The organism is Pseudomonas sp. HMSC057H01, assembly GCF_001836405.1.
GTDB classification, from domain to species: Bacteria; Pseudomonadota; Gammaproteobacteria; order Pseudomonadales; family Pseudomonadaceae; genus Pseudomonas; species Pseudomonas aeruginosa.
The window spans coordinates 148,761-205,061 of the sequence record NZ_KV828475.1 but is presented as its reverse complement, the minus strand read 5'-3'; the positions used below and the strand labels follow the sequence as shown (position 1 = coordinate 205,061).

Below are 56,301 nucleotides of genomic sequence, written 5' to 3'. Positions count from 1 at the left end.
GCGACCTCTGCCCGCCGCGCCCGGCCCTGGCGCTGCTCGCAGGGTTCTTCGGCAGCCAGCCGCAGACCCGCCTGCAATTGCTGTTCGAAACCGTCAGCGGCCCGCTGGAGCGCCTGCTGGACGGCGAGGCCGACCTGATCCTGCATCGCGTGGACAAGTCCGACCCACGCCTGGAATGGCTCGACCTGTGCAGGGTCGGGCTGGTCCCGGTCATCGCACCGGGCCTGCTCGGCGATCCTCCGCCGCGACCGGTGCGCCCGGAACAACTGCGCCCCTTCGCCCAGTGCGTGATGCGCGACAGCGCCCGCCATTCGCCGCCGACGGACTATTTCATGCTCGCCGGCGCGCGACAGTGCAGCGTGCCGGACCAGCGAACGAAGAAAGAGATGATCCTCCAGGGCCTCGGCTGGGGGCACCTGCCGGACTTCCTGGTCGACGAGGAACTGGCCGACGGCCGCCTGCTCGCCCTGGCCGGGCCGCATCTGCCAGGACGCAGCGAAGAGGTGGTGGCGGCGCGCCGGCGCGATCGCGCGCAGGGCCCGGTAGCGGAACGCCTGTGGGCGTTCCTGCGGGACAACGCTACGACGTTGCGGGGGAAAAGCGGCGACAGGGCGGAGGGCGCCAGGCGTCCTCGGTGAGAAACTGGCGGATATCGCCAGGCGCTATTCGTCCTACCCCCACACACTCCCCCGGCATCAACGCCGGCTTGCCGCCAGCTACTCCGCCATCTTGCGCAACGCCTCGCCATCCAGCCGGTAGCGCACCCACTCGTCCTGCGGCAGCGCGCCGATGGAGCGGTAGAAGTCGATGGCCGGCTGGTTCCAGTCCAGCACGCTCCACTCCAGGCGTCCGCAGTCGTTGGCCACGGCCTCGCGGGCCAGCTCGCGGAGCAGCCGGCGACCGGCGCCGACGCCACGGTACTCAGGGGTGACGTAGAGGTCTTCGAGGTAGATGCCGTTGCGCCCCAGCCAGGTCGAGTAGCTGTAGAAATACACCGCATAGCCGATCGGCCGGCCTTCGCTCAGGCACATCAGCGCGCGGGTCGGCGAGCCTTCGGCGAACAGGCTGCGGCGGATGCCTTCGACATCGGTGACCACCTCGTGGCGGGCGCGCTCGTAGTCGGCCAGTTCGATGATGAAGGCAAGGATCTGTTCGGCGTCGGCCGGTACGGCGGGACGGATTTCGAGAGTCATGGGCAACCTTCCGGTGGGGGATCCGGCCATCCTAGTGCGCCTGCTAAGATGCATGAAGTGCATTCTTCTCATCGGCAACTGAATAACATGCATCCCCTGCTGCGCCGTCTCGATCTCAACCTCCTGCTTGTCTTCGACGCCCTGTATCGCCACCGCAACGTCGGCACCGCAGCCAGCGAACTGGCGATCAGCGCCTCGGCCTTCAGCCATGCGCTGGGGCGTCTGCGCCAGGGGCTGGACGACGAACTGTTCCTGCGCCAGGGCAATCGCATGCAGCCGACCCAGCGTGCCGAGCACCTGGCCGCTGCGGTGGCCGCCGCCCTGCGCGCCCTCGGCGAGGGGCTGGAAGAGTGGCGGCCGTTCGTACCGGGACAGAGCCAGCGTACCTTCGTCTTCGCCGCCACCGACTACACCGCCTTCGCCCTGCTTCCGCCGCTGATGAACCGCCTGCAGCACAGCGCGCCCGGAGTGCGCCTGCGCCTGGTCAACGCGGAACGCAAGTTGTCGGTGGAGGCCCTGGCCAGCGGGCGGATCGATTTCGCCCTCGGCTACGACGAGGAACACGAGCGCCTGCCCGAAGGCATCCAGGCCCATGACTGGTTCGCCGACCGCTACGTGGTGGTAGCGCGGCGCGACCACCCGCGCCTCGCCGGGGCGCCGACGCTGGAGGGCTACCTGGCCGAACGGCATGCGGTGGTGACGCCGTGGAACGAGGACAGTGGGGTGATCGACCGGCTGCTGGCCCGCTCCGGCCTGCGTCGCGAAGTGGCGGTGCAACTGCCGACGGTGCTGGCGGCGCTGTTCCTGGCAGGCTCCACCGATTTCCTGCTCACCGCTCCCCGACATGCCGCACAGGCACTGGCGGAAGCCGCCGGCCTCGCCCTGTATCCCGCGCCGTTCGACATTCCGCCCTACGTGCTGCGGCTCTACAGCCACGTCCAGCATGTCGGGCGTGATGCCCATGCGTGGATGATCGGGCAGTTGAAGGGCCTGGATATTTTCCGGACGGGCTGAGCTTCGCGCCGCGCACCGTCGACGGGCGCGGCGGTAACACTGGGCACAATTATTGTGCACAATTTTCCCAATACGCTCTCCTGGCGCCACGCTTTTTTCCCCTTTCCCTCGTCCGTCCGCATAAGCCCATGAATCGGTTCGAAATTCTTACCTGATCGAGGCGACAGCTTTTTCCCAAGCGGTTTCAGGGGCTTGCCGGTGAAAGGCCGGTTTCCGCAGAACACGGAAAAATCGGTGGAGGATCGGTTGGCACATAACTGGCTTAAATCTTCGAAATTCTTGTATACAAAAATAATAGACGAACCCGACCTCGCGCCGAGTTCTTCCGACTGCCGGAGGAGACCGCCATGTCCAGCACCCCGAAGCCGCCCGCCTCGCCCCGCGAGTTTTCTCCCTCGCTGCTCGACCTCGGCACCCTGGAAAGCCTCGACAGCCTGCCGCGCGCCGGTCAGCGGAGCGCGGAGTTCTCCGCCTCACTGCTCGACCTGGGCACTCCGGCCAGTCTCGACTGCCTGCCACGCGCCGGGCTGCGCGCAGCGGAGTTCTCGGCGGCGCGCCTGGACCTGGGCACTCCCGCCAGTCTCGATTGCCTGCCCCGCGCCAGCCATCACGCCGGCACCGAACTGCCGCCGCTGAGCCCGCGCCTGTACAGCGCCGATCTCGCCCCGACCAAGGCCGAAGGGCGCCGCTGGGGACGCTACAGCCTGTTCGCGCTGTGGACCAACGATGTGCACAACATCGCCAACTACTCCTTCGCCATCGGCCTCTTCGCCCTCGGCATGAGCGGTGCGCAGATCCTCGCCGCGCTGGCCCTGGGCGCGCTGATGGTTTACGGGCTGATGAACCTGTCCGGCTACATGGGCCAGAAGACCGGGCTGCCCTACCCGGTGATGTGCCGCATCGCCTTCGGCATCCACGGCGCGCAACTCCCCGCGCTGATCCGCGCGGTGATCGCCATCGCCTGGTTCGGCATCCAGACCTATCTCGCCTCCATCGTCCTGCGCGTGCTGCTGACGGCGATCTGGCCGGGGCTCGCAGCCTACGACCAGGACGCCATCCTCGGGCTGTCGAGCCTGGGCTGGGCGACCTTCGTCGCCATCTGGTGCGTGCAACTGCTGATCTTCGCCTACGGCATGGAGATGGTGCGTCGCTACGAATCCTTCGCCGGACCGGTGATCCTGCTCACCGTCGCCGCCCTCGCCGCCTGGATGTACCTGCGCGCCGGCGCCTCCATCGCCTGGTCAAGCGGCGAACCCATGAGCGGTTCGCAGATGTGGTTGAAGATCTTCGGCGGCGCGGCGTTCTGGGTGACCCTGTACGGCACCATGATCCTGAACTTCTGCGACTTCGCCCGCGGCTGCCCGGACCGGCGCACCATCAGCGTCGGCAACTTCTGGGGGCTGCCGGTGAACATCCTGCTGTTCGGCCTGTTCGCGGTGGTCCTCGCCGGCGCCCAGTTCAGGATCGACGGCCAGCTCATCCAGAGCCCCACCGACATCGTCGCCGCGATCCCCGACACCCTCTTCCTGGTGCTGGCCAGCCTGGCGCTGCTGATCGTCACCGTGGCGGTGAACATCATGGCCAACTTCGTCGCCCCGGCCTACGTACTCACCAACCTGGCGCCGAACCTGCTGAACTTCCGCCGCGCCGGGCTGATCAGCGCGACCATCGCAGTGCTGATCCTGCCCTGGCACCTGTACAACAGCCCCGGGGTGATCCTCTACTTCCTCGGCGGCCTCGGCGCGCTGCTCGGCCCGCTGTACGGGATCATCATGGTCGACTACTACCTGGTGCGGAAAGGCCGGGTGAACCTGCCGGAGCTGTACACCGAAAGCCGCGCCGGCGCCTATCACTACGCGCGAGGGGTGAACCCGCGGGCCATCGCCGCGTTCGTCCCGGCGGCGATCATCTCCACCCTGCTGGCATTGTTGCCGGCATTCGCCGAGCTATCGCCGTTCTCCTGGTTCTTCGGCGCCGGCCTGGCCGGCCTGATCCACTATGCCCTGGCCAAGCGCCGCACGGCCTACCGCGAAGTTTCCGGCGAAGCGATCGCGGTGGACAGCGTGCAGCACTGAAGGATACCTGGCCGGCCTGGGCGCGACACCCGCCTAGGCCGGCAGTAGCGCCTGCAATTCTTCCTCGATCGCATCCAGCGCCTGGAACGACCGCTCGACGCGGGCCACCGCGACCGCCCCCTCCAGCGCCGCGAGGATCAGCCAGGCGCGCGAGGCGGCGAGCTTTTCCGCCAGTCCGTCGGCGCGCAACGCACGCTCGATGCTGGCGTGCCAGGCGCGGAGCGCCCGGCGGCATTCAGCGTGCACCGGGGCCAGCTCGGCGTCGATGCTCAGGCTGGTGGAAAGCACCGGACAGGCCTCTTCGAAACGCGAATGCTCCAGCCAGCCACGCAGGGTCGCGGTGAACTGGCGGAGGACGTTGCGCGCATGGGGGGCCTGGGTCCCGGCGCGGTCGAGGAAGGATGCCACCTCGTCGGCGACGAAGCCGATCGCGGCGCTGGCGATCTGCGGCTTGCCCTCGGGGAAATAGTGATAGAGCGAGCCTTTCGGCGCCTCGGCGCGAGCGATGATGTCGCTCAGCCCGGTGCCGAAATACCCGCGGCTGGCCAGCAGCGAGGCGGTGGCATGGACGATCCGTTCGGCGGCATTGGACTTCTTCGGCAAACCTGACTCCCCAACTCACGGCAGACGACCGGGCAAGCATGCCCGAGCCTCAGGGCAGATGAAACACGCCGCTGGCGCTGGCCACCAGGCGCTCGCCGCTGTGCAGCCGGGCCGAGGCGAAGGCCATGCGCTGGCCGAGCTTGTCGACCCGGGTATGCACCTCCAGCCAGTCGCCGACCCGCGCGACCCCGCAGAAGTCCAGGCGCAGGCCGACGGTGACCATCGGCTGCGGCGGTTCGCGGGAGAACGCCATGGCGTAGCCGAGGCCAACGTCGGCCAGGGTCGAGAGCAGGCCGCCGTGGGCGGTGCCACCGTGGTTGCAGTGCTTTTCGTCGATGCGCAGCGCCACCACCAACTGGCGCTGGGCGTCGTGCCGGCAGAAGAAAGGACCGAGCAGGTCGAGCAACGGACTGCTGCGGAACAGCGGCTGGAACCCTTCGGGGACGTTCATCACGGTGCGGCCTCCGTTTTATATAGACTGGTCTATATAAAATATGCCCGGACGCTGGATCCACCAGCGCCGCGAAGGTCTTATCCAGGCGCTGAATGGCGCTTCATCAGGACGGCGCCCTGGGCGCCGCCCGCACTCCCTCTCAGCGGCTCATCGGACCGCGCACCGGCCGCTCGCGGGCGTGGCTGGTCGCGCTGAGCGGCGCACCGGCCTCGCGCAGCGCCTGGCGCTGTTCGGCGACCGGGGTCTGCGCGGTGGCCTTCTCGAAACGCGCCAGATGCTGGAAGGCCGGCAGGGCGAAAGCGTCAGCCAACAGGCGCGCCAGGCGCGGCCAGCGCTCGCCGTCGACCTGGTAGCGCGCCAACTGGGCATTGCGGAACAGGCAGGCGACGGCGACATCGGCGATGGATAGCTCGCCGCACAGCCAGCCGCTTGGCGGGACCCGCCCTTCCAGGTAGTTGCAGATCGATGGCAGGTCTTCGTCGTAGGTGCGTTGCAGGATCGCCTGGTCGGGTTCGCGGTGCCAGATGCCACGGTTGATCACCAACTGGTGGAACAACTGCCAGATGATCACCTGGCCCAGCCGCGAATCGGCGTATTCCTCCAGCCAGCGAGCCTGGGCGCGCTGGCCGATGTCGGCGGGATACAGGCTCGGCTGCGGGTAGCGCTCCTCCAGGTACTGGCAGATCACGCTGGAATCGTTGAGGACGAAGTCGCCGTCCACCAGCACCGGAATCTGGCGCAACGGACTGAGGCGCTCGAAGGCCTCGTCGCCGAAGAACGGCACGATGGGGTCGATGCGGTAGGCGATGCCTTTCAGCTCCAGCAGCACCAGCACCTTGCGCACATAGGGGGACAGATAGGAACCGATGATCAGCAAAGGTTCGGCCACGGCGAGACTCCTGTTCTTGTTATGGGAACGCCGATCCTCCGGCAAACCGGCGGGGCGACTCAAGTGGCTTCCCGACGGACGCCAATTGCAGGGATAGTCGCACTTTGCGATCATTTGCGAATAATTCTCGTTTTTCCATTCAATCCCGTTTCGGGATGGGGAGCGGCCGTGTCGGCGGGTGACGTCAGCAACAGCGAATTCGTGGGTAGCCTGTACCGGGACCACCGCGGCTGGCTGCTTGCCTGGCTGAACCGCAACCTCGGCTGCCGCCAGCGCGCCGAAGACCTCAGCCAGGACACCTTCGTTCGCCTCCTCGGCCGCCCGGAGCTGCCCGGCCTGCGCGAACCGCGCGCGTTCCTGGCGAAGGTGGCGCGCGGCCTGATGATCGACCACTTCCGCCGCGCCGCCCTTGAGCAGGCCTATCTCGCCGAACTGGCGCTGGTTCCGGAAGCGGAGCAGCCTTCGGCCGAAGAGCAGTACCTGATTCTCGAGGACCTCCGCGAGATCGATCGCCTGCTTGGCACGCTGTCGCTGAAGGCGCGCAGCGCGTTTCTCTATAGCCGCCTGGACGGCATGCCCCACGCGGAGATCGCCGAGCGTCTCGGAGTCTCGGTGCCGCGCGTGCGCCAATACCTGGCCCAGGGCCTGCGCCAGTGCTACATCGCCCTCTACGGAGAGCCCCGGTGAGCGCCGACGATCGTCATTCGCCGGTACGCGCGCGGGTGCTCGACGAAGCCATCGCCTGGCAATTGCTGCTCGACTCCGGCGAAGCCCATCCCGACGATCACCGCGCCTTCCACCGCTGGTACGCGGCGCATCCCGAACACGAACGCGCCTGGGAACAGCTCGGCGGCCTCGACCGGCACCTGGCGAGAGCCGCCAACGGGCCGGCACGCAACGCCCTGCTGTCCGGCAACGCACGCTTCAAGCGCCGCCTGCGCCGGCTCGGCGGCAGCGCCCTGGGGCTAGTGCTGGCGCTGGGCGTCGGGCTCGGCGTGGCCAACCGCTACGTCCCGGTCCGCTACCTGCTGGCCGATGCCTACAGCGCCACCGGCGAGCAGCGCGAGCTGACCCTCCCGGATGCCACCCATGTGCGCCTGAACAGCCGCAGCGCCATCGACGTCCGCTTCGACGGCGAACGCCGCCAGGTCGTGCTACTGGCCGGCGAGATCCTGGTGGAAACCGCCCATGGCGACCCGCGCCCCTTCGTGGTCAGCAGCGCCGATGGCGACATGCGCGCCCTCGGCACGCGCTTCCTGGTGCGCCGCGAGGAACCCGGCACGCGCCTCACCGTGTTGCAGTCGGCGGTGGCCGCGCGCGCGGAAACGCTCAGCGAAGAGCGTGTGATCAAGGAAGGCCAGCAGGTGCTGATCCTGCCGCAAGGCCTGCGGGCCAGCGAAGCGGCCCCGGCCCTGGCCGGCGCCTGGGCACAAGGCATGCTGGTGGTGGAGAACGCCCGGCTGGCCGACCTGGTGGCGGAACTGGGGCGCTATTCGCCGGCGCTGCTGCGGGTCGACCCGAGCATCGCCGACCTGCGCGTCACCGGCAGTTTCCCGCTGAAGGACACCCGCCTCGCCCTTCAGGCTTTGGAGCCGAGCCTGCCGGTGCGCAGCGTGAGGCACAACGCCTGGTGGTTCGAAGTGGTGCCACGCTGAACCGAACGGGCCGGCGAAAAATTTTTCCCGCCGGCCCTATCACTTTTTCCGACTCGTCCGGCAAGGAGGCATTGAGACTCGTTTCCATCCAGGAGCCCCGCACATGCCCCGCCCGACGTTCCGTCCCGGCCTGCTCGCCCTCGCCATCGCCCTCGCCGTTCCCGCACCGTTCCTCCACGCCGCCCCGGCCGAACAGGCCAGCGTGCGCGACTACCGCATCGCCGCCGGGCCGCTGGCAGGCACCCTGAACCGCATCGCGGCCCAGGCCGGCCTGGTCCTCACCCTGGACCCGGCGCTCGCCGAAGGACGCAGCGCCCACGCCGTACAAGGTCGCTTCGACGCGCCCGGCGCATTGCGCGAAGCGCTCAAGGGCAGCGGCCTGGAGCTGGTGGAAAATGCCGGCGGCACCTACAGCCTGCGCAAGGTGCCGGAAGACACCCTGTCGTTGCAGGCGATGACGGTCAGCGGCGCCGAGGAAGACCCACTGGGGCCGACCAGCGGCTACGTGGCCAAGCGCAGCATGACCGGGACCAAGACCGATACGCCGATCCTCGAGACCCCGCGCTCGATCTCGGTGGCGACCCGCCAGCAGATGACCGACCGCGCCGTGCACAACCTCGACGACGCGGTGCGCTACATGCCCGGCGTCGTCGCCAGCAGCTTCGGCAGCGACACCCGCTCCGACTGGTTGAAGGTGCGCGGCTTCAAGCCGACCCAGTTCCTCGACGGCCTGCCGATGGCGGTCGGCGTCTACAACAACCCGAAGCTGGAAACCTGGAACCTGGAGCGTGTCGCCCTGTTGCGCGGCCCGGCCTCCTCGGTCTACGGCCAGACCCCGCCCGGCGGCATGCTCGACATGGTCAGCCTGCGTCCGCAGAACGTCACCAGTCACGAGGTGAAGGCCGAGGTCGGCAACTACAACCACAAGCAGGTCAGCTTCGACAGCACCGGCCCGCTCGACGACGAGGGACGCTTTCTCTATCGCATCTCCGGCGTGGTGCGCGACAGCAACACCCAGGTCGACCATATCGACGACAAGCGCTACAACATCGCCCCGAGCCTGACCTGGAACATCGACGACGACACCAGGCTGACCTTCCTCGGCCAGTTCAACCGCGACGATACCGGCATCACCAGCCAGTTCCTGCCGCTGCGCGGAACCAAGTACGACGCGCCGTTCGGCAAGGTTTCCCACCACAAGAACCTCGGCGACCCGGACTGGGAATACTACGACCGCACCTACTACTGGCTGGGCTACGCCTTCGAGCGGCGGATCAACGATGTCTGGCAGTTCCGCCAGAACCTGCGTTACCTGCGCAACGACCTGTCGTTCCAGGCGGTTACAGCGGGCACAGCTCATGCCGACGGCACACTGGAACGCAGCACCACCTCGGTGGATGAAGACGTCAGTCAGTTCGTAGTAGATAACAACTTCCAGGCCGACTTCGAAACAGGCGCCCTGCGCCACACCCTGCTGCTAGGCCTGGATCACAACCGCACCGACAATCAATACACATCAATCTTTGGCAGCGCGCCGCCGAGCAACGTCAACAACCCGATCTACGGCCAGCCGATCGTCAAACCGGATCGTTCGACGGCCTTCTACGACTACAAGCAGAAGACCTACCAGACCGGCCTCTACGTCCAGGACCAGATCGCCCTCGACAACTGGCGCCTGACCCTCGGCGGTCGCGAGGACTGGGTGCACACCGGGGCCACCTTCTACAACAAGGGCGACGCCACCAATACCAGCCGCGACAAGAAGTTCAGCGGCAACGCGGCGCTCAGCTACATCTTCGACAATGGCGTGGCGCCCTACATCTCCTATGCGGAGTCGTTCCAGCCCACCACTGGCGCCGATATGAACAGCACCAGTTCGCTGAAGCCGACCGAAGGCAAGCAATGGGAAATCGGTGTGAAGTACCAGCCGGTGGGCTCCGACTCGCTGTTCACCGCCGCGGTCTATGACCTGCGCCAGGAGAACGTCAGCGTGTCGCAGAACATAGGCGGCACGCCGGTCACTTCGCAGACGGGCGAAGTGAAGGTCTCCGGGATAGAGCTGGAAGCCACCAGCAACGTCACCGACAACCTGAAGTTGATCGGCGCCTATAGCTACGCCGACACCGAAGTGAAAAAAGGCCAGTACGCAGGCAACCGCCTGCAACAGGCGCCGCGCAACCAGGCCTCGCTATGGGCCGACTACACCTGGCACGAGGGTGCGCTGAACGGTTTCAGCGTGGGTGCCGGCGCCCGCTACGTAGGCTCGACCTACGGCGACCAGGCCAACACCTACGACGGCTACGCCGGCTCGTACACCCTGTACGACGCCGCCGTGCGCTACGACCTGGGCCAATTGAACGGCAGCCTGAAAGGCGTCAGCGTGGCGGTCAATGCCAACAATCTGTTCAACAAGGACTACCTGGCGTCCTGCGACGGCTACTACTGCTACTACGGCGACCAGCGCAGCGTGGTGGGCAGCGTCAGCTACAAGTGGTGAGCGACGCGTCACAGGTGCGCAACGGCGGATAACCGCTTCGCGGTTATCCGCCCTACCGCAGAACGTACCTTCCGGGCACCGGATGCCCTCCTCCCGCCTGTGGGAGAGGGCCGGGATATCGGTAGCCGGCGCATCGGGGAGGACCTGCATTCCGGGCGCCGGAGATCGTCGTTCACCCCGCGATCCGACCCCACAGCGCGCTGGCGTCGTCGTGGATCTTGAAACGCGGGAAAGCCAGGGCCTGGTCGTCGCCCTGTTCGATCTCGCGCAACTCGTCGAGCATGGCGCTCACTCCGACGTCCTCGAGGCGCCGCAGCAACTGTTCGTCGGTATAGCGGCGGAAAGGCTCGACCAGCCGGTCGAAGCCGTCGGTCATCAGCACGAAGGAACGCAACGCGGCGAGCGGCAAGGTCTCGCGCTGCACCTGGCCGAGCCAGCGGTCGCTGATGTCCAGCGCCCAGTAGCCCTCGGGCTTGTTCATCAGCAGGCGGTTCTGCCGCACGCGCGGGCGGCTGGCCTTGAACAGTTCGGCGTGATCCCACTGCGGATGTTCCTCGCGCATCCGGCAGAAATGCGCCAGGGATTGCCGGTCCAGTTCGTACAGGGCCGAATCGCCGAAGCTGCGTACCTGGCCGTCGGCGCCTTCGACGAGAATCCGGCTGTCGCCGATGTTGAGCAGTTCGATTTCTCCGCCGCGAATCCGCAGCAGGCTCAGGCAGGCCGCCGGCATGTCTTCGAGGTCGTGCCAGTCGCGGCCGCTCTGGGCGCGGAAGTCGCCCTGGATATCGTTGAGCAGGCGCCGCAGCAGGGTCTCGCTGGATTGCTCGGGCTCGACTTCCAGCAGCAACCGCAGGTGCCGGTCCACCGCCTGGGCCAGCCAGCGCGCGTCGCTTTCCACGCCCAGCACGCTGCGACCGATGCTGGTGGCACCGTCGATCACCCAGGCGGCCTGCGCCGTGCAGCCCAGCGCATCGTCGTTCACCGCGCCCCCCGCGCGGCATTCCGCCCCGAGTATTTCCACTGTGGCCATTCGCAGTTCCTCCTATGCTCAATGCGCTGCCAGAATAGCAAGACAGAGCCTTTCCACGTTCCGCTCGTCGTTCCGGGAGAACCGTATGCGTCACCTGCCCTACCCGCTGCTGGGCCTGCTCCTGGCCCTGTCGTCGACCGGCGCCGCCCTGGCCGGCGAACAGTACTACCCGCTGGACAAGGGCTCCGCGCCCTACGCGGTCGCGCCCAGTGCACAGGGTGCGGTCTGGTACGGCGCGGACGGCGGGCATTCGCTGGGGCGCCTCGACCCGACCAGTGGCGAGAGCGTGCAGGTGCCGCTCGGCGAAGGCGCGCGGCCGCGAGCCATCGTCAGCGACGAGAGCGGCAACGCCTGGGTGCTCGACAGTGGCCTCAACGCCATCCTTCGCATCGGCGGCGAGCGCCTGGGCAGCGAACGTTTCCCGCTACCGGCCAAGGCCGCGCCGGCCGGGCTCGAGTCCGCGGTATTCGACGACGACGGGCGCCTCTGGTTCACCGGCAGCCGCGGCTTCCACGGTCGCCTCGACCCAGCCAGGCGCCTGGTGGAGGTCTGGCCCTCGCCCCAGGGCAAGGCGGCGAACGGCATCTGCGTCACCCCGGACGGCGAGGTCTGGTACGCGCAGGACGACGCGCTGGTGCATGTCGATCCGCTCGACGGCAGCGCCGAGCGGTTGCCCGCGCCTGAAGGCACGAAGGCCTTGCGCGGGATCGGCGCCGACTCCATCGGCAGGCTCTGGGCCAGCGACAGCGGTGGCGCCCGGCTGTACCGCTACGATCCCAGCGATGCCTCGTGGCAGAGCTGGCCGCTGCCGGACAGCCAGGCCCGCCCGGACAGCCTGCGGGTCGACGCCATGGACCGTGTCTGGCTGCACGACGCCGCCAGCGGGGCGCTCTTGCGTTTCGACAGTGAGCAGGCGACATTCCGCGTCCTGCCCAGCGACCGGCCGGCGCCCGGCAACGCCCTGCTCGGCGGTCGCCCCGGAGAAACCTGGAGCGCCGAGCCTGCCGCCGATCGTCTGCGCGTCGTCCGCGACTGATCCTTCCAAGGAGCCCGCATGAGCGCTACCCATACGCTGTTCTACGCAGCCGCCTCGCCCTTCGTGCGCAAGGTCCTGGTCCTGCTCCACGAAACCGGCCAACGCGAGCGCGTGGCGCTCGAGGAAGTCACGCCGACGCCGGTCGCGCCCATCCGGCAGCTCAACGCCAGCAACCCGGCCGGCAAGATTCCCGCCCTGCGCCTGCCGGACGGCCAGGTGCTGCACGACAGCCGGGTGATCTGCGACTACTTCGACCAGCAGCACGTCGGCGAACCGCTGATCCCCCGCGAAGGCAGCGCCCGCTGGCGACGCCTGACCATCGCCTCGCTGGCGGACGCCGTCCTCGACGCCGCGGTGCTGACCCGCTACGAGACCTTCGTCCGCCCCGAGGAGAAGCGCTGGGACGCCTGGCTCGAGGCACAGCGGGAAAAGATCGCGCGGTCCCTGGCATGGCTGGAGAGCGACTGCATCGCCGAACTGCAGGCGCGCTTCGACATCGCCGCCATCGGCGTCGCCTGCGCCCTGGGCTATCTCGACCTGCGCCAGCCGGAGTGGGACTGGCGCGGCCGCTACCCGCGACTCGCCGCCTGGTTCGCCGAAGTCAGTCAGCGCCCGTCGATGCAGGCCACCCGCGCCTGACCCCGAGGCCCGCCGACGCCTGCTGCCGCCGCAGACGTTCGGCGCGTTGCAGCCAGGCCGCCGAGGGGCCGGGGAACAGCAGGCCGATCCGCGCCGCCAGGCGCTCGCCGTCGCGACGGTCGTCGCGCAGGCCGACATAGCCGTTCATTTCCAGCACACCAGGCGGAACAGCAGCAGGCCCAGCAACAGCGCGCTCTGTCCGAGCCCCATGCAAAGCTCCAGGAAGGAGCGCACGTGCGGATTGCCGGCGGCGCCCTCGATGCCGCTGAGGCCTTCCCAGAATCCGTCCGGCATCAGCACCAGCATGGCGTGGGCCAGGGGCTTGCCGCTGGCGATCCAGTACTCGATCAGGCCGAACTTGCCGAAGAACAGCAGAAAGATCAGGATCACGCCGCTGACCAGCAGGCCGAGGGCGGCACAGAGGGTGAACTCGAAGAACAGGCGCATGCTTTTCCTCCTTGGAAATCGGCGGCGGCCGGCGCCGCCGCCCTCGTCGTCAGGCCCTGTCGGGCACCGCCGGGAGGTCCTTGCGGCCGACCCCGTACCAGTCCAGGCGGCGGGTCAGCACCATCACCGCGGCAAGCACCGCGAACAGCAGCAGCGAGCCCATCAGCAAGGCGTAGTCCTCCGCGCTCAGCAAGCCGTAGAGCAGGCCGTACAGCCCTGCCAGGCCGGCGCTGAAGCCCAGTCCTCGGGCCACGCTGCGCAGGACGAAGCACAGGTAGAAGCCGATCAGGCCGACGCAGGCTCCGGCGGAGACCAGGTAGGCCAGCTCGAAGCCGACATGCTCGGCCAGCGACAGCAGCAGCAGGTAGAAGAACGCCAGCGCCAGGCCGACCAGCGCGTACTGGATCGGGTGTACCGCCAGGCGCTTGAGCACCTCGAAGAGGAAGAAGCCGGCGAAGGTCAGGGTGATGAACAGCAGCGCGTACTTGATCGCGCGGTCGGCCTTCAGGTACTGGTCCACCGGATCGACCAGGCCGACGCCGAAGGCGCGCGCCTGGAAACCGTCGCAGCGCTGCTCCTCCACGCAACTGCGCAGCGCCTCTTCCATGTTGGTGGCGAAGAAGCTGGTCTGCCAGCGCGCGGTGAAGCCCTGGGCGGTGATCTCCCGCTCGCTGGGCAGGAACTCGCCGCCGAAGCTCGGGTGCGGCCAGTCGGCCTTCAGGATGACCTGGCTGTCGCGGCCCACCGGCACGATGTCCAGCCGCTCGCTGCCGAGCAACGACAGGTCGAAGGCGTACTCCAGGCGCTGCGCCTGGCGCCCGTCGACGCCTTGCAGCGGTGCGTGCACACCGCTGCCGAGCAGGCCGACCCGGCTACCCGGCTCGAAGTCGACGCTGGCACCGTTGAGGGACAGGCGCAGGGCATTCTCGATGCCGCGGATGTCGCTGATGCCCATCGCCAGGAACGGCGTTTCGAACTGGTAGTCCTCCAAGTCTTCTTCGATGCCATAGTGCGCAGGCACCTGGAAGTAGCCGGCAACCTTGTTGTCGACGTGGTACAGGCGCGCCTGGTAGATGCCACGGTAGCGCAGCTCGGTGCGCATCTGCCCGTCGAGGGCGAAGCGGTCGGGCAGGAAGTACAGCTCGCCGCGCTGCTCGCGCTCCTGCAACACGCGCTTCTCGGTCTTCTCCTCGGTGACCCACTCGCGCACCGTCCTGCGGTACGGCACCACCAGCAGCGGGCCGGTGAGGCGCTGGCTGTAGCTGGAGCTGCGGGCGATATCCTGCAGCACGCCGTCACGAACCTCCTGGCGATCGCGGATCAGGCCGTCGATCATCAACAGGGGAATCAGCAATAGCAGGATGAGTAGGGCGATGGCGCCGAGCTTGTAGGCCAGCGTGCGGTTCATGGGGGACTCTCCGTCGGGGTGATGGCGGAAAGTCTGCGGCGCCGCGATGGCGGGCTTCGGGTCGCCGTGTGGAGAGTCGATGGAGTTTCCGTGGAGACGCCTCAGCCGCGCGGCAGCCAGAGCAGCGCCTCGACGCCGTCGTCGCGATTGCCGACCTGCAACCGGCCGCCATGCAGTTGCGCCACCTCGGCGACGAAGTTCAGTCCCAGCCCGGTGCTCTTGCGCCCGCTGGCCGGGCGCGGCAGCGAGTAGAAGCGTTCGGTGAGGCGCGCCAGGGCGTAGTCGGGAATCGCCGGCCCCTGGTTGAACAGGCGCAGGGCGATACCCTCGCCGTCGGCCTCGGCGAGCAGGCGAAGGATGCCGCCGGGCGGGGTAAAGTCGAGGGCGTTGTCGAGCAGGTTGGCCAGCGCCTGGCGCAGCAGGAACTGCTCGCCGCGAACCTCGCAGGGACCTTCCAGGCGATTCTCCACCCGCAATCGCTGGCGCTGGATACGCGCCGCCTGGCCTTCCAGCAGGGACGCGGCGATCTCCCGCAGGTCGACCTTGCCGACCTCCTCCAGGCCTTGCCGCTGCTCCACCTGGGCCAGGCTCAGCAGGCGCTCGATCAGTTGTTGCAGGCGCTCGCTCTCGCCGGCGATGTTGCCGACGAAGCGCGCCCGCTGTTCGGCCGGCATCTCGCCGTCGAGCAACTCGGCGGCGCCACGGATCGCCGCCAGCGGGCTCTTCAATTCGTGGGTCAGGGTATGCACGTAGCGCTCGACGTAGTCCTTGCCCTCCAATTGCGTGCGCATGCGCTCCACCGCGTCGGCCAGTTGCGCCATCTCGCCGCCGCGATAGCGCGGCAGCTCGGCGCGGCGCCCCTCGCTGACCGCCTGGGCGTACTGGGTGAGGCGCCGCAGCGCGCCGCTGAGCCACCAGGAGAGCAGGCCGCCGACCAGCAGCCCGAGGGCGATCAGCCCGGCACCGAGCCAGGCCAGGCGCCGCTGCGAGCGGTCGATGTAAGGTTGCAGGCTGCTGTTCGGCTTGGCCACCGAAACCACCCCGATGATCTTCCCGGCATCCTTGATCGGCGCCGCCACGTACATCACCGAGGAATCCGGGTCGTCCGGGTCTTCGCGGCTGGAGCGCGCGCCGTACTGGCCACGGAGGGTTAGGTAGACGTCGTTCCAGCGCGAATAGTCCTGGCCGACGGCCACCCCGGCGGAGTCCAGCAGCACCTTGCCGCTGGCGTCGGTGACGTAGATGCGGTGGTTCACCGCCTCCTTGCGCAAGCCCCAGATATCCGCCTGCGGCACCCGCTTGCCGTAGTCCTCGAGCATCTCCGGCAGGTCGCTCTGTGCCAGGGTGCCGTTCTTCACGTCCTGGCGGAGGATCTCGGCGAGCAGGTTGGCGGTGTCCACCAGGGTTTCCTCGGTGGACTGGCGCACGCCGGGGCGCACTTCGTCCATCACCGTGCTCAGCACGAAGTAGCCGGTGAGACCGACGAACAGGAAGTAGACCAGGAAGATCCGAACGCCGAGCGGCATCAGGCGTGGTCCGGGCTGTAGCTGTAGCCCAGGCCGCGATGGGTCTGGATCGCTTCGCCGCGTTCGTTCACCTGGCGCAGCTTGGCGCGCAGACTCTTGATGTGGCTGTCGATGTTGCGCTCGTAGCCGGCCTCGCTGGCGACGCCGAGGGCGTCGAGCAACTGCTCGCGGCTGAATACCCGCTCGGGCTGCCCGAGCAGCGTCTGCAACAGGCGGAACTCGTGGCGGGTGAGGTTGAGCGGGGTGTCGCGGTAGTGGATCCGCACGCGCTCCTCGTCGACCTGGAACGGCCCGCTCGGCGCGGCCTCTTCCAGCGCCGCCGGGCGCGGCGCCATGCGCTTGAGGATGGCCTTGACCCGCGCCGCCACCTCGCGCGGGCTGAACGGCTTGACCACGTAGTCGTCGGCGCCGATCTCCAGGCCGACCACGCGGTCGATCTCGGCATCGCGCGCGGTGAGGAAGATCACCGGCACCTCGGAGAACCGCCGCAGGCGCTTGCAGGCCTCGAAACCGCTGATGTCCGGCAGACCGACGTCGAGGATCAGCAGGTCCGCCGGCTGGCGCTCCTGCAACACCAGCGCCTCGCCGGCGAGGGTCACCCAGGTGGTGGCGAAGCCTTCGGCCTGCAGGGCGTAGAGCAGGGTGTCGGCAATCGCGGCTTCATCTTCGACGATCAGGATATGCGGCATGGCGTGACGGCGGCTGACGGGAATGCCGGAACGGTGCCGCAAGCCGGCGCGCGCGTCAATCGCGCCGCCGGTGGCGTAGGACGCTTACTTGCAGGTGGGCTTGTCGGCGACGAAGCGCTCGGAGGGATCGACCGCGACGTGGAATTTGCGCAAGCCCTTGGTGCCCATCAGGAACGGATAGTTGAAGGCGCTGCGGTCGGTGAGGTTGACCTCGATGGTCTTCATCGCTCCGCCCAGGCAGACCTGCAGGTCGATCACCGGGCGTTCGCTCAGGCGGTCCTCATCCTCGTCCTCGCCGTTGCGGTTGTCGGCGCGGTTCTTGATCTTGCCGATGCGCGCCAGCTTGTGCTCGAACACCGAGCCGTCGGCCTCCTTGGTGGCCAGGCGGAAGCGCACCCACTCCTCGCCGTCGCGCTGGAACAGCTCGATGTCCTTGGCCGACAGCGAGGAGGTGTAGGCGCCGGTGTCCATCTTCGCCTGCAGGGTGCGGTCCAGCTCCGGCAGGGAGACCCATTCGTAGCGGCCGTAGAGGTTGGGCTCGGCGGCGAGGACCGGCAGGGCGAACAGCGAGAGCAAGGCAAGGGCACGCTTCACGCGGGCATCTCCTGAAGTGATACGAGGTCCACATAGGACTAGCACGGCGCGGTTTCGTTCGCCACGCCGGCGGCTTGGGCGGCGCGGCGCGGATGCGTATGATGGGCCGCGTCGACCCACACCCAGGACAGGGAAACCAACCATGCGGGAACTGTTGACCGGCCTGACCAGCAGCCTTCTGCTGCTTCTCAACACGCTGATCCTGATCGGCCCGATGATGCTGATCGCACTGCTCAAGCTGGTGCTCCCCGGCCAGCGCCTGAAGGACCTCTGCTCCAGGGGCGTGATGTGGATCGCCGAGACCTGGGCGGAGATCGACAAGTGGATCTTCGCCACCTGCACGCCGACGGTCTGGGACGTGCGCGGCGCCGGCGACCTGCGCCAGGACACCTCGTACCTGGTGGTGAGCAACCACCAGTCCTGGGTCGACATCCCCGCGTTGATCCAGGTGTTCAACCGGCGCACCCCGTACTTCAAGTTCTTCCTCAAGAAGGAGCTGATCTGGGTGCCCTTCCTCGGCCTGGCCTGGTGGGCGCTGGAGTATCCGTTCATGAAGCGCTATTCCAAGGCCTTCCTGGAGAAGCACCCGGAACTCAAGGGCAAGGACCTGGAGATCACCAAGGCCGCCTGCGAGAAATTCAAGCGCATCCCGGTGACCGTGGTGAACTACCTGGAAGGCACGCGCTTCAGCGAGCAGAAGAAGGCCCGCCAACAGTCGCCCTATCGCCACCTGCTCAAGCCCAAGGCCGGCGGGGTGGCCTTCGTCCTCGCCGCGCTGGGCGAGCAGCTGGACGCCCTGCTCGACGTCACCGTGGTCTACCCGAGCGACAAGGTGCCGGGATTCTGGGACCTGCTCTGCGGACGGGTGCCGAAGGTGATCGTCGACATCCAGACCCGGCCGATCGATCCCGCCCTGTGGCAGGGCGACTACGAGAACGACCCGGTGTTCCGCCAGTACGTGCAGGAATGGGTCTCGCGCATGTGGGAAGAAAAGGACGAACGCATCGCCCGCTTGCGGCAACTGCGCTGAAGTACCGGCCGAAGCACACCCGCCTCGTAGGGCGGGTAACGAATATCCGGGCGCCGCACCCACTTCGTAGGGCGAATAACCGCAGCGCGGTTATCCGCCGATCCGCTGGCGGCAGATCAGAGCAGCGACGAGCCGCCCGCCTTGCTCACTCCCCAGAGATTGCTCAGGCTGCCCAGCAGCTCGCTGTTGGCGCCCTGCTTGCCGAAGTAGTCGACCAGCACCTGGGCGAACTTCTCGGTCATCCCGCTATCCATGCCCAGGGTGCCGAAGGCCTTGTTCACGTCGCCCATGCTGTCCGCATTGCCGAGCAGCGAACCGAGGCCCTTGCTGTCGCCGCCGCTCTTGCCGAGCACGTTGCCGAGCCCGCCGAGACCGGCCAGGGCGTTGTTGCCGGCCAGCTTGTCGAGGCCGGGGATGGTCTTCACCAGTTGCGAATAATCGTTGCCGGCCAACTGGTTCTTGGCCAGGCCGAGCAGGGCGCCGGTACCGCCGACCGCCTGCTCCTGGCTGACCCCGAGCTGGCCGGTGAGTGCGCCGAGCAGACCGCTGGTCTGCGGGGTAGTGGCTACCTGGGCGGAGTCGCCCTGGGACGCCCCGGCGACCGCCTTGGCGGCATCCCCGAGATTGAAGGCGAACGCGGAGGCGGCGCTGAGCAGCAGGGCCGCGGCCAGGGTAGCGTGGGTGGTGACGCGCATCGGCAATTCCTCATGAGATATCGAACGCCCCGGCCGCATTCGCAGGCCGGGGTGAGATTTCGACCGGCCGGCCGGTGCCTTGTTCCCCAACCTTGGTCGGGTCACTTGGTCTTCGGCTTGTCGGCCTTGCCCTTGGCGGCGGCGCCTTTCTTCGCCGCCGGCTTCCTCGCCGCCGTCGCGCGGCCCTTGGGTGTCTCGCCGGCACCGGACTTCTTGCGTGCCGCCGGCTTCGGCGCGGCGCCCTTGCGGTAGCCGACGCCGTCCTTGGCGTCGTAGAAGAAGGTGACCGTCTCGCCCTCCTTCACCTCGCCCTTGAGCATCGCCGTGGCCAGGCGCGTCTCCAGTTGCTGGCGGATCTGCCGCTTCAGTTCGCGGGCGCCGAACTCCGGCTGGTAGGCCTCTTCGGCGAGGTGGCCGACCAGGCTGTCGTCGATGTGCAGGTAGATGTCCTGGGCGTGCGCGGCGCGCTTCACCCGCTCCAGTTGCAGGCGGACGATGTCCTCGATCTGCGCCTTGCTCAACGACTCGAAGACGATCACCTCGTCGAGGCGGTTGAGGAATTCCGGGCGGAAATGCCCGCGCAGGGTAGTCATCAGTTCGCGCTTGAGCTTCTCCGGCGGCTGGGCGAACTCGCCGGCCTGGGCGTTCTTCATGATCAGCTCGGAGCCGAGGTTGCTGGTGGCGATGATGATGGTGTTGGTGAAGTCCACCACGCGCCCCTTGCCGTCGGTCAGGCGGCCGTCGTCGAACACCTGCAGGAGGATGTTGTTGACGTCGGCGTGGGCCTTCTCGATCTCGTCGAGCAGGATCACGCTGTACGGCCGCCGGCGCACCCGCTCGGTGAGCTGGCCGCCCTCGTCGTAGCCGACGTAGCCCGGCGGCGCACCGATCAGCCGGGACACCGCGTGGCGCTCCATGTATTCGCTCATGTCGATGCGGATCATCGCGTCTTCGTCGCCGAACACCACCTCGGCCAGGGCCTTGGCCAGCTCGGTCTTGCCCACCCCGGTCGGGCCGAGGAACAGGAAGGTGGCGATCGGCCGGCTGCCCTGGCGCAGCCCGGCGCGGGCCAGGCGCACGGCGTCGCTGACCGCGGTGATCGCTTCCTGCTGGCCGATCACCCGCTGGTGCAGGCGCTCTTCCATCTGCAGGAGCTTCTCGCGCTCCTCGGCGGTCAGTTCGGTGACCGGGATGCCGGTGAGCTTGGAGATGATCTCGGCGATGTCCTCGACCCGCACCTCCTCGGTCTTCGACCCCTGGGTCTGCTGCCAGCGCTCGGTGATCTGCTCGAGGTGTTCCTTGCGTTCCTGGATGCGTTTCTCGAAGACCTTCGCCTCGTCGTACCACTTGCGGCTGGCGGCGTAGTCCTGCTCGCGCTTGAGCTGCGCCAGCTCGGCCTCCAGTTCCTGGATCTCGGCCGGCCGCGAGGTGCTGGCGATGCGCACGCGGGCGGCGGCCTGGTCGATCAGGTCGATGGCCTTGTCCGGCAGGAAGCGGTTGCCGATATAGCGGTCGGACAGCTCGGCGGCGGCGACGAAGGCCTCGTCGCGGATGGTCACCTTGTGGTGGCCTTCGAGCTTGTCGCGCAGGCCACGGAGGATGGAGATGGTCTGCTCCACCGTCGGCTCGGGGACGAACACCGGCTGGAAGCGCCGCTCCAGCGCGGCGTCCTTCTCGATGTACTTCTGGTACTCGTTGAGGGTGGTGGCGCCGATCAGGTTCATCTCGCCGCGCGCCATCGCCGGCTTCAGCACGTTGGCCACGTCCAGCCCGCCTTCGCCGCCGCCCTGGCCGGCACCGACGATGGTGTGCACCTCGTCGATGAACAGGATGATCTCGCTCTGCGCCGCCTGCAGTTCGTCCATCACCTGCTTGAGGCGTTCCTCGAACTCGCCGCGGTACTTGGCGCCGGCGACCATGGCGTTGATGTTCAGTTCGACCAGACGCTTGTCGCGCAGCACCTCCGGCACCTCGCCCTGGACCATGCGCTGGGCCAGGCCTTCGACGATGGCGGTCTTGCCGACTCCGGGCTCGCCGATCAGCACCGGGTTGTTCTTCTTGCGCCGGGCGAGCACCTCGATGGTGGTCTCGACTTCCTTCGAGCGGCCGATCACCGGATCGAGCTTGCCTTCGCGGGCCAGCCGGGTCAGGTCGCGGCTGAACTTGTCCAGTTGCGGAGTGTTGCTCGGGCCGTCCACGCGGCCGTCCTCGGCGCCCTTGCCGACCACCTTGACCGCTTTCTGCCGTAGCGCCTGCTCGGTCAGGCCGTACTTCTTCAGGAGCGTCCCGGCGAAGCTGTCCGGCACCGCCGCCAGGCCGAGCAACAGGTGCTCGGGGCCGACATAGCTGTGGCCGAGTTCGCGGGACAGGGCGAAGGCGTGCTGCAAGGCGCTCTTCACCCGCGGCGAGATGGTCATGTCCTCGCTCGCCTCGCCCTTGCTGGCGCCGCGCACAGCGTTGGCCTCGATGTACTGCTTGAGGTCGGCCGGCGACAGGCCGAACTGCTTGAGCACCGCCTGCACCACATCGGCGTCGGCCAGGGCGTAGAGCAGGTGCTCGGTGTCCACTTCGCGCTTGCCGAATTCGGCGGCGACCTGCGCGGCGCGTTGCAGGTACTCGGTGGTCTGCTTGCTGAAGTACTCGGCGATGTCCACCGCCTCCGGCTCGCGGGCGCGCACCGGGGTGACCGGGCTCTGCTCGCCGAAGCCGGAGAAGATCTCGTCGAACGGGCTGCCGCCGCCGAACAGCGACTCCAGCGGCGAGCGCATGCGCTGCTGGCGCATCAACTGGCGGTAGTGCAGTTCGCAGAGGGCGAGTTCGCGGCGCTGGCCGTTCTGTACCAGGCTGACGCGGGCGACGGCGGGACGTTCGTGGCAGATAGCGCAAAGTTCCTGGGCCATGGGAGGGCTCCTGTTTCCACGGAAGGTGGGCTTCGGCGACGGCGGCGGCGACCGGGGTCGCCGAGCGGTGCGTGGAGAACATCGCGACAAGGCGGTGAAGCACGCGCCGTCGAGCATGCAACGCGGGACATGTCCGTGCGATGACGAAGCGCCGGCGTCGCATCCGCAGCCACTGACGGGGTGACTCTTGAGTACTAGCACAGCAGCCGGCGAGCGCCAGCGCTTCGGCTTGACCCAGGACAATGAAAGGCGACCGCTCTGGCTCGCGACTTCCGCCGCAATGCCCGCTGTTCGCCCCGATCCGGTCGCCGGCCGTCCCATCGCGGCGAGAACTTCTCTATGCTTGGGCCCTGTCCGCCCGAGGGAGCCCGTCCATGAGCGAGCCGTTCCAGCTCACCCCCCGCATCGCCCGCCAACTGCCCTGGCTGGTCGCCGTCGCCTTCTTCATGCAAGCCCTCGACGGCACCATCCTCAACACCGCGCTGCCGAGCATGGCCAGTTCGCTGAACGAAAACCCGCTGCGCATGCAGGCGGTGGTGATCGCCTACCTGCTCACGGTGGCCCTGCTGATACCGGCCTCGGGGTGGATCGCCGACCGTTTCGGCACGCGCCGGGTGTTCCTCGGCGCGGTACTGCTGTTCAGCCTCGGCTCGTTGCTTTGCGCGCTGTCGCCGAGCCTCGAACTGCTGGTCGGCGCGCGCATCGTACAGGGCGTCGGCGGCGCGCTGATGATGCCGGTGGGACGGCTGGTGATCCTGCGCGTCTACCCGCGCCAGGACTTGGTGCGAGTGCTCAGCTTCGTCACCATTCCCGGCCTGCTCGGCCCGCTGGCGGGACCGACGCTGGGCGGCTGGCTGGTGGAGTACGCCTCCTGGCACTGGATATTCCTGATCAACCTGCCGGTCGGCCTGCTCGGCTGCCTGGTGGCGATGAAGCTGATGCCGGACCTGCGCAGCCCGGTGCCGAGCCGTTTCGACAGCATCGGCTTCCTGCTCTTCGGCGGCTCCATGGTGCTGATCTCCATCGCCCTGGAAGGACTCGGCGAGCTGCACCTGTCGCACCTGCGCGTGGTCCTGCTGCTGATCGGCGGACTGGTCCTGCTCACCGCCTACTGGCTGCGCGCGCTACGCATCGACAAGCCGCTGTTCCCGCCGAGCCTGTTCAAGGCGCGGACCTTCGCCGTCGGCATCCTCGGCAACCTGTTCGCCCGCCTGGGCAGCGGCGCCCTGCCCTTCCTCACCCCGCTGTTGCTGCAGGTGGGACTGGGCTACCCGCCCTCCACCGCGGGCATGACCATGATCCCGCTGGCGCTGTTCGCGATGGTCGCCAAGCCGATGGCCAAGCCACTGCTGGACTTCTTCGGCTATCGCAAGCTGCTGGTCGGCAACACCCTGATCCTCGGCTGCCTGATCGCCGGCTTCGGCCTAGTCGACCAGGACACCCCCTACGTCTGGCTGCTGCTGCACCTGAGCCTGCTCGGCGCGGTGAACTCCCTGCAATTCACGGCGATGAACACCCTCACCCTGATCGACCTGCAGGACAGCAACGCCAGCAGCGGCAACAGCCTGATGTCGGTGGTCGTGCAATTGTCGATCAGCCTTGGCGTGGCTTGCGCGGCGGCGTTGCTGGGCGGTTTCCAGACCGACCTGGATACGGGGCAGGACACCGTACTCGGCGCCTTCCACGCCACCTATGTCAGCGTCGGCCTGATGTCGATGCTGGCCGCAGCGATCTTCTTCCAGCTCGGCAGCGAGGACGGCCGCACCAGCCCGCGCCGGGTCGATCCGGAAAAGGACCCGGACCTCTAGCCGGGCTCGCGAGGACGAGGCGCGCCCGCGCAACCTGTGGATGACGGCGCTGATCGTGCTGCCCCGGCTGGCGCTGGCCGCCGGACTGCCGCGCGGGTTCTTCTACTGAGCGGCGAGCGCGCTGCAGGTAGGTTTGCGGGTAAAGGTTCGGGACACGTCGACCGCGCCGAGGTGTTCGAGCGTGCGGCGGCCGAGCAGCACCGGATAGTTCATGTTGCCGCGGTCGCGCAGGGAGAACTGCTCGCGCAGCAGCTTGGCGCCCAGGCAGATGTCCATCGCCACCACCGGACGGCTGTCGCTGCCACCGGCGCCGCGCACCTTGATCAGCCGCAGCACCTTGCGCTCGAAGGTCACGCTGACCGGCGCCTTGCTGTCGGCGGTGGGCAGCACGACATCGAAGCGCACCCAGCGCTCGCCGTCCTTCTTGTAGCGATGGATATTCCTCGCGTCCAGCGACGAGGTCAGCGCGCCGGTATCCAGCTTGGCCTTGGCCTGCATGCGCTCGGGCATCAGCCAGGACTGCTCGATCCAGCCCCAGTGCTCGGTGGCGGCATGGCAGGACGCGGAAGAGAACGACAGCGACAACAGCGCGGCGAAGGCCAGACGACGGGATTGCACAGGCTTCATCGAAACGACTCCGAACGGGACCGGGCCACTCTGGGCGGGAACTCGTCAAGACAGGGTGAACGGCAGGCGAAGACAGTGTGACGGTTTTCTCCGGGCAATAAAAAACCCGGATGCTTCCATCCGGGTTCTTCGGGCTGGGGCCCAGGGATCTTAGTTGATCACCTGAACGCGCTCGGCCTGCATGCCTTTCTGGCCTTGTACGACTTCGAAGCTGACCTTCTGGCCTTCGGCCAGGGTCTTGAAGCCGTTACCTTCGATGGCACGGAAGTGAACGAAAACGTCCGGGCCGCTTTCCGGGGTAATGAAGCCGTAGCCTTTGGTTTCGTTGAACCACTTAACGGTGCCGTTCTGACGGGACATTGCAAGTTCTCCTTGGAACTATGGGTATTGATTTAGCCACGAAATCGTAGCCGGTAACTGAGTTGCAAGGAGTTACAAGGAGTCGAGCAGGACGGGCTGGAATTTCCGACCGCATCAGGTCACGATCGACGGCGACCCATGCAAACACAGTGTCAGCACTCTACGACAAAAAACTGAGGAAAGCGAACCTGTATAAAAATACAGAAACGCGCTTTTTTCGTTTTTCGGACGAACGGTACTGGCCAAAGATACATTGCCTGTCGCTGCTGCTCCGGCGGCGATCACACGCGGCAAGCCGCCGCAGGCTGCTAGACTAGCCGCTCGTATCGCCTGCCGAGCCCTGCCCCGTGACCTCCACCGCTTTCTCCTCGCTGCCGCTTTCCGCGGACCTCCTGGCCAATCTCGACTCCCTCGGTTACCGGGAGATGACGCCGATCCAGGCGCAGAGCCTGCCGCTGATCCTCCAGGGCCACGACCTGATCGCCCAGGCCAAGACCGGCAGCGGCAAGACCGCGGCTTTCGGCCTCGCCCTGCTCAGCCCGCTGAACCCGCGCTACTTCGGCTGCCAGGCGCTGGTGCTGTGCCCGACCCGCGAACTGGCCGACCAGGTCGCCAAGGAGATCCGCCGGCTGGCCCGCGCCGCCGACAACATCAAGGTCCTGACCCTCTGCGGCGGCGTCCCCTACGGCCCGCAGGTGGCTTCGCTGGAGCACGGCGCGCACGTGGTGGTCGGCACCCCGGGGCGCATCCAGGAGCACCTGCGCAAGGGCACCCTGGTCCTCGACGGGCTCAATACCCTGGTCCTCGACGAAGCCGACCGGATGCTCGACATGGGCTTCTACGACAGCATCGCCGAGATCATCGGCCAGCTCCCCGAGCGCCGGCAGACCCTGCTGTTCTCCGCCACCTACCCGGACGGCATCGAGAAGCTGGCGAAGACCTTCATGCGCGATCCGCGACAGGTGAAGGTCGAGTCGCTGCACGCCGACAGCCAGATCGAGCAGCGCTTCTTCGAGATCGATCCGAAGCAGCGCATGGACGCCGTGGTACGCCTGCTCCAGCATTTCCGGCCGCAGTCCTGCGTGGCCTTCTGCCAGACCCGCCAGCAGTGCCAGGAGCTGGCCGACGCACTGAAGGCGCAGCGGATTTCCGCCCTGGCCCTGCACGGCGACCTGGAGCAGCGCGAGCGCGACCAGGTCCTGACGGTGTTCGCCAACCGCAGTTGCAACGTACTGGTGGCCACCGACGTGGCCGCCCGCGGGCTGGACATCGCCGCCCTGGAAACGGTGATCAACGTCGAGCTGGCGCGCGACCCGGAGGTCCACATCCATCGCATCGGACGCAGCGGTCGCGCCGGCGAGAAAGGCCTGGCCCTGTCGCTGGTGGCGCCGGCCGAGGCCAGCCGTGCGCAGGCCATCGAGGACCTGCAGAAGCAGCCGCTGGCCTGGTACGCCCTCGGCCAGTTGAAGGCCAGCCCGGAGCCATTGCTGCCGCCGATGAGCACCCTGTGCATCGCCGGCGGACGCAAGGACAAGGTGCGCCCCGGCGACCTGCTCGGTGCCCTCACCGGCGACGCCGGGCTGCCCGGCAGCGCGGTGGGCAAGATCGCCATCTTCGACTTCCAGGCCTTCGTCGCCATCGAGCGCGGCCTCGCCCACCAGGCCCTCAAGCGCCTGAGCGAAGGCAAGATCAAGGGGCGCTCGTTCAAGGTCCGCCTGCTGTAGCGCGCCGCCGCTTCGCTCGCCGGGCTCGCTCCGGCGCGCGATATCGCCGCCGGGTAACTTCCGGCGCGGCGACGACGTCTTAGCGTTCGCAGGCACGAAGCCTGCATCCGCCAGATGCCCGGCTCGACCGAGTTGCCCACGGCAGCGTTTCCTGCGACTGCGGCGGGCAGCGGACTTCCAGTCGCGCGAAATCGGCCGATTGAATTAGCCGGACAGGCCACATAGGCTGAACCACGGACCATCGGATAGCACTCCGCCCCCATGCCGCCCTCTTCGCTGACACACACGCTCCGCCGCCTCTGGGCCCTCGACAAGTTCGCCTACAGCCTGCGGGTGTTCATCGCCTTGGCCGGCGCCCTGCTGCTGTGCTGGTGGCAGGACCGCATCGAGCTGCTGATCCCGCTGTTCCTCGGGATCATCGCCAGCGCCCTGGCGGAGACCGACGACAACTGGCTCGGCCGCCTGCAAGCGCTGCTGGTGACCCTGCTGTGCTTCAGCGTCGCCGCCTTCGCCGTCGAGTTGCTGTTCCCCTATCCCTGGCTGTTCGTTTCCGGGATGGCGCTGTCGGCGTTCGGCATGATCCTCCTCGGCGCCCTCGGCGAGCGCTATGCGGCGATCGCCTCGGCGACCCTGATCCTCTCGATCTACACCATGATCGGCGTGGACCAGCGCGGCGGTGAGGTCGCCGATGTCTGGCACGAACCGCTGCTGCTGGTGGCCGGGGCGGCCTGGTACGGGCTGCTCTCGGTGCTGTGGAACGCGCTGTTCTCCAACCAGCCGGTGCAGCAGAGTCTTTCCCGCCTGTATTTCGAGCTGGGCGAATACCTGAGGATCAAGTCGAGCCTGTTCGAACCGTTGCGCCAGCTCGACGTGGAGGGCCAGCGCCTCGCCCTGGCACGGCAGAACGGCAAGGTGGTGGTGGCGCTGAACCAGGCCAAGGAGACCATTCTCAACCGCCTCGGCCATGGCCGGCCGGGCCCCAAGGTGAGCCGCTACCTGAAGCTCTATTTCATCGCCCAGGACGTCCACGAGCGCGCCAGTTCCTCGCACTACCCGTACAACCGGCTGGCCGAGGCGTTCTTCCACAGCGACGTGCTGTTCCGCTGCCAGCGCCTGCTCAACCAGCAGGGCAAGGCCTGCCAGGCCCTGGCGCGGGCTATCCGCCTGCGCCAGCCGTTCGACTACGCCGACCGCGAGCTGGCCCTGGAAGACCTCCAGGCCTCGCTCGAACACCTGCGCCAGCAGAGCAACCCGGCCTGGAAGGGCCTGCTTCGCTCGCTCGGCGCCCTGGCCGCCAACCTCACCACGCTGGACCGCAAGCTGGCCGGGGCGAGCAACCCGGACGCCATCGCCGACGAACAGGACAGCGCCCTGCTCGACCGCTCGCCGCGCAGCCTGAAGGATGCCTTCGAGCGCCTGCGCCAGCAGCTCACCCCGACCTCGCTGCTGTTCCGCCACGGCCTGCGCATGGCCCTGGCGCTGACCGCCGGCTACGGCGTGCTGCACTGGATCCATCCGACCCAGGGCTACTGGATACTGCTCACCACGGTGTTCGTCTGCCAGCCCAACTATGGCGCGACCCGCCTGCGCCTGGTGCAGCGGATCCTCGGTACGGTGGTCGGCCTGGTGGTCGGCTGGGCGCTGATCGACCTGTTCCCCAGCCCGCTGGTGCAGTCGCTGTTCGCGGTCGCCGCCGGGGTCGCCTTCTTCGCCACCCGCAGCAGTCGCTATACCCTGGCGACGGCGGCGATCACCCTGCTGGTGCTGTTCTGCTTCAACCAGGTCGGCGATGGCTACGGGCTGATCCTGCCCCGCCTGTTCGATACCTTGCTGGGCAGCCTGATCGCCGGCCTCGCGGTGTTCCTGGTGCTGCCCGATTGGCAGGGCCGCCGGCTCAACCGCATGCTCGCCAACACCCTCGCCTGCAACAGCCGTTACCTGCGGCAGATCATGCAGCAGTACGCCACCGGCAAGCGCGACGACCTCGACTACCGCACCGCCCGGCGCAACGCGCACAACGCCGACGCAGCGCTGTCGACCACCCTGTCGAACATGCTCCTGGAGCCCGGCCACTTCAGGAAGGACGCCGAGATCGGCTTCCGCTTCCTGGTCCTCTCGCACACCCTGCTCAGCTATCTATCCGGTCTCGGCGCGCACCGCGAAAGCCTGCCCGAGGACGCCAGCGACGGCCTCCTGGAGCGCGCCGCCGAGCGGCTCTCCGCCAGCCTCGAGGAAATCGCCGCGAGCCTGGAACAGAAACGCCCGGTCGCCATCTACAGCGAAGAGGAGGAAGCGCTGGCCAAGGAACTGGAGCAGATGCCCGAGGACATGGACGACAGCCATCGCCTGGTACAGACCCAACTGGCGCACATCTGCCGCCAGCTCGCCCCGCTGCGCACCCTGGCCGCGCACTTGCTGAAGAAGGAACTGGCCGGCGCGCAGCCGCTGCCAGGCCAGCCTTAGCGCGCGCCGTAGCGCTCCAGCAGGCGCTGGTAGCTGCCGTCGTCGCGCATTCCGCGGATGGCCAGGTCGAAGCCTTCGACGATCTCGTCATGCCGGGGATTCCTCAGGCTCACCAGCAGGTGCAGGCCGTTCTCGCCAAGCGGGGTGGGCAGTACCTCCAGCTTGTCGCGCAAATCGGCCAGTTCGCCCTTGAAGGCGACCCCCAGCGCCAGCTCGTCCTCCACCGCCAGGTCGACCCGCCCCGCCTCGAGCATCCGCGCGGCGTTGGCGAAGCTGGTCACGTTGACCTTCTGCAGACGGCTGTCACGGTCGAATTCGGGCGCGTAGGCATAGTCGCGCACGACCGCGATGCGGTAGGGACGCAGGTCGCTCAGGCGGGAAAACTCGATACCCCGCCCCTTGCGTTGCAGCAGGCGAATGCGGTTGCTCAGGTAGGCGCGGGAAAACTGCCCGTAGAGGCTGCGGGCGGGCTCGTACCAGGCGCTCAGGGCGATGTCGTAGTCACCGCTGCGCACGCCGTGCAGGGCACGCGACCAGGGTACCTGCTGGAAGCTCGAGTCGAAGCCGGCGCGCTTGAGCGCGGTGGTCACCAGTTCCACCGCCAGGCCGTTGCCAGGCAGGCGCGAATCGACGAAAGGCGGCCAGGAGTCGCCGACCAGGCGCAGGTTGGCGGCAGGCAGCGCGCAAGGGAGGAGCAATGTCAGCAGCAGGAGTGCGCATCGCAGCATGAAGGAGCGTCCCGGGAGTGGATCGCCACAGCATAGCCATCCCGACCCCGGGCACGCATGTCCCCGTGTCGCGGCTCGATGATATTTCCATCACAAACCGCGCGCTTTCACCTCTCCTCGTCCTCTCCGGCGGCCTTTTCGTTTCGCGGCGCGGCACCTGCGTACTTGCCGCCGAAGAGTTCGATCGGCATCGGGAAGACGATGGTCGAACTCTTGTCGCCGGCGATCGCGCCGAGGGTCTGCATGTAGCGCAACTGCATGGCGCCACTCTGCCGGCCGAGCATCTGCGCCGCCTGCATGAGTTTCTCCGAGGCTTGCAGCTCGCCCTCGGCATGGATCACCTTGGCCCTGCGCTCACGCTCCGCCTCGGCCTGCCGGGCGATGGCGCGGACCATCGATTCGTTGAGATCGACGTGCTTGATTTCCACATTCGCCACCTTGATGCCCCAGGCGTCGGTCTGCGCATCGAGCACCTGCTGGATATCCAGGTTCAGGCGCTCGCGCTCGGCGAGCATCTCGTCCAATTCGTGCTTGCCCAGCACCGCGCGCAGGGTGGTCTGCGCCAATTGGCTGGTGGCGGCCAGGTAGTTCTCCACCTGGATGATCGCCTTCTGCGGATCGAGCACGCGGAAGTACACCACCGCGTTGACCTTCACCGAAACGTTGTCGCGGGAAATCACATCCTGCGGCGGCACGTCGAGGACGATGGTGCGCAGGTCGATGCGCACCATCTGCTGGATCGCCGGGATCACCAGCACCAGCCCCGGCCCCTTGACCTTCCAGAACCGCCCGAGCTGGAACACCACGCCACGCTCGTACTCGCGGAGGATGCGCAGCGCGCTGAACAGCAGCAGCGCGAGGAACACCAGCAACATCGCCAAACCATAGGAAATACCCATCATCCACCTCCTTCATCGGCCAGCGCGACTTCCAGGAGCAGGCCCTTGCGCGCCAGCACCCAGACCGGCTGGCCCACCGCCAGCGGCCGCGCGGCGAGCACCCGCCAGCGCTCGCCCTGGAGCAGCACCCAGCCTGCGCAGGGTTGTTCGGAATCCACCGCCGCCACCGTCGCCAGGCTGCCGACCAATCCGGCGGTGCCACTTACCACCGCTTGCCGGCGAGTACGCAGGGCCATGCCCAGCAGACCGACGATCAGCGCGGCGCTGAGCAACGCCAGGGCCACCACCAGGCCGGGCGGAATGCCGTAGCCGGGCACCTCGGTATCGATCAGGATCAGCGCGCCGACCACGAACGAGACGATTCCGCCGATGCCGAGCACGCCGAAGCTGGCGACGAACGCCTCGCCCACCATGAACGCCAGGCCCAGCGCGATCAGCGCCAGCCCGGCGTAGTTGAGCGGCAGCATCTGCAGGGCGTACAGGCCGAGCAGCAGGCAGATGCCGCCGAGCACGCCGGGCAGCGCCATGCCGGGATTGGCCAGTTCGAAGATCAGCCCGTAGATGCCGATCATCATCAGGATCAGCGCCACGCTGGGATCGGTGAGCACCGCCAGCAACCGCGCGCGCCAGTCCGGTGCCTGGCGCTCGACCGTGGCGCCGGCGGTAGCCAGGGTCAGCGCGCGCTCGCCGACGCGCAGGCTGCGGCCGTCGAGCTGGCGCAGCAGGTCGGGCAGGTCGCGGGCCTGCAGGTCGATCACCCTCTGCGCCGCCGCCTCGTGCGCCGCCAGGCTGACCGCCTCGCGCACCGCGCGCTCGGCCCACTCGACGTTGCGCCCGCGCAGTTGCGCGAGGCCACGGATATAGGCGGCGGCGTCGTTGACCTGCTTGCGCGCCATGGGTTCGGCGTCCCGCGCCGGGGGCTTCTCTGCGGGCTTGTCCGGCGTCCCCAGGCGCACCGGGGTGGCAGCGCCGAGGTTGGTGCCCGGCGCCATCGCCGCGATATGGCAGGCATACAGGATGTAGGTGCCGGCGCTCGCCGCCCGCGCCCCGCTGGGCGCGACGAAACCGGCGACCGGCACCTGGCTGGCGAGGATCGCCTTGACGATGCGCCGCATCGATGCGTCCAGGCCGCCGGGCGTGTCCAGTTCCAGCACCACCAGTTGCGCGCCGTCCTCGGCGGCACGCTCGATGCCGCGCACCAGGTAATCGGCGCTGGCCGGGCCGATCGCACCATCCACCGAGAGCACCCGAACCGGTCCGGAGGCCGCGAGACAGGCCGGGCCGGCGAAGCACAGCAACAGCGCCAGCGCGAGCCGGCACGGCATCCGCATATCGACCTCCCCGACCGCCCGGCCGGGCCACCCCGGGACGAAGGCGCTCGTCCCGCGCACCGGGCCGGCAAGCGACCGGCCCCGCCGCGCACTTCTCAGTCTAGTCCAGTGGCTCTCGCCTTCCCCGCGCGTGTCCGGATCGGCAAATCCCTCAACATGCCAACTTTTTAGCGACGAAATGATGGCACTCGCCACAGGAATTCATTAATCTTCGCGGCCGCAGCGGGCAGGCCGCCTGGCGCCCGACCCCATCCGGCTTCCGGCGGCCTCCCGCGGCCCTTGTCCTTTCTTCGCCAGACGAAGCCGGTATGCGCAAGACATAACTTGTCACAATCGCCTGCCCATCATGTGCCGGTCATCCCCAGCGCGGACCCGCACCATGACCTCCGATGTCCTTCCCGCCGACGCCGTCGCCAGTGCCGCCGGCAACGCGCACAAGCCCCATCTCGAGCAGCGTCCCGGCCGCCTCACCGCCCTCGTATTCTTCGCCGTGCTCGCCACCGGACTGCTGTTCAGCGCCTACAGCCTGATGCAGGACGTCGATGACGTCGGTTCCACGATCACCACCTGGACGCCCTTCCTGCTGCTCGGCGTGGCCCTGCTGATCGCCCTCGGCTTCGAGTTCGTCAACGGCTTCCACGACACCGCCAACGCGGTGGCCACGGTGATCTACACCCACTCGCTGCCGCCGCACTTCGCGGTGGTCTGGTCGGGTTGCTTCAACTTTCTCGGCGTATTGCTCTCCAGCGGCGCGGTGGCCTTCGGCATCATCGCCCTGCTGCCGGTGGAACTGATCCTGCAGGTCGGTTCCTCGGCCGGCTTCGCCATGGTCTTCGCCCTGCTGATCGCCGCCATCCTGTGGAACCTCGGGACCTGGTGGCTGGGCCTGCCGGCGTCGTCCTCGCACACCCTGATCGGCTCGATCATCGGCGTCGGCGTGGCCAACGCGCTGATGCACGGGCGCGATGGCACCAGCGGGGTGGACTGGGGCCAGGCGACCAAGGTCGGCTACTCCCTGCTGCTCTCGCCGCTGATCGGCTTCGCCTGCGCCGCCCTGTTGCTCCTGGCGCTGCGCCTGCTGGTGAAGAACCGCGCGCTGTACAAGGCGCCGAAGGGCAAGGCGCCGCCGCCCTGGTGGATCCGCGGCCTGCTGATCCTGACCTGTACCGGAGTGTCCTTCGCCCACGGCTCCAACGACGGACAAAAAGGCATGGGCCTGATCATGCTGATCCTGGTCGGCACCCTGCCGATGGCCTACGCCCTGAACCGCACCATGCCGGCGGACCAGGCGGTGCAGTTCGCCGCCGTCGCCGAGGTCACCCAGCAAGCGCTGGTGAAGAGCGCGCCGCAACCGGCGCCGGCCGATCCGCGCCAGGTACTCTCCGACTACGTGCGCAGCAAGCAGGCATCGCCTGAGCTGATCCCGGCGCTGGCCGCCCTGACCGGCTCGATCGGCCAGGAAGTGAAAGGCTATGGCGCGTTCTCGCGGGTACCGGCGGAAGCCATGGGCAACGTGCGCAACGACATGTACCTGACCTCCGAGGCGATCCGCCTGATGGACAAGGACGGCGTCGGCCGCTTCGACGCCGACACCCGCGGCAAATTGCAGGCGTTCAAGCAGAAGATCGACGACGCCACCAAGTTCATCCCGCTATGGGTGAAGATCGCCGTGGCCATCGCCCTCGGCCTGGGCACCATGGTCGGCTGGAAACGCATCGTGGTGACGGTCGGCGAGAAGATCGGCAAGACCCACCTGACCTACGCCCAGGGCGCCTCGGCGGAAACCGTGGCGATGCTGACCATTGGCGCGGCGGACCTGTATGGCTTGCCGGTCTCCACCACCCATGTGCTGTCTTCCGGGGTGGCCGGGACCATGGCGGCGAACGGTTCGGGGCTACAGTGGAAGACCATCCGCAACCTGCTGATGGCCTGGGTGCTGACGCTGCCGGCGGCGATCCTGCTCTCGGCCTCGCTCTACTGGCTGCTCACCCGGCTGTTCTGAAACACGGCGGCCGGCACGAGTGCCGGCCGCTCGTCGCGCCGCTCAGGGCAGGACTTCGTCTTCCTTGAACTGGTCCTTGATGTAGGTGATCTCGGTCTTGCCGTGGGGCGCCGGCAGGCCGTCCGGGCCGAGGTTGACGAAGACCATCTTGTCGATGGTGAGGATGCTCTTGCGGGTGATCTTGTTGCGCACGTGGCAGGTCATGGTCAGCGAGGTACGACCGAAGTCGGTGGCGGTGATGCCCAGCTCGATGATGTCGCCCTGGCGCGCCGAGCTGACGAAGTTGATCTCGGAAATGTACTTGGTGACCACGCGCTGGTTGCCCAGCTGGATGATCGCGTAGATCGCCGCTTCTTCGTCGATCCAGCGCAGCAGGCTGCCGCCGAACAGGGTGCCGTTGGGGTTGAGATCTTCTGGCTTGACCCACTTGCGGGTGTGGAAATTCATGTGAACTCCTGGTGTGGTGCTCCGCGGCCGCCATCCTGGCCGTCGTGGAGGATGCCCGGCGGTATCGCCGCCGCGGCTCCGCGGGACCCGGCGGATCGGCCCGGTCCCGGGGCGGCGCGTCCTGCCTGCGCCGCCCGATGTTCCTGCGCGTTCAGCCCAGCCCGTTGGCCTCGCGGTACTGCCTGGCCTCTTCCACCAGCCAGTCGCGGAAGGCATTGAGCATCGCCGATTCGACCCTGCGCTCGGGAATGATCAGGTAATACGCATTCTCGCTCAAATAGGCATGTTGCATGGGCACGATAAGCCTTCCGTCGGCCAGCTCGTCCTGGATCAGGAAGGGCGGTATCAGGGCCACGCCCATGCCGTGCATGGCCGCCTGGGCAAGCATGGAGAACAGCTCGTAGCGCGGCCCGCTCATGTCGTGGGCGACGTTCAGTCCCTGGGAGTGAAACCACTGGCGCCAAGCGTAGGGCCGGGTGCTCTGCTGCATCAGCGGCAGCCCGGCGACCTGCTCGGCGCTCAGCGTTCGACGCCCGCCCAGCAGCTCCGGGCTGCACACCGGCACCGGATTCTCGCGCATCAGGAAATGCGAGACGGTACCCGACCAGTCGGCGTCGCCGAAGTACAGCGCGGCGTCGAACTCGGTGTCGGCGAAGAGGAACGGGCGGGTGCGGTTGGTCAGGTTGACCGTGACCTCCGGGTGCAGCCGCTGGAAGCGCTTGAGCCGCGGCAACAGCCATTGGGTGCCGAAGGTCGGCACCACCGCCAGTTCGATCGCGCCGCCGCCCTGGTGCCCCATCACCGCCAGGGTGTCGCGCTCCACCGCGTCGAGGCGTACCGCCACCCGCCGGCTATAGGACAGCCCGGCCTCGGTGAGCTTGACCCCGCGCCGCGAGCGACGGAACAGCTCGACACCGAGGAACTCCTCGAGCGTGGCGATCTGCCGGCAGATCGCGCTCTGGGTCAGGGACAACTCCTCCGCCGCCTTGGTGAAGCTCTCGTGGCGCGCGGCGGATTCGAAGCTGACCAGCGCGGCGGTGGAAGGGATCTTGCGTCGCATGGAGGACTCCGGAGTGCCGGTTTCGCATCTATGACGCCCAGGTCACGATTCCTCGCGCCTCTTCAAGGGCATGAAATACGACACTCATTTTCTCGGAGTGAGAAAATAGCACAAGTGCGTGCGAATTCCTCGTTTGCCGCCCCATTCGCTAGGCTCTTAGGATGCTTCCATTCCGGCTGGCCCACGCCAGCCTCCGCTACCGCTTGACGAGGATGTACGCATGGCCACCAAAGCTAGCTTCAACTGGGAAGATCCCCTGCTGCTGGACCAGCAGCTCACCGAAGAAGAGCGCATGGTTCGCGACAGCGCCCAGCAGTTCGCCCAGGACAAGCTGGCCCCGCGCGTGCTCGAAGCCTTCCGCCACGAACAGACCGACCCGAAGATCTTCCGCGAGATGGGCGAGACCGGCCTGCTCGGCGCGACCATTCCCGAAGCCTACGGCGGCAGCGGCCTCAACTACGTCTGCTATGGCCTGATCGCTCGCGAAGTCGAGCGCGTCGACTCCGGCTATCGCTCGATGATGAGCGTGCAGTCCTCGCTGGTGATGGTGCCAATCCATGAATTCGGCAACGAAGCCACCCGGCAGAAGTACCTGCCCAAGCTGGCCAGCGGCGAATACATCGGCTGCTTCGGCCTGACCGAGCCGAACCACGGTTCCGACCCGGGCTCGATGGTCACCCGGGCGAAGAAGGTCGACGGCGGCTATCGCCTGAGCGGCAGCAAGATGTGGATCACCAACAGCCCGATCGCCGACGTCTTCGTGGTCTGGGCCAAGGACGACGAAGGGCAGATCCGCGGTTTCGTCCTCGAGAAGGGCTGGGAAGGCCTGAGCGCCCCGGCGATCCATGGCAAGGTCGGCCTGCGCGCCTCGATCACCGGCGAGATCGTGATGGACAACGTGTTCGTTCCGGAAGAGAACGCCTTCCCCGAGGTGCGCGGCCTGCGCGGTCCGTTCACCTGCCTGAACTCGGCGCGCTACGGCATCTCCTGGGGCGCCCTGGGCGCCGCCGAATTCTGCTGGCACACCGCCCGCCAGTACGTGCTCGACCGCCAGCAGTTCGGCCGCCCGCTGGCCGCCAACCAACTGATCCAGAAGAAGCTGGCCGACATGCAGACCGAGATCACCCTGGCCCTGCAAGGCTGCCTGCGCCTGGGGCGGATGAAGGACGAAGGCACCGCGGCGGTGGAAATCACCTCGATCATGAAGCGCAACAGCTGCGGCAAGGCCCTCGACATCGCCCGCCTGGCCCGCGACATGCTGGGCGGCAACGGCATCTCCGACGAGTTCGGCATCGCCCGCCACCTGGTCAACCTGGAAGTGGTGAACACCTACGAGGGCACCCACGATGTCCACGCGCTGATCCTCGGCCGCGCGCAGACCGGCATCCAGGCATTCTTCTGAGCCACCGAGCAACACCCCGGCGCGCTTTTTCACGGTAGCGCGCCGGCCGCCGGGGAGACGGGCAAGGAACCCGTCTTCCCGGCCATTTCCGTTTCCAGCCCCCAGCAGCGAGAACCGTCATGCCCGGCGCCCTTTCCCATATCCGCGTACTCGACCTGTCCCGTGTCCTGGCCGGCCCTTGGGCCGGGCAGATTCTCGCCGACCTCGGCGCCGAGGTGATCAAGATCGAGCGCCCCGGCAGCGGCGACGACACCCGCGCCTGGGGCCCGCCGTTCCTCAAGGATGCCGAAGGCAACGACACCAGCGAGGCGGCCTACTACCTGTCGGCCAACCGCAACAAGAAGTCGGTGACGGTGGACTTCACCCAGCCGGAAGGCCAGCGCATCGTTCGCGAATTGGCGGCCAAGGCCGACATCCTGCTGGAGAACTTCAAGGTCGGCGGGCTCAAGGCCTATGGCCTCGACTATGAATCGCTGAAGCAGGTCAACCCGAAGCTGATCTACTGTTCGATCACCGGCTTCGGCCAGTCCGGCCCCTATGCCAAGCGCGCCGGCTATGACTTCATGATCCAGGGCCTGGGCGGCCTGATGAGCCTCACCGGGCGCGCCGACAACGAGGAAGGCGCCGGTCCGGTGAAGGTCGGCGTGGCGCTGACCGATATCCTCACCGGGCTGTACTCCTCCACCGCGGTGCTCGCCGCCCTCGCCCACCGCGACGTCAGCGGCATCGGCCAGCACATCGACATGGCCCTGCTCGACGTGCAGGTCGCCTGCCTGGCCAACCAGACCCTCAACTACCTGACCACCGGCGTGCCGCCGCGGCGCCTGGGCAACGCACACCCGAACATCGTGCCGTACCAGGACTTCCCCACCGCCGACGGCGACATGATCCTCACGGTCGGCAACGACAGCCAGTTCCGCAAGTTCGCCGAGCTGGCAGACCACCCGGAATGGGCCGACGACCCGCGCTTCGCCACCAACAAGGCGCGGGTGGCCAACCGCGAGGTGCTGATCCCGCTGATCCGCCAGGCCACGGTGCTGCACACCACCGCCGAGTGGATTCTTTCCCTGGAGCGCGCCGGCGTGCCCTGCGGGCCGATCAACGACCTGGCGCAAGTGTTCGCCGACCCGCAGGTGCAGGCCCGCGGCCTGCGCGTGGAGCTACCGCACCCGCTGGCCGGGACGGTTCCGCAGGTAGCCAGCCCGATCCGCCTGTCCGAGACGCCGGTGGAATACCGCAACCCGCCGCCCACCCTCGGCCAGCACACCGACGAGGTCCTCGAGACGCTCCTCGGCCTGGACGCGGCCGCGCTGGAAAGGCTGCGCGACGGCAAGGTGATCTGAGCCCCGCGCGCCGCCCCAGCGACGCCTCGGCGGACAACGCCCCACCGTACCCCGCGCAGAACCGCGACGTAGGGCGCATAACCGCAACGCGGTTATCCGCCGGCCCAGCCGTGCATCGGCGGATAACGCCCCTGGCGTTATTCGCCCTCCCGTACCCGTGTAGAAGGCGGTCGATGCCGGCGCCTCGATGGAAGCGCCACTCAGGCCGCCAGGCGGCCGCCGGCGATCGCCTCGGAGGCCTTGAGCATGGCCCGCAACAGCACCGCGCAGCCGGCGGCCAGGTCGTCGGGGCTGGCGTTCTCGATCTCGTTGTGGCTGATGCCGTTCTCGCAGGGCACGAAGATCATCCCCGCCGGACCGAGTTCGGCGAGGAAGATCGCGTCGTGGCCGGCGCCGCTGACGATGTCCATCTGCGGCATGCCCAGCGCCTGCGCCGCCTCGCGCACCGCGCCGACGCATCCCTGGTCGAAGTACAGCGGCGGGAAATCGGCGGTCGGCACCAGCTCGTATTGCAAGCCATGCTTCTCGCAGGTAGCGGCGATCACCTGGCGGACTTCGGCGATCATCGAGTCCAGGCGCTCCGGTTGCAGATGGCGGAAGTCCAGGGTCATCTTCACTTCGCCGGGTATCACGTTGCGCGAACCGGGATAGGCGTGCAGGCAGCCGACCGTGCCGCAAGCATGCGGCTGATGGCCGAGGGCCGCGCGATTGACCGCCTCGACCACCGCCGCGGCACCGACCAGGGCGTCCTTGCGCAGGTGCATCGGCGTTGGCCCGGCGTGTGCCTCGACGCCGCGCAGGGACAGGTCGAACCATTTCTGCCCGAGCGCGCCGAGCACCACGCCGATGGTCTTCTCCTCGTCCTCGAGGATCGGCCCCTGTTCGATGTGCGCCTCGAAATAGGCGCCCACCGGATGTCCGAGACAATCGCGCGCTCCCGCGTAGCCGATGGCGTCCAGCGCCTCGCCTACGCTGACACCGTCGGCATCGCGCTTGGCCAGGGTCTCCTCCAGGGTGAACTTCCCGGCGAATACGCCCGAGCCCATCATGCAGGGCGCGAAGCGCGAGCCTTCCTCGTTGGTCCACACCACCACCTCCAGCGGCGCCTCGGTTTCCACCCCGAGGTCGTTGAGGGTGCGGATCACCTCGAGGCCGGCCATCACCCCGAAGCAGCCGTCGAACTTGCCACCGGTGGGCTGGGTGTCGATGTGGCTACCGGTCATCACCGGGGGCAAGTCCGGGTTACGCCCGGGACGACGGGCGAAGATGTTGCCGACCCGATCGACGCTGACCGTGCAGCCGGCCGCTTCGCACCATTGCACGAAGAGATCGCGGGCCTGGCGGTCGAGATCGCTCAGGGCCAGGCGGCAGACCCCACCCTTGGCGGTGGCGCCGAGGCGGGCGAGATCCATCAGCGATTGCCAGAGGCGCTGGCCATCGATGTGTCGCTGGGTGGATTGCAGGACGTTCCGGGCAGTGCTCATTGTCGTCTCCTCAGGCTTGGAGTAGGTGTCGGCGGCTCGCCGGCCGCCTGTATGCCCATCAGGGCAGCGGTTTGGCCAATGCCGCCGGGCTCCGCGCACGGCGGCCGCAGAGGCCGTAGTAGAGCGCGCCGCCGAGCAGCGAGCCGGTGAACCAGCCGTAGTCGTAGAACCAATGGAATTGGCGGTTGCCGAGGGCCATGACGGTCAGCGCCACCGGCACCGCGAAGGCGGCGAAGCCGGGCCAGTTCCAGGCCGGGTAGACGTCGTCGCGGTAGAGTCCGGCGAGGTCGAGGCGTTGCCTGCGCACCAGGAAGTAGTCCACCACCATGATCCCCGCGATCGGCCCGAGCAGGCTGGAGTAGCCGAGCAGCCAGTTGGAGTAGACGCTTTCCAGGCTGAGGTCGGAAACGATCCAGCCGAGCTTCTTCAGCAACTCGTGGGCCATCAGCGCCAGGCCGATGAAACCGGTGAGCCAGACGGCGCGGGTGCGGCCGATGAGTTTCGGTGCGATGTTCTGGAAGTCGTTGGTCGGCGAGACGATGTTCGCCGCGGTGTTGGTCGAGAGGGTGGCGACGATGATCAACGCCATCGCCACCGCCACCCAGCCGGGGCTGGGGATGTGCCCGATCAGGCTGACCGGGTCGGAAACCGTCTCGCCCACCAACGAAGCCGAGGCGGCGGTCATCACCACGCCGAGGGCGGCGAACAGGAACATGGTCAGCGGCAGGCCGAAGATCTGTCCGAGTATCTGGTCCTTCTGGCTGCGCGCATAGCGGCTGAAGTCGGGGATGTTCAGCGACAGCGTGGCCCAGAAGCCGACCATCGCCGTCAGCCCGGCCATGAAGTAGCCGGTGACGCTGGCGCCTTCCGGCCGCTTCGGCGGCTGCGCCAGCAGTTCACTGACCGATATGTGCGGCAGCGCCCACACCAGCAGGCCGAGGCCGACCAGCACCAGCAGCGGTGCCGAGAGTGTCTCCAGCCATTTGATCGACTCCGCGCCGCGCAGCACCACCCACAGGTTCAGCCCCCAGAACAGGAGGAAACCGATCACCTCGCCGGTGCCGCCGAGGGCCTTCCAGGCGGGAAAGATCGAACCGAGGAAGAGATGGATCGCCAGCCCGCCGAACAGCGTCTGGATGCCGAACCAGCCGCACGCGACCACGGCGCGGATCAGGCATGGCACGTTGGAGCCGATGATGCCGAACGAAGCGCGCAGCAGCACCGGGAAGGGAATGCCGTAGCGGGTGCCGGCGAAGGCATTGAGGGTCAGCGGGATCAGCACCACCAGGTTGGCCAGCAGGATCGCCAGCAGCGCTTCGCCGACGCTGAGGCCGAAGTAGGCGGTGAGGACGCCGCCGAGGGTGTAGGTGGGCACGCAGATGGACATGCCGATCCACAGCGCGGTGATGTGCCACCTGTTCCAGGTACGCTGTTCCACCCGGGTCGGGGCGATGTCGTGGTTGTAGCGGGGACTGTCGAGTACGTCGCTGCCGGCGGACAGCTCGACCAAGCCGTCGCGCTCGGTCACTTCCGATCTGCTCTGTTGCATGGGCCTCTCCAGAATTCTTTTAGTTATTCGCTCATCGGGCTAATGCGATGGCCGGAGTACCGCACCACCAGTACTGCACCTCCGGTCCGGACAATGCCGTGGCGGGCGGCACTCAATAAGCGTGCCGAAAACCCCGCGACGTCACTGGGCAGGCCGGTCTACTGGAGGTAACCGACTGATCTGAAACACTTCATCGACAACGTCGGTGACACGCCGACGGGCAGTCCGGCGTGTCACCGGGGGAAATGCGCGAGCCTGTCGCCCCGGTCAGGAACCAAAGGAGTGCAGGCCAACTTTTTTCATCTCCCCACAACCGTTCGAACACGGCTTTCAAGCGGCTGATTTTGCATGGGAAATCTCGACCTTTTTGAATTCTTGTCAAGCGCGTCAAAATGGTTAGAACCCTCACCATTTTGGTGATATTTATTTTTAATTATTTAAAATCAATAAGTTATAAACTCAAACAACCATTTGAAAATAATCTTGCTCAATCGATGATCAGCATCTAGATTCGAATCCTGTCAGCGCTGACAGGATTACAGAAGCCCTCGGCGCATGGCGAAAAAACAATTTCAAGAACCGGCAACGACCGGTCAGCCTGCGAGGAAAGACGGCATGTCCCTGTTGATCCGTGGCGCCACCGTGGTTACTCACGAAGAGAGTTATCGAGCCGACGTGCTCTGTGCCAACGGCCTCATCCAGGCCATCGGCGAGAACCTCGAAACCCCCTCCGGCTGCGACGTCCTCGACGGCGGTGGCCAGTACCTGATGCCGGGCGGCATCGACCCCCATACCCACATGCAGTTGCCCTTCATGGGCACGGTGGCCAGCGAGGACTTCTTCAGCGGCACCGCGGCCGGGCTGGCCGGAGGGACCACCTCGATCATCGACTTCGTCATCCCCAACCCGCGACAGTCGCTGCTGGAGGCCTTCCACACCTGGCGCGGCTGGGCGCAGAAATCCGCTGCGGACTACGGCTTCCACGTCGCCATCACCTGGTGGAGCGACGAGGTCGCCCGGGAAATGGGCGAGCTGGTGGCACAGCACGGGGTGAACAGCTTCAAGCACTTCATGGCCTACAAGAACGCCATCATGGCCGCCGACGATACCCTGGTGGCCAGCTTCGAGCGCTGCCTGGAGCTGGGCGCGGTGCCGACGGTGCACGCGGAGAACGGCGAACTGGTCTTCCACCTGCAGCAGAAACTCCTCGCCCAAGGCCTCACCGGCCCCGAGGCGCATCCGCTGTCGCGTCCGCCGCAAGTCGAGGGCGAGGCCGCCAGCCGCGCCATCCGCATCGCCGAGACGCTGGGTACGCCGCTGTACCTGGTGCATATTTCCAGCCGCGAGGCGCTGGACGAGATCGCCTATGCCCGCGCCAAGGGCCAGCCGGTCTACGGCGAGGTGCTGGCCGGGCACCTGCTGCTCGACGACAGCGTCTACCGCCACCCGGACTGGGCCACCGCGGCCGGCTACGTGATGAGCCCGCCGTTCCGTCCCGTCGAACACCAGGAAGCGCTGTGGCGCGGCCTGCAGTCCGGCAACCTGCATACCACCGCCACCGACCACTGCTGCTTCTGCGCCGAGCAGAAGGCCATGGGCCGCGACGACTTCAGCAAGATTCCCAATGGCACGGCCGGCATTGAGGACCGCATGGCGTTACTGTGGGACGCCGGGGTCAACAGCGGGCGCCTGTCGATGCACGAGTTCGTCGCGCTGACCTCCACCAACACCGCGAAGATCTTCAACCTGTTCCCGCGCAAGGGCGCGATCCGCGTCGGCGCGGATGCCGACCTGGTGCTCTGGGACCCGCAGGGCAGCCGCACCCTCTCGGCCGCCACCCACCACCAGCGGGTCGATTTCAACATCTTCGAAGGTCGCACCGTGCGCGGCATTCCCAGCCACACCATCAGCCAGGGCAAGCTGCTCTGGGCCGCCGGCGACCTGCGCGCCGAACCCGGCGCCGGACGCTACGTGGAGCGCCCGGCCTACCCGTCGGTGTACGAAGTGCTCGGCCGCCGCGCCGAACGCCAGCGCCCGGTCGCCGTCGAGCGCTGATCCTTCCCGCAATACCGGACCGGCCCGTAGAGGCCGGACGGTGCCGTATTGCCGTTGACTGCCCCGAGAAGAAACCAGAAGAGAGGCTACAACCGTGATCGATTCCCTGAACCACCTCCCCCGTCCGGACGCCGGCGCGGACACGCTCGCCGAGCGCTTCGCCGACCTCGCGCCGCCGCTCAACGCCCGCCAGGCCGCCCTGGAAAGCGCCCGCTGCCTGTACTGCTACGACGCGCCCTGCGTCAACGCCTGCCCGACCGAGATCGACATCCCCGGGTTCATCCGCAGCATCGCCCAGGAGAATGTCCAGGGCGCGGCGCAGAAGATCCTCTCGGCGAACATCCTCGGCGGCAGCTGCGCCCGCGTCTGCCCCACGGAAATCCTCTGCCAGCGGGCCTGCGTACGCAACAACGCCCAGGAATGCGCACCGGTGCTGATCGGCCAGTTGCAACGCTACGCCCTCGACCACGCCGGCTTCGGCGAACATCCGTTCAAGCGCTCGCCGGCCACCGGCAAGCGCATCGCCGTGGTCGGCGCCGGGCCGGCCGGGCTGTCCTGCGCCCACCGCCTGGCCATGCACGGCCACGACGTGGTGCTCTTCGAGGCCCGCGCCAAGGTCGGCGGCCTCAACGAGTACGGCATCGCCCGCTACAAGCTGGTGGACGACTTCGCCCGGCGCGAAGTGGAATTCCTCCTGCAGATCGGCGGTATCGAACTGCGCCACGGCCAGCGTCTCGGCGACAACCTGGCGCTCGGCGCCCTGCACGACGAGTACGACGCGGTGTTCCTCGGCATCGGCCTGGCCGCCAGCAAGCGCCTCGGCCTGGAAGACGAGGACGCCCCCGGCCTGCTCGCCGCCACCGACTACATCCGCGAGCTGCGGCAGAGCGACGACCTGCTCGACCTGCCCGTCGCCGACCGTTGCATCGTCATCGGCGCCGGCAACACCGCCATCGACATGGCGGTGCAGATGAGCCGGCTCGGCGCCCGCGACGTCAACCTGGTCTACCGCCGTGGCTTCGAGGAAATGGGCGCCACCGGCCACGAGCAGGAGATCGCCAAGGCCAGCCAGGTGCGCCTGCTGACCTGGGCCCGACCGGAACGGGTACTGCTTGACGAGCAAGGCCGGGTGCGCGGCATGCGCTTCGCCCGCACGCGCCTGGAGAACGGTCGCCTGGGCGACACCGGCGAGCACTTCGAACTGGCCGCCGACGCCATCTTCAAGGCCATCGGCCAGGCCTTCGAAGGCGCCAGCCTGGGCGATCCGCTGGCAGCGCAACTGCGGCGCGACGGCGAGCGCATCCAGGTCGACGGACAGATGCGCACCAGCATCCCCGGCATCTACGCCGGCGGCGACTGCGTGGCGCTCGGCGAGGACCTCACCGTGCAGGCGGTGCAGCACGGCAAACTGGCGGCGGAAGCGATCCACGCCCAACTCATGCTCAACGTGGAGGCTGCGTGATGGCCGACCTGTCTATCGAATTCGCCGGCATCAAGTCGCCCAACCCCTTCTGGCTGGCCTCCGCGCCGCCCACCGACAAGGCCTACAACGTGGTCCGCGCCTACCAGGCGGGCTGGGGCGGGGTGGTCTGGAAGACCCTCGGCGAAGACCCCGCGGCGGTCAACGTGTCGTCGCGTTATTCCGCGCACTTCGGACCGAACCGCCAGGTGCAGGGGATCAACAACATCGAGCTGATCACCGACCGCTCGCTGGAGATCAACCTGCGCGAGATCGCCCAGGTGAAGAAGGACTGGCCAGACCGCGCGCTGATCGTGTCGCTGATGGTGCCCTGCGTCGAGGAGTCGTGGAAATACATCCTGCCGCTGGTGGAAGCCACCGGCGCCGACGGTATCGAGCTGAACTTCGGTTGCCCCCACGGCATGCCCGAGCGCGGCATGGGCGCGGCGGTGGGCCAGGTACCGGAGTACGTGGAGATGGTCACCCGCTGGTGCAAGACCCACTGCTCGCTGCCGGTGATCGTCAAGCTCACCCCCAACATCACCGACATCCGCCAGTCGGCGCGCGCCGCCCATCGCGGCGGCGCCGACGCGGTGTCGCTGATCAACACCATCAACTCGATCACCAGCGTCGACCTGGAGCGCATGGTCGCCCTGCCCGTGGTCGGCACCCAGAGCACCCACGGCGGCTACTGCGGCTCGGCGGTGAAGCCGATCGCCCTGAACATGGTCGCCGAGATCGCCCGCGACCCGCAGACCCGCGGCCTGCCGATCTGTGGCATCGGCGGTATCGGCAGTTGGCGCGACGCAGCGGAATTCGTCGCGCTCGGCTGCGGCGCGGTGCAGGTATGCACGGCGGCGATGCTGCACGGCTTCCGTATCGTCGAGGACATGCAGGACGGTCTCGCGCGCTGGATGGACAGCCATGGCTACCAGCGGCTGTCCGATTTCAGCGGCGGCGCGGTGGGCAATACCACCGACTGGAAGTACCTGGACATCAACTACCAGGTGATCGCCCGCATCGACCAGGACGCCTGCATCGGTTGCGGCCGCTGCCATATCGCCTGCGAGGACACCTCGCACCAGGCCATCGCCAGCCTGCCCCGGGCCGACGGTACGCACCGCTACGAAGTGATCGACGCCGAGTGCGTGGGCTGCAACCTGTGCCAGATCACCTGTCCGGTGGAGAACTGCATCGAAATGGTGCCGCAGGACACCGGCAAGCCCTATCTCAACTGGACCCAGGATCCGCGCAACCCCTACCGCGAAGCCTCCTGAACGCAGGGCGGCGCCCGCATCCCCGGCGGACGCCGCCCTGCCGCGCGCCGGCACGCTTCCTGCGTGCCGCTGCGGTCCGACGACGCGCAACGGCGTCTGTCGGATCGACCCGCCTTCGACTACCATTCGCCGCGGCCCGGCCGACGCTCCCGGACGGCCGGCGCCCCACGGAGACTCGCGCATGTCCGCAGACAGCAACTACAGCCAGCAACCGGTCCCGCTGGCGGCGCGCAAGAGCGCGCTGGCCCTGAGCGTGGTGATGCTCGGCCTGACCTTCTTTTCCGCCAGCATGTGGACCGGCGGCACCCTCGGCACCGGCCTGAGCTACGACGACTTCTTCCTCGCCGTGCTGCTGGGCAACCTGATGCTCGGCCTGTACACCGCGATCCTCGGCTTCATCGGCGCGCGCACCGGCCTTTCCACCCACCTGCTGGCGCATTACTCGTTCGGCAGCAAGGGCTCCTGGCTGCCCTCGGCGTTGCTCGGCGGCACCCAGGTCGGCTGGTTCGGCGTCGGCGTAGCGATGTTCGCCATCCCGGTGGCCAAGGCCACCGGCCTCGACGTCAACCTGCTGATCCTGGTTTCCGGAGCGCTGATGACCCTCACGGTGTTCTTCGGCATCGCCGGTCTGACCCTGCTGTCGGCCATCGCGGTCCCGGCGATCGTCGTTCTCGGCAGCTACTCGGTATGGCTCGCGGTGCGCGACGCCGGCGGCCTGGCGGCGCTGCAGCAGGTGACGCCGAGCGCGCCGCTGAGCCTCTCGACCGCGATCGCCCTGGTGGTCGGCTCGTTCGTCAGCGCCGGCACCCTCACCGCCGACTTCGTCCGCTTCGGCCGCAGCGCGCGTACCGCCGTGGTGGTGTGCCTGGTGGCGTTCTTCCTCGGCAACTCGCTGATGTTCATCTTCGGCGCGGCCGGCGCGGCGGCGGTGGGCAAGTCGGACATCTCCGACGTGATGATCGCCCAGGGCCTGCTGATCCCGGCGATCCTGGTCCTCGGCCTGAACATCTGGACCACCAACGACAACGCGCTGTATGCCTCCGGCCTCGGCTTCGCCAACATCACCGGCCTCTCCAGCCGCTTCCTGGCGATGCTCAACGGCGCCCTCGGCACCCTCGCCGCGCTCTGGCTGTACAACCACTTCGTCGGCTGGCTGACCTTCCTCTCCGCCGCCATCCCGCCCATCGGCGGGGTGATCATCGCCGACTACCTGAGTCGCCGCCGGCGCTACCGCCAGCACCCCTGCGCGGACATCCAGGCGATCAACTGGGCGGCGATCCTCGCCGTCGCCTGCGGCACCGCCGCCGGCCACTGGCTGCCGGGGATCGTGCCGGTCAACGCGGTGCTCGGCGCCGCCATCGCCTACCTGCTGCTCAATCCCCTGCTGAGCCGCAGCCCGAACAAACCAGAAGAGGTCCTCCATGCTGATTGACAACCTGCGCCTGCGCGGCCGCGAAGGTCTCTGGCAACTGCGCGTCGCCGATGGCCGTATCGCCGCCCTGGTGCCGATGGAACAGGCCGCCGACGACGCCGGCGAGCGCCTGGACGGCGCCGGCGGTCTTGCCGTGCCGCCGTTCATCGAGCCGCACATCCATCTCGACACCACCCAGACCGCCGGCCAGCCGGAGTGGAACCGCTCCGGCACGCTGTTCGAAGGCATCGAGCGCTGGGCCCAGCGCAAGGCCCTGCTCAGCCACGAGGACGTCAAGCAGCGCGCCTGGCAGACCCTGAAATGGCAGATCGCCAACGGCGTGCAGCACGTGCGCAGCCACGTCGACGTCTCCGACCCGACCCTCACCGCGCTCAAGGCCATGCTCGAGGTGCGCGGCGAAGTGGCGCCCTGGGTCGACCTGCAGATCGTCGCCTTCCCTCAGGAGGGCATTCTCTCCTACCCCAACGGCCTGGAACTGCTGGAGGAGTCGCTGCGCCTGGGCGCCGACGTGGTGGGGGCGATCCCGCATTTCGAATTCACCCGCGAGCTGGGCGTCGAGTCGCTGCACAAGGCCATCGACCTGGCCAAGCGCTACGACCTGCCGGTGGACGTGCATTGCGACGAGATCGACGACGAGCAGTCGCGCTTCCTCGAGACCCTGGCCATGCTCGCCCATCGCGACGGCCTCGGCGCACGGGTCACCGCCAGCCACACCACGGCGATGCACTCCTACAACGGCGCCTACACCTCGCGGCTGTTCCGCCTGCTGAAACTGTCGGGAATCAACTTCGTCGCCAACCCGCTGGTGAACATCCACCTGCAGGGTCGCTTCGACGACTACCCGAAGCGCCGCGGCATCACCCGGGTCAAGGAACTGCTCGGTGCCGGGATCAACACCTGCTTCGGCCACGACGACGTGTTCGACCCCTGGTACCCGCTGGGCACCGCGAACATGCTGCAGGTGCTGCACATGGGCCTGCACGTGACGCAGATGATGGGCTACGACGAGATCGACGGCGGCCTCGACCTGATCACCCGCAACAGCGCCCGCACCCTCGGCCTGCGGGAATACGGCATCGAGGTCGGCCATCCGGCCAACCTGCTGGTGCTGCCGGCCCGCGACGGCTTCGACGCGGTGCGCCGGCAGGTCCCGGTGCGCTACTCGATCCGCGGCGGACGGCTGCTCGCCGAGACGGTCCCGGCGCAGACCACGGTGTTCCTCGAACAGGCGGAAGCGGTGGACTTCACCCGCGCCAGCTGAGCCATCGCCGGAGCCTTCTAGCGAAGGCTCCGCTGCTCAGGGCTCCAATCCGATTCCGCGCAGGACCACGCTGGTCACCGTCTGTACCGCCCTTTCGAACTGCATGTCGCTGAGCGGCTGGTGGCCGTTGAGCACCTCGACCTGGTAGCCGAAGTCGGCGTAGTGCTGGGTGGAGGCCCAGATCATGTAGAGCAGGCTGCTCGGCTCGATCGACAGGATGCGCTTTTCCTCGACCCACTGGCGGATCTTCGCCTCCTTCATCTTGGCCCATTCGTAGAGGCTGTCGTCGAGGGTGGCGCCGAGCAGCGGCGCGCCATGCATGATTTCGTTGGCCCAGACCTTGGAGCCATGCGGGCGGGTGCGCGAATGGTTCATCTTCGCGCGGATATAGCTGGTCAATACCACCCTTGGGTCATCGAACATCTCGAAGCAGAGGGCGTCCTGCTTCCAGACCTCGAGCAGGCCGAGGAGGACGTCGCGGTACAGCTCGTCCTTGGTGCTGAAGTAGTAGTGCAGGTTGGAGCGCGGCAGTTCGGCTTCTTCGGCGATGTTGCCCATGGAGGTGCCGGCGTAGCCTTTTTCGGCGAAGACTTTTTCGGCGGCCAGGAGAATCTTCTCGACGTTGCGGCGGCGGATCTCGATCTTGTGTGTGCCCATGTGCGATCCATTACTGCGAATTCAACCAAGGCTACCAGCAAATCCGGGCGTGCGGCGACGCCCAGTCTTGCCAGGTAGCCCCTCTCAGCGACGCTTCGGACGGCGGCCGCGCAGGCGACGCCAGCCGATCCAGCAGCCGCTGGCGCAGACCACCAGGCCGCCGAGGCTGAAACCGAGCATCCACAGGTCCCACAGCGGACGCCGGGTCAGCAGCGGCAGCCAGTCCCAGCTATGCAACAGGGAAAACAGCCAGCGGCTGCCGCGCCGACCGTCGTCGAGCACGCCAACCACCGCGCCGCTGTAGGGATCCAGGTGCACCCAGGTATGCCGGGGATCGTCGAAACGCAGGCGCCAGACCGGCAGGCGCCGCTCCAGGTAGCCCATCATGCTGTGTTCTTCGCGCGGGTAGTAATAGAAGTCGTAGCGTTCCAACCGTTCGGCCTGCATCGGCACGCCCGGCAGCAGCGCGCGAGCCGCCGCCAGCAGGCGATCCGCGGGTAGCTCGCGGAGGATTTCGCCATCCGCCGTCAGCAGCAGGCTGTTGCCGCTGGCGCTGCGCCCGAGCGCATAGGGCTCGCCGTCGAGCGCCCGCCACTCCAGCTCGCGCACCCGCAACCCGGCGGCACGCAAGCGCCGCAGGACAGCGTCCGCCTCCAGTCCGGCGGGCAGCGCCCGGTCCCAGCTACCGCCCTGGTAGGCCGCGAGGTCGAGCGGCGTGCCGCGGCCGAACAGGTTCCACGGATTCATCGACATCAGCCCGCTGAAGATCCAGCTCAGCACCAGCGCGCCGAAGAGCAGGCCGGCGAGGTGGTGCCAGCGCTGGAAACCGCCCGCATAGGGCGAGCGCGAGCCGCTGCGGTAGGGCTTGCGGAAGCGCCAGCGGAGCAGGCCGACGAGGATGCCGAGGACGGTCGCCAGGGTCGCCAGCAGCGACAGGCCGATCACCAGGTTCGCCCACTGCCCGTCGAACCAGCCGCCGCGCAGCGGATAGAGCCAGTGCAGCCAGGCGCCGAGCCAGTTCCAGGCGCGCTCCCGGCGGCTGGCGTCGCGTACCACCTCGCCGGTCTGCGAGGACAGGTAGAGCAGCCGGCCCTCCTCGTCCGCGGTCTGCACCCGCCATAGCGGCCGGTGCGGATCGAGGTTGCGGGTATGGGTCCAGGCGTCTTCCTCGATCCGCCCTTGCAACTGCATCGGTACTTCGCCGCTGAAAGCACGGGCCGAAGCCAGCACCCTGTCCGCGTCCACCGCCAGCGGTCGGCCGTCGCGCGCCGCCAGCGCACGCGTGCGTCCGTCGGCATCGTCCAGCAGGTAGGTCGGCAGGCCTCCTACGCTGGCCAGCCGGATGCTCCGCGGGGTCTTTCCATCGCCGCCGGCGAGGGCCGTCCGCAGCGGTACGCAGGCCTCGCAGCCGTCCAGCTCGGGCAGGTGGGCCAGGCGTTCCAGCGGAGTCAGCTTGGGATAGCCGACATACAGCATGACCATGCCGGAGACGAACCAGAGCACCATCAGCAGGCAGCAGCCGATGCCCAGCCAGCGGTGCCACAGGTACAGGTAGCGTTTCATCGACGACTCCTCAGAAGCGCGTCTGCACGCTCAGCTCGAAGGTGCGCGGGTCGCCGACGTAGTACAGCGGCGTGCTCTGCACGAAGCGCGCGTAGACCTCGTCGGTGAGGTTGCGCACGCGCCCGGTGATCCGCGTGCGCTCGTCCAGCCGGTAGCTGAGGAAAGTCCCGTAGACCGTATAGGACGGCACGTGCCAGGTGTTGGCGTTGTTGGCGTACACCGAGGACACGTAGCGCGCGTCCACCCCGCCCTGCCAGGCCGGGTCGAAGTCGTAGGTCAGCCACAGGTTGCCGACCCGCTCCGGCACGTTCGGCGGCGTCTTGCCCTTGCGCGAGACGGCGACGCCGCCGACGTTCTCGGTGAACTCGTCGTACTGCGCGTCGACCCAGGCGAAATTGCCCTCGGCCAGCAGCTTCGGGGTGATCCGCAGGGAGGCGGCGGCCTCGATGCCCCTGGAGGTCTGCTGGCCCACCGGCACGCTGAGGTTGGGGTTGTTCGGGTCGGCCACCGAGAAGTCCCGGCGGACGATGCGGTAGGCGGCCAGGGTGGCGCTGCCGCGACCGTCGAGGAAATCGAACTTGCTGCCCAGCTCCCACTGGTCGCCGGTGGACAGGTCGTAGTCGCGGACCTGGCCGAAGCTGGCGCTGGTCAGCACCCCGCCCGGCGGGTCGGCGGCGGTACTGTATTGCAGGTAGACGTTGGCGTGCGGGGTGAACTGGTAGACCAGCCCGGCGCGCCCGGTGAGTACGTCCCAGCGCCGTTCGAAGTGTGCAGGATCGCTGGCGGTCACCGTCCGATGGTTGCGCACGTCGAGGTCGAGGTGGTCGTAGCGCAGCCCGGTGACCAGCGACAGCTCGTCGGTCAGGCCCAGGCGGTTCTCGGCGAACAACGCGCTGGTGCGCACCTCGTTGCTGCGGTCCTTCCGGTGGCCGGGACGCATGCCCGGCAGGTCGTAGAAGTGGCCCGGCTCGAAACTGGCCGGATCGACCGTACCGAACGGCCCGGAGGCGGTACTCGGGAAGCGCGTCTGCTTGTTGATGCTGTAGTCGAAACCCAGCGCCCAGTCGCTGGCCAGTCCGAACAGCGGCTGGCTGTGCTGTAGCTCGAAGCGGTTGCCGTTGAGCTGCTGGTCGTGGCGCTGGAGGAATGCGTTGGAGCGCACCACCCCGCTGTTGTCGGCGTTGTAGCGGTAGGTCTCGAGGTTGCGGTAATCGCGCTCGGCGTCGTAGTGGTAGAAGGTGTTGCGCCAGCGCGTGCTGTCGCTGACCCGGTATTCGAGGATCGAGCGCAGCCAGCGCACGCGCTGTTCGTAGCGGCCATCGGCGACGTTGTAGTTCTCGCGGCGACGGCTCTTGTCGATCTTCAGCTCGCCGGCGTAGGGATTGAGCACCGGTGTGCCCCAGTAGGGGCTGTCTTCCTGCTCGTCCTGGTACTCCAGGGCCAGGGTGTGGGAAAGGTCCGGGGTCAGGTCGCTGAGCAGGGAGAAAGCGACGTTCCACGATTCGCGCGAATTGCGGTCGACGTAGCCGTTGCCGCCGCTGCGGCTGACGTCCAGGCGCACGAAGTGCTTCGGCTCGGGGCCGATGCCCAGGGCCTGGTTGAAGCCGAAGGCGACTTCCGAATCGTCGTAGCTGCCATAGCGCACCCGGCCTTCCATGAAATCGCCGTAGCGGTCGGCGAGCTTGCTGATGTAGTCCAGCGAGCCGCCGACGGCACCGGCGCCGTTGAGGAAGGAGGACGGACCGCCGACCAGCTCGACGCGGTCGACGATCCAGTCGTCCAGCGGACGCATGGCGCTGCTGTATTGCACCGGAATGCCGTTGAACAACTGGTTGACCTGGTTCGAGCTGAAGCCGCGGTAGGTGACGAAGCCGCCGAAGCCGGGCGGCGCCGAGGCGTTCACGCCGGGCAGGCTGTTGGCGATGTCCTGGGTGCTGCGCAGGCCGCGCCGCTCGAAGCTGGCACGGTTGGCCACGCTTACCGAGCCGGGAGTCTCGCGCAGGCTCAGGCCCAGGCGCGAGCCGCCGCCGGCGCTGTCGTCGAGATCGAGGGCCGGCGGGGTTTCCCCGGCGGCGCCGGCGCTGACGGTGAGGGCGGGCAGTTCGGTGGGTTCCTCATCGGCCCAGAGCCAGGCCGGAACGCCGGCCAGGGTGAGGTTGAGACCCAGCGCGAGGACGCGGCGGGCCGTGGAATGCTTTTTCATCGAGCGATCCTGAAGCAAGGCATGGTGGGCACGCCCGCCTCGCCCGGATGGACAGCGGCGAGCGCTGCGCGGACGAGGCAGGACGGGCGACGGATGCAAATGCCCGGCGCGGCGGGCGTTCAGGATCAGGCGGGGGAAGCGCGCGGGTTGGCCGGCGGCCAGACGTACCGGGGCGGCACCGGCTCGCGCGTGGCGGGCGGGCGGAAACGCGCCTGGCGTCGCCGTTGCAAGCGCCAGGACCAGATCACCCCGAGCGCGACGAACAGCACCAGGGCGCTGCACATCGGGCAGCTCACCGGCAACTGGGGATTGACCGGTACCGGATCGCCGGCGGACCCGTCGTCGGGATCCAGGGATAGCCATTGGCTGGCACCGGCGACGCAGAACAGCCCGACGCTGGCCTTCTGCCCTTTGTCGCTGCCCACTCCCAGCGCCTGCAGGTGCAGGACGCCGCAAGCCAGCGCGTTGACCAGCACGCAGGCACAGAGGGCGAAGCTCAGCCACTGCAACAGCGGTGAGCGGGAGATGGGAGCGATTCTCATGACCGCGCACTCTAGCATCCTGACACGCAAATTCCCCGCGCTTCTGCGCTGCGGTGCATCGCCGCAGCCCGAGGGCACGACGCACGGCGACGAGCGGCGTATCAGGGGTGACTTGGGAGTTTCATGTGGCGCCGCTATAATCGCCCGCTCAGGCGGCCCTTCGGGTCGCTCCCGCCTTCCGTTCGAGGGGCGCTGCAGCAGGCCTAGGCCTGTCAGGCTCGAACGGAGCGCGCTCTCAGGCCGGCCTCGCCGGTCTGTCAACGCACCAACGGCGCCCATTCGCAGACAACGAATGGAGAGTTACGCATGAGCGCTGTCATGACGCCCGCCGGTTTCACCGACTACAAGGTCGCCGACATCACCCTGGCCGCCTGGGGCCGCCGCGAGCTGATCATCGCCGAATCGGAAATGCCCGCACTGATGGGCCTGCGCCGCAAGTATGCCGGCCAGCAGCCGCTGAAAGGCGCGAAGATCCTCGGTTGCATCCACATGACCATCCAGACCGGCGTGCTGATCGAGACCCTGGTCGCGCTGGGCGCCGAAGTCCGCTGGTCGAGCTGCAACATCTTCTCCACCCAGGACCAGGCCGCCGCCGCCATCGCCGCAGCCGGCATCCCGGTGTTCGCCTGGAAGGGCGAGACCGAGGAAGAGTACGAATGGTGCATCGAGCAGACCATCCTCAAGGACGGCCAGCCGTGGGACGCCAACATGGTGCTGGACGACGGCGGTGACCTGACCGAGATCCTGCACAAGAAATACCCGCAGATGCTCGAGCGCATCCACGGCATCACCGAAGAGACCACCACCGGGGTCCACCGCCTGCTCGACATGCTCAAGAACGGCACCCTGAAAGTCCCGGCGATCAACGTCAACGACTCGGTGACCAAGAGCAAGAACGACAACAAGTACGGCTGCCGCCATAGCCTCAACGACGCCATCAAGCGCGGCACCGACCACCTGCTGTCGGGCAAGCAGGCCCTGGTGATCGGCTACGGCGACGTGGGCAAGGGCTCCTCGCAGTCGCTGCGCCAGGAAGGCATGATCGTCAAGGTCGCGGAAGTCGACCCGATCTGCGCCATGCAGGCCTGCATGGACGGCTTCGAAGTCGTCTCGCCGTACAAGAACGGCATCAACGACGGCACCGAGGCCAGCATCGACGCCGCGCTGCTGGGCAAGATCGACCTGATCGTCACCACCACCGGCAACGTCAACGTCTGCGACGCCAACATGCTCAAGGCGCTGAAGAAACGCGCGGTGGTCTGCAACATCGGCCACTTCGACAACGAGATCGACACCGCCTTCATGCGCAAGAACTGGGCCTGGGAAGAGGTCAAGCCGCAGGTGCACAAGATCCACCGCACCGGCAAGGACGGTTTCGACGCGTACAACGACGACTACCTGATCCTTCTCGCTGAGGGCCGCCTGGTCAACCTGGGCAACGCAACCGGCCATCCGAGCCGGATCATGGACGGTTCCTTCGCCAACCAGGTGCTGGCGCAGATCCACCTGTTCGAGCAGAAGTACGCCGACCTGCCGGCCGCCGAGAAGGCCAAGCGCCTGAGCGTCGAAGTGCTGCCGAAGAAGCTCGACGAGGAAGTGGCCCTGGAGATGGTCAAGGGCTTCGGCGGCGTGGTCACCCAGCTGACCCCGAAACAGGCCGAGTACATCGGCGTGAGCGTGGAAGGCCCGTTCAAGCCGGACACCTATCGCTACTAAGCGGACCACGGGGCAGGCGCCATGCGCCTGCCCCGTTCGCATGAGCGCTCCCACGATGTCCACGCACCTCGCCGATCGCTACAACCAGGCCTGGCTGTTCGCCGCCCGCGCCCACCGCAACCAGACCCTCAGCGGCTCGCCGCTGCCTTATCTGGTGCACCTGGGCATGGTCGCCAACGAGCTGCTGGCCGCCGATCGCGACGGTGCCATCGAACGGCTCGGGGAAACCCTGCAGATCGCGGTCCTGCACGACACCCTGGAAGACACGGCGACCTCACCCGAGGAGCTGCGGCAACAGTTCGGCGAGTTCGTCTGTGCCGGCGTGCAGGCCCTGAGCAAGCGCGTGGGCGACGGCCCCAAGCGTTCCCTCGACGACTATCTCCAGGCGCTTGCCGAGGGCCCGGCGCAGTACGCCCTGGTCAAGCTGTGCGACCGCATCACCAACCTGCAGCCACCGCCGCAGACCTGGAGCCAGGACAAGATCGCGAACTACCACCAGGAGTCGCAGCTGATCCTCGCTCGCCTCGGCCATGCC

The 56,301-nt window shown here is 67.6% G+C and carries 48 protein-coding genes and 1 riboswitch (2 of these 49 running past the window's edge); of the genes, 22 read left to right on the top strand and 26 right to left on the bottom strand.

Annotated features, from left to right (window positions below; genetic code table 11):
- A protein-coding gene (locus HMPREF2581_RS16375) for a LysR family transcriptional regulator (RefSeq protein ID WP_004365174.1) crosses the window boundary here: on the top strand, positions 1–638 show its 3' portion. The gene continues 301 nt to the left of window position 1, outside the view; only the last 638 of its 939 coding nucleotides appear in the window; the start codon falls outside the window, past its left edge; its stop codon occupies positions 636–638.
- A gap of 78 nt (positions 639–716) precedes the next feature.
- Here HMPREF2581_RS16375 and HMPREF2581_RS16370 read toward each other — a convergent pair whose 3' ends face one another.
- A complete protein-coding gene (locus tag HMPREF2581_RS16370) occupies positions 717–1,193 on the bottom strand; it encodes a GNAT family N-acetyltransferase (protein ID WP_003084777.1) in 477 nt (158 codons plus the stop codon).
- 87 nt (positions 1,194–1,280) lie between these two features.
- Between HMPREF2581_RS16370 and HMPREF2581_RS16365 the strand changes: the two genes are divergently transcribed.
- Positions 1,281–2,207, top strand: a complete 927-nt coding sequence (locus tag HMPREF2581_RS16365; protein ID WP_004365171.1) for a LysR substrate-binding domain-containing protein — start codon at positions 1,281–1,283, stop codon at positions 2,205–2,207.
- Between the two features lie 347 nt (positions 2,208–2,554).
- Positions 2,555–4,282: an NCS1 family nucleobase:cation symporter-1 gene (locus HMPREF2581_RS16360; protein ID WP_004365168.1), complete on the top strand. Its 1,728-nt coding sequence runs from the start codon at positions 2,555–2,557 to the stop codon at positions 4,280–4,282.
- Positions 4,283–4,315: 33 nt separating this feature from the next.
- Here HMPREF2581_RS16360 and HMPREF2581_RS16355 read toward each other — a convergent pair whose 3' ends face one another.
- The 3 genes from HMPREF2581_RS16355 to HMPREF2581_RS16345 form a co-directional block, all read right to left on the bottom strand.
- On the bottom strand, positions 4,316–4,885 hold the full coding sequence (locus HMPREF2581_RS16355; RefSeq protein ID WP_003084771.1) for a TetR/AcrR family transcriptional regulator: 570 nt from the start codon (positions 4,883–4,885) through the stop codon (positions 4,316–4,318).
- A gap of 49 nt (positions 4,886–4,934) precedes the next feature.
- Entirely contained in the window at positions 4,935–5,339 is a 405-nt protein-coding gene (locus HMPREF2581_RS16350; RefSeq protein WP_003084769.1) for a PaaI family thioesterase, read from the bottom strand.
- A gap of 139 nt (positions 5,340–5,478) precedes the next feature.
- A complete protein-coding gene (locus HMPREF2581_RS16345; protein ID WP_004365164.1) occupies positions 5,479–6,228 on the bottom strand; it encodes a glutathione S-transferase family protein in 750 nt (249 codons plus the stop codon).
- Between the two features lie 168 nt (positions 6,229–6,396).
- Between HMPREF2581_RS16345 and HMPREF2581_RS16340 the strand changes: the two genes are divergently transcribed.
- From HMPREF2581_RS16340 to fiuA, 3 genes are all read left to right on the top strand, one after another.
- Entirely contained in the window at positions 6,397–6,915 is a 519-nt protein-coding gene (locus HMPREF2581_RS16340; protein ID WP_003084762.1) for an RNA polymerase sigma factor, read from the top strand.
- On the top strand, positions 6,912–7,883 hold the full coding sequence (locus HMPREF2581_RS16335) for a FecR domain-containing protein (protein WP_004365162.1): 972 nt from the start codon (positions 6,912–6,914) through the stop codon (positions 7,881–7,883). The genes HMPREF2581_RS16340 and HMPREF2581_RS16335 overlap by 4 nt, the downstream gene beginning before the upstream one ends.
- A gap of 103 nt (positions 7,884–7,986) precedes the next feature.
- Positions 7,987–10,380 (top strand): TonB-dependent ferrichrome receptor FiuA, encoded by a 2,394-nt coding sequence (gene fiuA, locus HMPREF2581_RS16330; RefSeq protein WP_011666537.1) that lies wholly within the window; start codon positions 7,987–7,989, stop codon positions 10,378–10,380.
- A 172-nt stretch (positions 10,381–10,552) separates the two neighbouring features.
- On the opposite strand, the gene HMPREF2581_RS16325 is transcribed toward fiuA, so the two are convergent.
- Positions 10,553–11,410, bottom strand: coding sequence for a PP2C family serine/threonine-protein phosphatase (locus HMPREF2581_RS16325; RefSeq protein WP_003084748.1), 858 nt, complete (start codon positions 11,408–11,410; stop codon positions 10,553–10,555).
- 85 nt (positions 11,411–11,495) lie between these two features.
- On the opposite strand from HMPREF2581_RS16325, the gene HMPREF2581_RS16320 reads away from it, so the two are divergent.
- Positions 11,496–12,446, top strand: a complete 951-nt coding sequence (locus HMPREF2581_RS16320) for a Vgb family protein (protein WP_003111755.1) — start codon at positions 11,496–11,498, stop codon at positions 12,444–12,446.
- An 18-nt stretch (positions 12,447–12,464) separates the two neighbouring features.
- Positions 12,465–13,085 carry a glutathione S-transferase gene (locus tag HMPREF2581_RS16315; protein ID WP_003142695.1) on the top strand — a complete coding sequence of 207 codons (621 nt, stop codon included), beginning with the start codon at positions 12,465–12,467 and terminating at the stop codon, positions 13,083–13,085.
- Here the strand turns inward: HMPREF2581_RS16315 and HMPREF2581_RS16310 are convergent.
- The 6 genes from HMPREF2581_RS16310 to HMPREF2581_RS16285 all read right to left on the bottom strand — a co-directional run bounded on the left by HMPREF2581_RS16310 (position 13,048) and on the right by HMPREF2581_RS16285 (position 17,749).
- Positions 13,048–13,233: a hypothetical protein gene (locus HMPREF2581_RS16310; RefSeq protein ID WP_016254318.1), complete on the bottom strand. Its 186-nt coding sequence runs from the start codon at positions 13,231–13,233 to the stop codon at positions 13,048–13,050. The genes HMPREF2581_RS16315 and HMPREF2581_RS16310 overlap by 38 nt on opposite strands.
- Positions 13,230–13,532, bottom strand: coding sequence for a hypothetical protein (locus HMPREF2581_RS16305; RefSeq protein ID WP_003084737.1), 303 nt, complete (start codon positions 13,530–13,532; stop codon positions 13,230–13,232). Before HMPREF2581_RS16305 ends, HMPREF2581_RS16310 begins: the two co-directional genes overlap by 4 nt.
- A gap of 49 nt (positions 13,533–13,581) precedes the next feature.
- The gene (creD, locus tag HMPREF2581_RS16300; protein ID WP_004365158.1) at positions 13,582–14,940 is read right to left on the bottom strand and encodes a cell envelope integrity protein CreD; all 1,359 of its coding nucleotides are present in this window, start codon (positions 14,938–14,940) and stop codon (positions 13,582–13,584) included.
- Between the two features lie 101 nt (positions 14,941–15,041).
- On the bottom strand, positions 15,042–16,466 hold the full coding sequence (creC, locus tag HMPREF2581_RS16295) for a two-component system sensor histidine kinase CreC (protein WP_003084735.1): 1,425 nt from the start codon (positions 16,464–16,466) through the stop codon (positions 15,042–15,044).
- Positions 16,466–17,155, bottom strand: coding sequence for a two-component system response regulator CreB (gene creB / locus HMPREF2581_RS16290; RefSeq protein ID WP_004365157.1), 690 nt, complete (start codon positions 17,153–17,155; stop codon positions 16,466–16,468). Before creB ends, creC begins: the two co-directional genes overlap by 1 nt.
- An 84-nt stretch (positions 17,156–17,239) precedes the next feature.
- The gene (locus HMPREF2581_RS16285; protein ID WP_003084733.1) at positions 17,240–17,749 is read right to left on the bottom strand and encodes a retropepsin-like aspartic peptidase RloA2; all 510 of its coding nucleotides are present in this window, start codon (positions 17,747–17,749) and stop codon (positions 17,240–17,242) included.
- 142 nt (positions 17,750–17,891) lie between these two features.
- Between HMPREF2581_RS16285 and HMPREF2581_RS16280 the strand changes: the two genes are divergently transcribed.
- The gene (locus HMPREF2581_RS16280; RefSeq protein ID WP_003099939.1) at positions 17,892–18,779 is read left to right on the top strand and encodes an acyltransferase; all 888 of its coding nucleotides are present in this window, start codon (positions 17,892–17,894) and stop codon (positions 18,777–18,779) included.
- Positions 18,780–18,895: 116 nt separating this feature from the next.
- Here HMPREF2581_RS16280 and HMPREF2581_RS16275 read toward each other — a convergent pair whose 3' ends face one another.
- Together HMPREF2581_RS16275 and clpG are read right to left on the bottom strand one after the other, a co-directional pair.
- Positions 18,896–19,474: a DUF2780 domain-containing protein gene (locus HMPREF2581_RS16275; protein ID WP_003084725.1), complete on the bottom strand. Its 579-nt coding sequence runs from the start codon at positions 19,472–19,474 to the stop codon at positions 18,896–18,898.
- Between the two features lie 101 nt (positions 19,475–19,575).
- The gene (gene clpG / locus HMPREF2581_RS16270) at positions 19,576–22,374 is read right to left on the bottom strand and encodes an AAA family protein disaggregase ClpG (RefSeq protein WP_015502235.1); all 2,799 of its coding nucleotides are present in this window, start codon (positions 22,372–22,374) and stop codon (positions 19,576–19,578) included.
- Between the two features lie 374 nt (positions 22,375–22,748).
- On the opposite strand from clpG, the gene mdtD reads away from it, so the two are divergent.
- Positions 22,749–24,182, top strand: coding sequence for a multidrug transporter subunit MdtD (mdtD, locus tag HMPREF2581_RS16265; RefSeq protein ID WP_003084717.1), 1,434 nt, complete (start codon positions 22,749–22,751; stop codon positions 24,180–24,182).
- Between the two features lie 102 nt (positions 24,183–24,284).
- Here mdtD and HMPREF2581_RS16260 read toward each other — a convergent pair whose 3' ends face one another.
- On the bottom strand, positions 24,285–24,809 hold the full coding sequence (locus HMPREF2581_RS16260) for a retropepsin-like aspartic peptidase RloA3 (protein ID WP_003113272.1): 525 nt from the start codon (positions 24,807–24,809) through the stop codon (positions 24,285–24,287).
- Between the two features lie 150 nt (positions 24,810–24,959).
- Positions 24,960–25,169 (bottom strand): cold-shock protein, encoded by a 210-nt coding sequence (locus tag HMPREF2581_RS16255; RefSeq protein WP_003084710.1) that lies wholly within the window; start codon positions 25,167–25,169, stop codon positions 24,960–24,962.
- Positions 25,170–25,516: 347 nt separating this feature from the next.
- On the opposite strand from HMPREF2581_RS16255, the gene dbpA reads away from it, so the two are divergent.
- Entirely contained in the window at positions 25,517–26,893 is a 1,377-nt protein-coding gene (dbpA, locus tag HMPREF2581_RS16250) for an ATP-dependent RNA helicase DbpA (RefSeq protein WP_003084703.1), read from the top strand.
- Between the two features lie 261 nt (positions 26,894–27,154).
- Positions 27,155–29,356: a YccS family putative transporter gene (gene yccS, locus HMPREF2581_RS16245; protein WP_003084700.1), complete on the top strand. Its 2,202-nt coding sequence runs from the start codon at positions 27,155–27,157 to the stop codon at positions 29,354–29,356.
- Here the strand turns inward: yccS and HMPREF2581_RS16240 are convergent.
- From HMPREF2581_RS16240 to HMPREF2581_RS16230, 3 genes are all read right to left on the bottom strand, one after another.
- Positions 29,353–30,084 carry a substrate-binding periplasmic protein gene (locus HMPREF2581_RS16240; RefSeq protein ID WP_011666536.1) on the bottom strand — a complete coding sequence of 244 codons (732 nt, stop codon included), beginning with the start codon at positions 30,082–30,084 and terminating at the stop codon, positions 29,353–29,355. The genes yccS and HMPREF2581_RS16240 overlap by 4 nt on opposite strands.
- 107 nt (positions 30,085–30,191) lie before the next feature.
- Positions 30,192–30,986 carry a slipin family protein gene (locus tag HMPREF2581_RS16235; protein ID WP_003084693.1) on the bottom strand — a complete coding sequence of 265 codons (795 nt, stop codon included), beginning with the start codon at positions 30,984–30,986 and terminating at the stop codon, positions 30,192–30,194.
- Entirely contained in the window at positions 30,983–32,314 is a 1,332-nt protein-coding gene (locus HMPREF2581_RS16230) for an NfeD family protein (RefSeq protein ID WP_004365143.1), read from the bottom strand. Before HMPREF2581_RS16230 ends, HMPREF2581_RS16235 begins: the two co-directional genes overlap by 4 nt.
- Before the next feature lie 379 nt (positions 32,315–32,693).
- Here HMPREF2581_RS16230 and HMPREF2581_RS16225 point away from each other — a divergent pair, with 379 nt between their 5' ends.
- Positions 32,694–34,316: an inorganic phosphate transporter gene (locus tag HMPREF2581_RS16225; RefSeq protein WP_003117914.1), complete on the top strand. Its 1,623-nt coding sequence runs from the start codon at positions 32,694–32,696 to the stop codon at positions 34,314–34,316.
- A 42-nt stretch (positions 34,317–34,358) separates the two neighbouring features.
- Here the strand turns inward: HMPREF2581_RS16225 and HMPREF2581_RS16220 are convergent, their stop codons facing one another.
- Entirely contained in the window at positions 34,359–34,763 is a 405-nt protein-coding gene (locus HMPREF2581_RS16220) for an acyl-CoA thioesterase (protein WP_003084686.1), read from the bottom strand.
- Positions 34,764–34,914: 151 nt separating this feature from the next.
- On the bottom strand, positions 34,915–35,823 hold the full coding sequence (locus tag HMPREF2581_RS16215) for a LysR family transcriptional regulator (RefSeq protein WP_003109731.1): 909 nt from the start codon (positions 35,821–35,823) through the stop codon (positions 34,915–34,917).
- 220 nt (positions 35,824–36,043) lie between these two features.
- Here HMPREF2581_RS16215 and HMPREF2581_RS16210 point away from each other — a divergent pair, with 220 nt between their 5' ends.
- Together HMPREF2581_RS16210 and HMPREF2581_RS16205 are read left to right on the top strand one after the other, a co-directional pair.
- Positions 36,044–37,225: an acyl-CoA dehydrogenase gene (locus tag HMPREF2581_RS16210; protein ID WP_003084682.1), complete on the top strand. Its 1,182-nt coding sequence runs from the start codon at positions 36,044–36,046 to the stop codon at positions 37,223–37,225.
- A 119-nt stretch (positions 37,226–37,344) separates the two neighbouring features.
- Positions 37,345–38,568 (top strand): CaiB/BaiF CoA transferase family protein, encoded by a 1,224-nt coding sequence (locus tag HMPREF2581_RS16205; protein ID WP_003084679.1) that lies wholly within the window; start codon positions 37,345–37,347, stop codon positions 38,566–38,568.
- Between the two features lie 200 nt (positions 38,569–38,768).
- Here the strand turns inward: HMPREF2581_RS16205 and HMPREF2581_RS16200 are convergent, their stop codons facing one another.
- Both HMPREF2581_RS16200 and HMPREF2581_RS16195 read right to left on the bottom strand, forming a co-directional pair.
- On the bottom strand, positions 38,769–40,052 hold the full coding sequence (locus tag HMPREF2581_RS16200; protein ID WP_003084676.1) for a Zn-dependent hydrolase: 1,284 nt from the start codon (positions 40,050–40,052) through the stop codon (positions 38,769–38,771).
- Positions 40,053–40,110: 58 nt separating this feature from the next.
- Entirely contained in the window at positions 40,111–41,601 is a 1,491-nt protein-coding gene (locus tag HMPREF2581_RS16195) for an NCS1 family nucleobase:cation symporter-1 (protein ID WP_003084674.1), read from the bottom strand.
- 615 nt (positions 41,602–42,216) lie between these two features.
- Between HMPREF2581_RS16195 and hydA the strand changes: the two genes are divergently transcribed.
- From hydA to HMPREF2581_RS16165, 5 genes are all read left to right on the top strand, one after another.
- The gene (gene hydA / locus HMPREF2581_RS16185; RefSeq protein WP_003099919.1) at positions 42,217–43,656 is read left to right on the top strand and encodes a dihydropyrimidinase; all 1,440 of its coding nucleotides are present in this window, start codon (positions 42,217–42,219) and stop codon (positions 43,654–43,656) included.
- A gap of 94 nt (positions 43,657–43,750) precedes the next feature.
- Complete coding sequence (locus HMPREF2581_RS16180) at positions 43,751–45,118, top strand: NAD(P)-dependent oxidoreductase (RefSeq protein WP_004365064.1); 1,368 nt, start codon at positions 43,751–43,753, stop codon at positions 45,116–45,118.
- Positions 45,115–46,392 carry an NAD-dependent dihydropyrimidine dehydrogenase subunit PreA gene (preA, locus tag HMPREF2581_RS16175; RefSeq protein ID WP_003118829.1) on the top strand — a complete coding sequence of 426 codons (1,278 nt, stop codon included), beginning with the start codon at positions 45,115–45,117 and terminating at the stop codon, positions 46,390–46,392. Before HMPREF2581_RS16180 ends, preA begins: the two co-directional genes overlap by 4 nt.
- A gap of 181 nt (positions 46,393–46,573) precedes the next feature.
- Positions 46,574–47,824: a cytosine permease gene (codB, locus tag HMPREF2581_RS16170; protein ID WP_003084659.1), complete on the top strand. Its 1,251-nt coding sequence runs from the start codon at positions 46,574–46,576 to the stop codon at positions 47,822–47,824.
- Positions 47,814–49,085 (top strand): cytosine deaminase, encoded by a 1,272-nt coding sequence (locus tag HMPREF2581_RS16165; protein WP_003084657.1) that lies wholly within the window; start codon positions 47,814–47,816, stop codon positions 49,083–49,085. Before codB ends, HMPREF2581_RS16165 begins: the two co-directional genes overlap by 11 nt.
- A 36-nt stretch (positions 49,086–49,121) precedes the next feature.
- Here the strand turns inward: HMPREF2581_RS16165 and HMPREF2581_RS16160 are convergent, their stop codons facing one another.
- The 4 genes from HMPREF2581_RS16160 to HMPREF2581_RS16145 all read right to left on the bottom strand — a co-directional run bounded on the left by HMPREF2581_RS16160 (position 49,122) and on the right by HMPREF2581_RS16145 (position 54,050).
- On the bottom strand, positions 49,122–49,742 hold the full coding sequence (locus HMPREF2581_RS16160) for a TetR/AcrR family transcriptional regulator (protein ID WP_003084655.1): 621 nt from the start codon (positions 49,740–49,742) through the stop codon (positions 49,122–49,124).
- 84 nt (positions 49,743–49,826) lie between these two features.
- Positions 49,827–51,305, bottom strand: a complete 1,479-nt coding sequence (locus tag HMPREF2581_RS16155; RefSeq protein ID WP_004365060.1) for a PepSY domain-containing protein — start codon at positions 51,303–51,305, stop codon at positions 49,827–49,829.
- Between the two features lie 10 nt (positions 51,306–51,315).
- A complete protein-coding gene (locus HMPREF2581_RS16150) occupies positions 51,316–53,508 on the bottom strand; it encodes a TonB-dependent receptor (protein WP_004365058.1) in 2,193 nt (730 codons plus the stop codon).
- 125 nt (positions 53,509–53,633) lie between these two features.
- Positions 53,634–54,050, bottom strand: a complete 417-nt coding sequence (locus tag HMPREF2581_RS16145; RefSeq protein ID WP_003160904.1) for a DUF2946 domain-containing protein — start codon at positions 54,048–54,050, stop codon at positions 53,634–53,636.
- A gap of 178 nt (positions 54,051–54,228) precedes the next feature.
- Positions 54,229–54,334, top strand: a riboswitch (S-adenosyl-L-homocysteine riboswitch).
- Positions 54,335–54,356: 22 nt separating this feature from the next.
- Here HMPREF2581_RS16145 and ahcY point away from each other — a divergent pair.
- On the top strand, positions 54,357–55,766 hold the full coding sequence (gene ahcY / locus HMPREF2581_RS16140) for an adenosylhomocysteinase (protein WP_004365056.1): 1,410 nt from the start codon (positions 54,357–54,359) through the stop codon (positions 55,764–55,766).
- A gap of 40 nt (positions 55,767–55,806) precedes the next feature.
- Positions 55,807–56,301, top strand: the 5' portion of a protein-coding gene (locus HMPREF2581_RS16135; protein WP_004365055.1) for an HD domain-containing protein. It continues 60 nt past the right edge of the window; the window shows 495 of its 555 coding nt (coding positions 1–495); it begins with the start codon at positions 55,807–55,809; its stop codon lies beyond the right edge, outside the window.

What these genes read in the sequence shown, in the direction of transcription:
- creD (WP_004365158.1), bottom strand. Translation starts at nt 14,940, where the DNA reads ATGAACCGCACGCTGGCCTACAAGCTCGGCGCCATCGCCCTACTCATC.
- HMPREF2581_RS16230 (WP_004365143.1), bottom strand. Translation starts at nt 32,314, where the DNA reads ATGCGGATGCCGTGCCGGCTCGCGCTGGCGCTGTTGCTGTGCTTCGCC.
- HMPREF2581_RS16315 (WP_003142695.1), top strand. Translation starts at nt 12,465, where the DNA reads ATGAGCGCTACCCATACGCTGTTCTACGCAGCCGCCTCGCCCTTCGTG.
- HMPREF2581_RS16210 (WP_003084682.1), top strand. Translation starts at nt 36,044, where the DNA reads ATGGCCACCAAAGCTAGCTTCAACTGGGAAGATCCCCTGCTGCTGGAC.
- HMPREF2581_RS16155 (WP_004365060.1), bottom strand. Translation starts at nt 51,305, where the DNA reads ATGAAACGCTACCTGTACCTGTGGCACCGCTGGCTGGGCATCGGCTGC.
- creB (WP_004365157.1), bottom strand. Translation starts at nt 17,155, where the DNA reads ATGCCGCATATCCTGATCGTCGAAGATGAAGCCGCGATTGCCGACACC.
- hydA (WP_003099919.1), top strand. Translation starts at nt 42,217, where the DNA reads ATGTCCCTGTTGATCCGTGGCGCCACCGTGGTTACTCACGAAGAGAGT.
- HMPREF2581_RS16200 (WP_003084676.1), bottom strand. Translation starts at nt 40,052, where the DNA reads ATGAGCACTGCCCGGAACGTCCTGCAATCCACCCAGCGACACATCGAT.
- HMPREF2581_RS16150 (WP_004365058.1), bottom strand. Translation starts at nt 53,508, where the DNA reads ATGAAAAAGCATTCCACGGCCCGCCGCGTCCTCGCGCTGGGTCTCAAC.
- HMPREF2581_RS16240 (WP_011666536.1), bottom strand. Translation starts at nt 30,084, where the DNA reads ATGCTGCGATGCGCACTCCTGCTGCTGACATTGCTCCTCCCTTGCGCG.
- HMPREF2581_RS16260 (WP_003113272.1), bottom strand. Translation starts at nt 24,809, where the DNA reads ATGAAGCCTGTGCAATCCCGTCGTCTGGCCTTCGCCGCGCTGTTGTCG.
- ahcY (WP_004365056.1), top strand. Translation starts at nt 54,357, where the DNA reads ATGAGCGCTGTCATGACGCCCGCCGGTTTCACCGACTACAAGGTCGCC.
- HMPREF2581_RS16305 (WP_003084737.1), bottom strand. Translation starts at nt 13,532, where the DNA reads ATGCGCCTGTTCTTCGAGTTCACCCTCTGTGCCGCCCTCGGCCTGCTG.
- HMPREF2581_RS16360 (WP_004365168.1), top strand. Translation starts at nt 2,555, where the DNA reads ATGTCCAGCACCCCGAAGCCGCCCGCCTCGCCCCGCGAGTTTTCTCCC.
- HMPREF2581_RS16205 (WP_003084679.1), top strand. Translation starts at nt 37,345, where the DNA reads ATGCCCGGCGCCCTTTCCCATATCCGCGTACTCGACCTGTCCCGTGTC.
- HMPREF2581_RS16370 (WP_003084777.1), bottom strand. Translation starts at nt 1,193, where the DNA reads ATGACTCTCGAAATCCGTCCCGCCGTACCGGCCGACGCCGAACAGATC.
- HMPREF2581_RS16145 (WP_003160904.1), bottom strand. Translation starts at nt 54,050, where the DNA reads ATGAGAATCGCTCCCATCTCCCGCTCACCGCTGTTGCAGTGGCTGAGC.
- creC (WP_003084735.1), bottom strand. Translation starts at nt 16,466, where the DNA reads ATGCCGCTCGGCGTTCGGATCTTCCTGGTCTACTTCCTGTTCGTCGGT.
- HMPREF2581_RS16325 (WP_003084748.1), bottom strand. Translation starts at nt 11,410, where the DNA reads ATGGCCACAGTGGAAATACTCGGGGCGGAATGCCGCGCGGGGGGCGCG.
- HMPREF2581_RS16165 (WP_003084657.1), top strand. Translation starts at nt 47,814, where the DNA reads ATGCTGATTGACAACCTGCGCCTGCGCGGCCGCGAAGGTCTCTGGCAA.
- HMPREF2581_RS16225 (WP_003117914.1), top strand. Translation starts at nt 32,694, where the DNA reads ATGACCTCCGATGTCCTTCCCGCCGACGCCGTCGCCAGTGCCGCCGGC.
- HMPREF2581_RS16255 (WP_003084710.1), bottom strand. Translation starts at nt 25,169, where the DNA reads ATGTCCCGTCAGAACGGCACCGTTAAGTGGTTCAACGAAACCAAAGGC.
- yccS (WP_003084700.1), top strand. Translation starts at nt 27,155, where the DNA reads ATGCCGCCCTCTTCGCTGACACACACGCTCCGCCGCCTCTGGGCCCTC.
- HMPREF2581_RS16365 (WP_004365171.1), top strand. Translation starts at nt 1,281, where the DNA reads ATGCATCCCCTGCTGCGCCGTCTCGATCTCAACCTCCTGCTTGTCTTC.
- HMPREF2581_RS16320 (WP_003111755.1), top strand. Translation starts at nt 11,496, where the DNA reads ATGCGTCACCTGCCCTACCCGCTGCTGGGCCTGCTCCTGGCCCTGTCG.
- HMPREF2581_RS16280 (WP_003099939.1), top strand. Translation starts at nt 17,892, where the DNA reads ATGCGGGAACTGTTGACCGGCCTGACCAGCAGCCTTCTGCTGCTTCTC.
- codB (WP_003084659.1), top strand. Translation starts at nt 46,574, where the DNA reads ATGTCCGCAGACAGCAACTACAGCCAGCAACCGGTCCCGCTGGCGGCG.
- HMPREF2581_RS16235 (WP_003084693.1), bottom strand. Translation starts at nt 30,986, where the DNA reads ATGATGGGTATTTCCTATGGTTTGGCGATGTTGCTGGTGTTCCTCGCG.
- HMPREF2581_RS16310 (WP_016254318.1), bottom strand. Translation starts at nt 13,233, where the DNA reads ATGAACGGCTATGTCGGCCTGCGCGACGACCGTCGCGACGGCGAGCGC.
- HMPREF2581_RS16160 (WP_003084655.1), bottom strand. Translation starts at nt 49,742, where the DNA reads ATGGGCACACACAAGATCGAGATCCGCCGCCGCAACGTCGAGAAGATT.
- mdtD (WP_003084717.1), top strand. Translation starts at nt 22,749, where the DNA reads ATGAGCGAGCCGTTCCAGCTCACCCCCCGCATCGCCCGCCAACTGCCC.
- HMPREF2581_RS16215 (WP_003109731.1), bottom strand. Translation starts at nt 35,823, where the DNA reads ATGCGACGCAAGATCCCTTCCACCGCCGCGCTGGTCAGCTTCGAATCC.
- clpG (WP_015502235.1), bottom strand. Translation starts at nt 22,374, where the DNA reads ATGGCCCAGGAACTTTGCGCTATCTGCCACGAACGTCCCGCCGTCGCC.
- fiuA (WP_011666537.1), top strand. Translation starts at nt 7,987, where the DNA reads ATGCCCCGCCCGACGTTCCGTCCCGGCCTGCTCGCCCTCGCCATCGCC.
- HMPREF2581_RS16195 (WP_003084674.1), bottom strand. Translation starts at nt 41,601, where the DNA reads ATGCAACAGAGCAGATCGGAAGTGACCGAGCGCGACGGCTTGGTCGAG.
- HMPREF2581_RS16275 (WP_003084725.1), bottom strand. Translation starts at nt 19,474, where the DNA reads ATGCGCGTCACCACCCACGCTACCCTGGCCGCGGCCCTGCTGCTCAGC.
- HMPREF2581_RS16220 (WP_003084686.1), bottom strand. Translation starts at nt 34,763, where the DNA reads ATGAATTTCCACACCCGCAAGTGGGTCAAGCCAGAAGATCTCAACCCC.